Source organism: Chromobacterium sp. CCUG 30098 (assembly GCF_059916605.1).
The window spans coordinates 899,047-954,374 of the sequence record NZ_JAUCGS010000001.1 but is presented as its reverse complement, the minus strand read 5'-3'; the positions used below and the strand labels follow the sequence as shown (position 1 = coordinate 954,374).

The 55,328-nt window shown below is 63.6% G+C and carries 55 protein-coding genes (2 of these 55 only partly in view); 10 read left to right on the top strand and 45 right to left on the bottom strand.

Going from position 1 to position 55,328, the window contains the following annotated elements:
• The 6 genes from arcC to QUG03_RS04485 form a co-directional block, all read right to left on the bottom strand.
• Positions 1-602 carry the 5' portion of a carbamate kinase gene (gene arcC, locus QUG03_RS04510; protein ID WP_107800542.1) on the bottom strand. It extends 343 nt beyond the left edge of the window, so the window shows 602 of its 945 coding nt (coding positions 1-602); the start codon lies at positions 600-602; its stop codon lies off the left edge, out of view.
• A gap of 131 nt (positions 603-733) precedes the next feature.
• Positions 734-1,744 carry an ornithine carbamoyltransferase gene (locus QUG03_RS04505; protein WP_048409588.1) on the bottom strand — a complete coding sequence of 337 codons (1,011 nt, stop codon included), beginning with the start codon at positions 1,742-1,744 and terminating at the stop codon, positions 734-736.
• Between the two features lie 133 nt (positions 1,745-1,877).
• On the bottom strand, positions 1,878-3,110 hold the full coding sequence (locus tag QUG03_RS04500; RefSeq protein ID WP_043637845.1) for an arginine deiminase: 1,233 nt from the start codon (positions 3,108-3,110) through the stop codon (positions 1,878-1,880).
• Between the two features lie 85 nt (positions 3,111-3,195).
• Complete coding sequence (gene arcD / locus QUG03_RS04495; protein ID WP_107800543.1) at positions 3,196-4,635, bottom strand: arginine-ornithine antiporter; 1,440 nt, start codon at positions 4,633-4,635, stop codon at positions 3,196-3,198.
• A gap of 496 nt (positions 4,636-5,131) precedes the next feature.
• Positions 5,132-5,260 (bottom strand): DUF3149 domain-containing protein, encoded by a 129-nt coding sequence (locus QUG03_RS04490; RefSeq protein ID WP_019103856.1) that lies wholly within the window; start codon positions 5,258-5,260, stop codon positions 5,132-5,134.
• A 263-nt stretch (positions 5,261-5,523) separates the two neighbouring features.
• Positions 5,524-6,552 (bottom strand): CDP-6-deoxy-delta-3,4-glucoseen reductase, encoded by a 1,029-nt coding sequence (locus tag QUG03_RS04485; protein WP_227104900.1) that lies wholly within the window; start codon positions 6,550-6,552, stop codon positions 5,524-5,526.
• Positions 6,553-6,590: 38 nt separating this feature from the next.
• Here QUG03_RS04485 and QUG03_RS04480 point away from each other — a divergent pair, with 38 nt between their 5' ends.
• Positions 6,591-7,511, top strand: coding sequence for an NAD-dependent epimerase/dehydratase family protein (locus QUG03_RS04480; protein WP_253313731.1), 921 nt, complete (start codon positions 6,591-6,593; stop codon positions 7,509-7,511).
• A gap of 37 nt (positions 7,512-7,548) precedes the next feature.
• Entirely contained in the window at positions 7,549-8,229 is a 681-nt protein-coding gene (gene trmB, locus QUG03_RS04475; RefSeq protein ID WP_253313730.1) for a tRNA (guanosine(46)-N7)-methyltransferase TrmB, read from the top strand.
• Between the two features lie 32 nt (positions 8,230-8,261).
• Here trmB and QUG03_RS04470 read toward each other — a convergent pair whose 3' ends face one another.
• Positions 8,262-8,747: a glutathione peroxidase gene (locus tag QUG03_RS04470; RefSeq protein ID WP_500819495.1), complete on the bottom strand. Its 486-nt coding sequence runs from the start codon at positions 8,745-8,747 to the stop codon at positions 8,262-8,264.
• Between the two features lie 56 nt (positions 8,748-8,803).
• Between QUG03_RS04470 and QUG03_RS04465 the strand changes: the two genes are divergently transcribed.
• Positions 8,804-9,283, top strand: a complete 480-nt coding sequence (locus tag QUG03_RS04465; RefSeq protein ID WP_199225926.1) for a DUF1841 family protein — start codon at positions 8,804-8,806, stop codon at positions 9,281-9,283.
• A 296-nt stretch (positions 9,284-9,579) separates the two neighbouring features.
• On the opposite strand, the gene QUG03_RS04460 is transcribed toward QUG03_RS04465, so the two are convergent.
• Together QUG03_RS04460 and QUG03_RS04455 are read right to left on the bottom strand one after the other, a co-directional pair.
• A complete protein-coding gene (locus QUG03_RS04460) occupies positions 9,580-10,530 on the bottom strand; it encodes a D-2-hydroxyacid dehydrogenase (protein WP_500819494.1) in 951 nt (316 codons plus the stop codon).
• Between the two features lie 11 nt (positions 10,531-10,541).
• A complete protein-coding gene (locus QUG03_RS04455) occupies positions 10,542-11,324 on the bottom strand; it encodes a DUF2189 domain-containing protein (RefSeq protein WP_107800548.1) in 783 nt (260 codons plus the stop codon).
• A gap of 187 nt (positions 11,325-11,511) precedes the next feature.
• Between QUG03_RS04455 and QUG03_RS04450 the strand changes: the two genes are divergently transcribed.
• A complete protein-coding gene (locus QUG03_RS04450; protein WP_199225927.1) occupies positions 11,512-11,838 on the top strand; it encodes an FKBP-type peptidyl-prolyl cis-trans isomerase in 327 nt (108 codons plus the stop codon).
• Between the two features lie 66 nt (positions 11,839-11,904).
• Here QUG03_RS04450 and QUG03_RS04445 read toward each other — a convergent pair whose 3' ends face one another.
• Entirely contained in the window at positions 11,905-12,525 is a 621-nt protein-coding gene (locus QUG03_RS04445; RefSeq protein ID WP_107800550.1) for a DedA family protein, read from the bottom strand.
• Positions 12,526-12,638: 113 nt separating this feature from the next.
• On the opposite strand from QUG03_RS04445, the gene alr reads away from it, so the two are divergent.
• On the top strand, positions 12,639-13,712 hold the full coding sequence (gene alr, locus QUG03_RS04440; RefSeq protein ID WP_500819493.1) for an alanine racemase: 1,074 nt from the start codon (positions 12,639-12,641) through the stop codon (positions 13,710-13,712).
• Here the strand turns inward: alr and QUG03_RS04435 are convergent.
• From QUG03_RS04435 to rlmE, 6 genes are all read right to left on the bottom strand, one after another.
• Positions 13,658-14,215: a rhomboid family intramembrane serine protease gene (locus QUG03_RS04435; RefSeq protein ID WP_500819492.1), complete on the bottom strand. Its 558-nt coding sequence runs from the start codon at positions 14,213-14,215 to the stop codon at positions 13,658-13,660. The two genes, alr and QUG03_RS04435, sit on opposite strands and share 55 nt — an antisense overlap.
• Before the next feature lie 5 nt (positions 14,216-14,220).
• Positions 14,221-16,164, bottom strand: a complete 1,944-nt coding sequence (locus tag QUG03_RS04430; protein WP_500819491.1) for an ExeM/NucH family extracellular endonuclease — start codon at positions 16,162-16,164, stop codon at positions 14,221-14,223.
• A gap of 216 nt (positions 16,165-16,380) precedes the next feature.
• Complete coding sequence (gene glmM, locus QUG03_RS04425) at positions 16,381-17,715, bottom strand: phosphoglucosamine mutase (RefSeq protein ID WP_107800554.1); 1,335 nt, start codon at positions 17,713-17,715, stop codon at positions 16,381-16,383.
• A 78-nt stretch (positions 17,716-17,793) separates the two neighbouring features.
• Positions 17,794-18,636, bottom strand: a complete 843-nt coding sequence (gene folP / locus QUG03_RS04420) for a dihydropteroate synthase (protein ID WP_500819490.1) — start codon at positions 18,634-18,636, stop codon at positions 17,794-17,796.
• Between the two features lie 89 nt (positions 18,637-18,725).
• The gene (gene ftsH, locus QUG03_RS04415; protein WP_107800556.1) at positions 18,726-20,636 is read right to left on the bottom strand and encodes an ATP-dependent zinc metalloprotease FtsH; all 1,911 of its coding nucleotides are present in this window, start codon (positions 20,634-20,636) and stop codon (positions 18,726-18,728) included.
• A gap of 83 nt (positions 20,637-20,719) precedes the next feature.
• Positions 20,720-21,337 (bottom strand): 23S rRNA (uridine(2552)-2'-O)-methyltransferase RlmE, encoded by a 618-nt coding sequence (gene rlmE, locus QUG03_RS04410; RefSeq protein WP_227104917.1) that lies wholly within the window; start codon positions 21,335-21,337, stop codon positions 20,720-20,722.
• 134 nt (positions 21,338-21,471) lie between these two features.
• Between rlmE and yhbY the strand changes: the two genes are divergently transcribed.
• Complete coding sequence (gene yhbY / locus QUG03_RS04405; protein ID WP_107800558.1) at positions 21,472-21,792, top strand: ribosome assembly RNA-binding protein YhbY; 321 nt, start codon at positions 21,472-21,474, stop codon at positions 21,790-21,792.
• A gap of 96 nt (positions 21,793-21,888) precedes the next feature.
• Here yhbY and QUG03_RS04400 read toward each other — a convergent pair whose 3' ends face one another.
• The 21 genes from QUG03_RS04400 to QUG03_RS04300 form a co-directional block, all read right to left on the bottom strand.
• Positions 21,889-22,317, bottom strand: a complete 429-nt coding sequence (locus QUG03_RS04400) for a DUF4149 domain-containing protein (protein WP_043591328.1) — start codon at positions 22,315-22,317, stop codon at positions 21,889-21,891.
• A gap of 62 nt (positions 22,318-22,379) precedes the next feature.
• The gene (gene greA, locus QUG03_RS04395; RefSeq protein ID WP_048414210.1) at positions 22,380-22,856 is read right to left on the bottom strand and encodes a transcription elongation factor GreA; all 477 of its coding nucleotides are present in this window, start codon (positions 22,854-22,856) and stop codon (positions 22,380-22,382) included.
• A gap of 138 nt (positions 22,857-22,994) precedes the next feature.
• Positions 22,995-26,204 carry a carbamoyl-phosphate synthase large subunit gene (gene carB, locus QUG03_RS04390; protein ID WP_500819487.1) on the bottom strand — a complete coding sequence of 1,070 codons (3,210 nt, stop codon included), beginning with the start codon at positions 26,202-26,204 and terminating at the stop codon, positions 22,995-22,997.
• Positions 26,205-26,295: 91 nt separating this feature from the next.
• Positions 26,296-26,946 (bottom strand): leucine efflux protein LeuE, encoded by a 651-nt coding sequence (gene leuE / locus QUG03_RS04385; RefSeq protein WP_107800560.1) that lies wholly within the window; start codon positions 26,944-26,946, stop codon positions 26,296-26,298.
• Between the two features lie 17 nt (positions 26,947-26,963).
• Positions 26,964-28,091 (bottom strand): glutamine-hydrolyzing carbamoyl-phosphate synthase small subunit, encoded by a 1,128-nt coding sequence (carA, locus tag QUG03_RS04380; protein ID WP_227104919.1) that lies wholly within the window; start codon positions 28,089-28,091, stop codon positions 26,964-26,966.
• A 269-nt stretch (positions 28,092-28,360) separates the two neighbouring features.
• On the bottom strand, positions 28,361-29,110 hold the full coding sequence (locus QUG03_RS04375) for a type II secretion system protein N (protein WP_500819485.1): 750 nt from the start codon (positions 29,108-29,110) through the stop codon (positions 28,361-28,363).
• Positions 29,107-29,616, bottom strand: a complete 510-nt coding sequence (locus tag QUG03_RS04370; protein WP_107800563.1) for a type II secretion system protein M — start codon at positions 29,614-29,616, stop codon at positions 29,107-29,109. Before QUG03_RS04370 ends, QUG03_RS04375 begins: the two co-directional genes overlap by 4 nt.
• A gap of 1 nt (position 29,617) precedes the next feature.
• On the bottom strand, positions 29,618-30,808 hold the full coding sequence (gene gspL, locus QUG03_RS04365; RefSeq protein ID WP_500819483.1) for a type II secretion system protein GspL: 1,191 nt from the start codon (positions 30,806-30,808) through the stop codon (positions 29,618-29,620).
• Entirely contained in the window at positions 30,795-31,742 is a 948-nt protein-coding gene (gene gspK / locus QUG03_RS04360; RefSeq protein WP_500819482.1) for a type II secretion system minor pseudopilin GspK, read from the bottom strand. The genes gspL and gspK overlap by 14 nt, the downstream gene beginning before the upstream one ends.
• Positions 31,743-31,771: 29 nt before the next feature.
• Complete coding sequence (locus QUG03_RS04355) at positions 31,772-32,344, bottom strand: type II secretion system protein GspJ (RefSeq protein ID WP_500819481.1); 573 nt, start codon at positions 32,342-32,344, stop codon at positions 31,772-31,774.
• The gene (gene gspI / locus QUG03_RS04350) at positions 32,344-32,724 is read right to left on the bottom strand and encodes a type II secretion system minor pseudopilin GspI (protein ID WP_107800567.1); all 381 of its coding nucleotides are present in this window, start codon (positions 32,722-32,724) and stop codon (positions 32,344-32,346) included. The genes QUG03_RS04355 and gspI overlap by 1 nt, the downstream gene beginning before the upstream one ends.
• Positions 32,721-33,197 carry a prepilin-type N-terminal cleavage/methylation domain-containing protein gene (locus tag QUG03_RS04345; protein WP_107800568.1) on the bottom strand — a complete coding sequence of 159 codons (477 nt, stop codon included), beginning with the start codon at positions 33,195-33,197 and terminating at the stop codon, positions 32,721-32,723. Before QUG03_RS04345 ends, gspI begins: the two co-directional genes overlap by 4 nt.
• A 14-nt stretch (positions 33,198-33,211) precedes the next feature.
• Complete coding sequence (gene gspG, locus QUG03_RS04340) at positions 33,212-33,655, bottom strand: type II secretion system major pseudopilin GspG (protein WP_019100905.1); 444 nt, start codon at positions 33,653-33,655, stop codon at positions 33,212-33,214.
• A gap of 30 nt (positions 33,656-33,685) precedes the next feature.
• Positions 33,686-33,946, bottom strand: a complete 261-nt coding sequence (locus QUG03_RS04335) for a hypothetical protein (protein WP_107800569.1) — start codon at positions 33,944-33,946, stop codon at positions 33,686-33,688.
• Positions 33,947-33,968: 22 nt separating this feature from the next.
• Positions 33,969-35,180: a type II secretion system inner membrane protein GspF gene (gspF, locus tag QUG03_RS04330; RefSeq protein ID WP_227104926.1), complete on the bottom strand. Its 1,212-nt coding sequence runs from the start codon at positions 35,178-35,180 to the stop codon at positions 33,969-33,971.
• Complete coding sequence (gene gspE, locus QUG03_RS04325) at positions 35,180-36,640, bottom strand: type II secretion system ATPase GspE (protein WP_107800571.1); 1,461 nt, start codon at positions 36,638-36,640, stop codon at positions 35,180-35,182. The genes gspF and gspE overlap by 1 nt, the downstream gene beginning before the upstream one ends.
• On the bottom strand, positions 36,637-38,784 hold the full coding sequence (gene gspD / locus QUG03_RS04320) for a type II secretion system secretin GspD (protein WP_500819479.1): 2,148 nt from the start codon (positions 38,782-38,784) through the stop codon (positions 36,637-36,639). The genes gspE and gspD overlap by 4 nt, the downstream gene beginning before the upstream one ends.
• 11 nt (positions 38,785-38,795) lie before the next feature.
• Positions 38,796-39,422 (bottom strand): hypothetical protein, encoded by a 627-nt coding sequence (locus QUG03_RS04315; RefSeq protein ID WP_235086602.1) that lies wholly within the window; start codon positions 39,420-39,422, stop codon positions 38,796-38,798.
• A 483-nt stretch (positions 39,423-39,905) separates the two neighbouring features.
• Entirely contained in the window at positions 39,906-41,687 is a 1,782-nt protein-coding gene (locus tag QUG03_RS04310; RefSeq protein ID WP_500819477.1) for an acyl-CoA dehydrogenase C-terminal domain-containing protein, read from the bottom strand.
• A 216-nt stretch (positions 41,688-41,903) separates the two neighbouring features.
• Complete coding sequence (locus QUG03_RS04305) at positions 41,904-42,836, bottom strand: electron transfer flavoprotein subunit alpha/FixB family protein (protein ID WP_253313720.1); 933 nt, start codon at positions 42,834-42,836, stop codon at positions 41,904-41,906.
• A gap of 3 nt (positions 42,837-42,839) precedes the next feature.
• Complete coding sequence (locus QUG03_RS04300) at positions 42,840-43,589, bottom strand: electron transfer flavoprotein subunit beta/FixA family protein (protein WP_227104935.1); 750 nt, start codon at positions 43,587-43,589, stop codon at positions 42,840-42,842.
• Positions 43,590-43,905: 316 nt separating this feature from the next.
• Between QUG03_RS04300 and QUG03_RS04295 the strand changes: the two genes are divergently transcribed.
• Positions 43,906-44,322, top strand: a complete 417-nt coding sequence (locus tag QUG03_RS04295) for a MaoC family dehydratase (RefSeq protein ID WP_107800577.1) — start codon at positions 43,906-43,908, stop codon at positions 44,320-44,322.
• A gap of 3 nt (positions 44,323-44,325) precedes the next feature.
• On the opposite strand, the gene queG is transcribed toward QUG03_RS04295, so the two are convergent.
• Positions 44,326-45,408, bottom strand: coding sequence for a tRNA epoxyqueuosine(34) reductase QueG (queG, locus tag QUG03_RS04290; RefSeq protein ID WP_500819476.1), 1,083 nt, complete (start codon positions 45,406-45,408; stop codon positions 44,326-44,328).
• Here queG and tsaE point away from each other — a divergent pair.
• Together tsaE and QUG03_RS04280 are read left to right on the top strand one after the other, a co-directional pair.
• A complete protein-coding gene (gene tsaE, locus QUG03_RS04285; protein ID WP_500819474.1) occupies positions 45,407-45,892 on the top strand; it encodes a tRNA (adenosine(37)-N6)-threonylcarbamoyltransferase complex ATPase subunit type 1 TsaE in 486 nt (161 codons plus the stop codon). The genes queG and tsaE overlap by 2 nt on opposite strands.
• Positions 45,853-47,091, top strand: a complete 1,239-nt coding sequence (locus QUG03_RS04280) for an N-acetylmuramoyl-L-alanine amidase (RefSeq protein ID WP_107800579.1) — start codon at positions 45,853-45,855, stop codon at positions 47,089-47,091. Before tsaE ends, QUG03_RS04280 begins: the two co-directional genes overlap by 40 nt.
• Positions 47,092-47,157: 66 nt before the next feature.
• On the opposite strand, the gene yacG is transcribed toward QUG03_RS04280, so the two are convergent.
• From yacG to QUG03_RS04245, 7 genes are all read right to left on the bottom strand, one after another.
• Positions 47,158-47,346: a DNA gyrase inhibitor YacG gene (gene yacG / locus QUG03_RS04275; protein ID WP_048409544.1), complete on the bottom strand. Its 189-nt coding sequence runs from the start codon at positions 47,344-47,346 to the stop codon at positions 47,158-47,160.
• Positions 47,347-47,385: 39 nt separating this feature from the next.
• Entirely contained in the window at positions 47,386-48,144 is a 759-nt protein-coding gene (gene zapD / locus QUG03_RS04270) for a cell division protein ZapD (protein ID WP_019100891.1), read from the bottom strand.
• A 38-nt stretch (positions 48,145-48,182) separates the two neighbouring features.
• The gene (gene coaE, locus QUG03_RS04265) at positions 48,183-48,794 is read right to left on the bottom strand and encodes a dephospho-CoA kinase (RefSeq protein WP_500819472.1); all 612 of its coding nucleotides are present in this window, start codon (positions 48,792-48,794) and stop codon (positions 48,183-48,185) included.
• Positions 48,784-49,653 carry a prepilin peptidase gene (locus QUG03_RS04260; RefSeq protein ID WP_500819471.1) on the bottom strand — a complete coding sequence of 290 codons (870 nt, stop codon included), beginning with the start codon at positions 49,651-49,653 and terminating at the stop codon, positions 48,784-48,786. The genes coaE and QUG03_RS04260 overlap by 11 nt, the downstream gene beginning before the upstream one ends.
• The gene (locus tag QUG03_RS04255; protein WP_227104937.1) at positions 49,650-50,873 is read right to left on the bottom strand and encodes a type II secretion system F family protein; all 1,224 of its coding nucleotides are present in this window, start codon (positions 50,871-50,873) and stop codon (positions 49,650-49,652) included. The genes QUG03_RS04260 and QUG03_RS04255 overlap by 4 nt, the downstream gene beginning before the upstream one ends.
• A 71-nt stretch (positions 50,874-50,944) precedes the next feature.
• Positions 50,945-52,651: a type IV-A pilus assembly ATPase PilB gene (gene pilB, locus QUG03_RS04250; protein WP_107800583.1), complete on the bottom strand. Its 1,707-nt coding sequence runs from the start codon at positions 52,649-52,651 to the stop codon at positions 50,945-50,947.
• 219 nt (positions 52,652-52,870) lie between these two features.
• Positions 52,871-53,989: a porin gene (locus QUG03_RS04245; RefSeq protein WP_500819470.1), complete on the bottom strand. Its 1,119-nt coding sequence runs from the start codon at positions 53,987-53,989 to the stop codon at positions 52,871-52,873.
• A gap of 349 nt (positions 53,990-54,338) precedes the next feature.
• Between QUG03_RS04245 and QUG03_RS04240 the strand changes: the two genes are divergently transcribed.
• Positions 54,339-55,328 carry the 5' portion of a cryptochrome/photolyase family protein gene (locus QUG03_RS04240; RefSeq protein ID WP_500819469.1) on the top strand. The gene runs 411 nt beyond the window's last position, so the window shows 990 of its 1,401 coding nt (coding positions 1-990); it begins with the start codon at positions 54,339-54,341; the stop codon falls past the right edge of the window.

Below are 55,328 nucleotides of genomic sequence, written 5' to 3'. Positions count from 1 at the left end.
TTGTCGCCCTCGTACATGGTGGGAATGCCGCCGCCGCCGGCGGCGATCACCACCACGCCTTTTTCGATCAGCCACTTGATCGGGCGCATTTCGAAGATGCGCTTCGGTTTCGGGCTGGGCACCACGCGGCGGAAGTATTCGCCGTCGGCCTTTACCGTCCAGCCTTTTTCCGCGGCCAGCTTGTCCGCCTCTTCCTTGCTGTAAACCGGGCCGACGAATTTGGTCGGATTCTTGAAGGCCGGGTCCTTGGCGTCCACTTCGGTCTGGGTCAGGATGGTGGCGATCGGCACTTCGAAGGGCAGCACATTGCCCAGTTCCTGCTCAACCATGTAGCCGATCATGCCTTCGGTCTGCGCGCCCAGCACGTCCAGCGGATAGGGCGTCACTTTTTCGTCCACGTGGCGGGCGTAGGCGTCGTTCTGCAGGCCCAGCAGGCCCACTTGCGGCCCGTTGCCGTGGCACATCACCAGGTTGTGGCCCAGCCGGGTCACGCCGGCCAGTTGTTCGGCGGCCACTTTGACGTTGGCGCGCTGGTTGTCGGCGGTCATGGCCTCGCCGCGACGTTGCAGGGCATTGCCGCCCAGAGCTACGACGACTCGCATATTCTATTCCTCGCTATTGCCGCGCCCGCCGTCTGCGACGGCGAGCCGCGTGCTTGATGTGAAACCGGCCAAGGTTCCCGGTCAGGGAAGCCTTGGCCGGCAAAGTGCAGCTAGGGATGCCTAGGGCCGGATCAATCGCCCAGCGTGGCCACCAGAATGGCTTTGATGGTGTGCATGCGGTTCTCGGCCTGCTCGAAGGCGATGCAAGCTTCGGACTCGAACACGTCCTCGGTCACTTCGATGCCGTTGGCCAGGTCCGGATATTGCGCGGCGATTTCCTTGCCCACCTTGGTTTCGCTGTTGTGGTAGGCCGGCAGGCAGTGCATGAACTTCACTTGCAGGTTTTCGGCGGCGGCCATCAGCGCGGCGTTCACTTGGTAGGGCTTCAGCAACTTGATGCGTTCGGCCCAGACTTCGGCCGGCTCGCCCATGGACACCCATACGTCGGTGTGGATGAAGTCGGTGCCCTTGACCGCCGCTTTGGCGTCCTCGGTCAGCGTGATGCGCGCGCCGGTCTTGGCGGCGATTTCGCGGCACTGAGCCACCAGTTCGTCGGTCGGCCACAGGTGCTTGGGCGCGCCGATGCGCACGTCCATGCCCAGTTTGGCGCCGATCACCAGCAAGGAGTTGCCCATATTGTTGCGGGCGTCGCCCAGATAGGTGTAGCTGATCTGGGAGATGGGCTTGTCGCTGTTTTCCCACATGGTCAGCACGTCGGCCAGCATCTGGGTCGGGTGCCATTCATCGGTCAGACCGTTGTATACCGGCACGCCGGCGAACTTGGCCAGCTCGGTTTCCACCATGTGCTGGTCGAAGCCGCGGTATTCGATCGCGTCGTACATGCGGCCCAACACGCGGGCGGTGTCCTTCATCGATTCCTTGATGCCGATTTGCGAACCGGACGGCCCAAGGTAAGTCACGTTGGCGCCCTGGTCGTAGCAAGCCACTTCAAACGCGCAGCGGGTGCGGGTGGAGGTTTTTTCAAAGATCAGGGCGATGTTTTTGCCCTTCAGGTGCTGCTGTTCGGTGCCGGTGTACTTGGCGCGCTTCAGGTCGCGGGCCAGGTCGAGCATGTAGCGGATTTCGCGCGGGGTGAAGTCCAGCATGCGGAGGAAGTTACGGTTGCGCAGATTGAAAGCCATGATATTGCTCCTGATTAGAGTCTGGGCAAGCCGGCCGTCGTTTCCGGGGAAACCGGCGGTCAACCTGTCTTTTTGCACATGAATCTTGGGTTTTCCTCCCGGCCGCGCCTGCGGCCGGGACACTACAGCTGAATTACAGTTTCACTTCGTCGCGAGTGATCGGGCAGGTCATGCAGTGACCGCCGCCGCGGCCGCGGCCCAGCTCGGAAGCCGGGATCTCGATCACTTCCACGCCATGCTCGCGCATCAGGCGGTTGGTGTAGGTGTTGCGGTCGTAGGCCACCACCACGCGGCGATCCAGCGCCACCACGTTGTTGCCGTCGTCCCACTGTTCGCGTTCGCGCTGGTAGGCGTCGCCGCCGGTCTGGATCACGCGGATTTCCTTGAGACCCAGCGCCTGGCGCACCACTTCCACCAGATGCACGCCTTCGTGGCGTTCGAAGCGGATTTCGCCCTCGCGGTCGCCAACGTACATGCTGGTGCAAGTGATGTCGTCCACCACGTCCGGGAACAGCGACAAGAGATCGATGTCGAGGAAGCTGAACACGGTATCCAGGTGCATCGCCGCGCGGGACTTCGGCATCTGGCAAGCGATCACGCGAGTGGCGCCGCCTTCCTTGCCCAGCACGCGCTTGGCCACTTGCACCACCGCCTGCGGGCTGGTGCGCTCGCCCATGCCGATCAGGACCACGCCGTTGCCGATAGGCATTACGTCGCCGCCTTCCAGCGTGGCCGGGCCGTGCTCCTGGTCGCAATCGCCCCACCATACTTTCACCTTGCCGGCGAACATCGGGTGGAATTTGTAGATGGATTGCAGGATCAGGGTTTCCTGACGACGCGCCGGCCAGTACATCGGGTTCAGCGTCACGCCTTCATAAATCCAGCAAGACGGGTCGCGCTGGAACAGGCTGTTCGGCACCGGCGGCAGCACGAATTCGGATTGGTCCAGGTAGCCGCCGAACAGGCCTTTCGGGTCGAACGGCAGTTCGAATTTGGCGATGCCGCCCACCAGATGCTCGGCCAGTTGCGAAGACGGCATTTCGTCCAGCCAGCTGCGCAGATCGCGCAACATGCCGATACCTACGTTGTCGGCCTTGACCTTGCGGTCCAGGATCCAGGCACGGGAAGCTTTGTCGTCCAAGACCTTGGCCAGCGCGTCGTGCACCTCCACCACTTCGATGCCGCGGGAGCGCATTTGCTCAACCATGTAAGCATGGTCTTTCTGTGCGCGTTCCACCCAGATCACGTCATCGAACAACAGGCCGTGGCAGTTGTCCGGGGTCAGGCGCTTATGCGCCAGGCCGGGACGGCACACCATCACAGTTCGCAACTTGCCGCACTCGGAATGAACACCAAACTTGGTCATGACAAACTCCTTAATGATATTGGGGGAGCTGGTGGAGGCCCGTGGATCTCGCGCGCCTCCGGTAATCTTCTTACAAGGTTCCGGCTTAGAGCGTCAGCGCTCCGGTAGCCAGTTCGTAGGCGGCGAACAAGCCCGCCACTACAATCAGCGCAGCCAGTACCGCCTCGGCGCCGGTGAACGCTTTCTCGCCGCGTTCCTTGCGAGCCCACAGGTAGAACAGCAGGCCCGGGGCGTACAGCACCATGGACAGGAACAGATACTTCAGGCCGGCGGCGTAGATCAGCCAAACACCGTAGACCGAGGCGACGGCGGCGATGCTGAACTCTTTGCCGCTGGATTCGCCCTGGGCGTAGCCCTCGCCGCGCTTGGCCACCAGCAAGGCGTAGCCGGAGCACAACAGGTAAGGAATCAGAATCATCGAGGTGGCCAGCGACAGCAACGCCAGGTAGCCCGCGGAACTGAACAGCGTGATGATCAGGAACAGTTGGATCAGGCCGTTGGTCAGCCACAGCGAGGCGGCCGGGGAGCCATTGGCGTTGGTGGTGCCGAATACTTTGGGCATCACGCCGTCCTTGCCCGCCAGGTAGGGCGCTTCGGAAGCCAGCAGCGTCCAGGCCAGCAGCGCGCCGCCCACAGAGATCACCAGACCGGCGTTCATCAGATTGGCGCCCCAGGGGCCGATGGCTTTTTCCAGCACATAGGCGGTGGACGGGTTCTTCAGCGCGGCCAGTTCAGTTTGCGACATCACGCCCAGCGACAGCACCGATACCGCAACCAGCAGAGCGATGGTCAGCAGGAAGCCGATCACGGTGGCCTTGCCCACTTCTTTCATGTTTTCCGCACGGCTGGAGAACATCGACGCGCCTTCGATGCCGATGAACACCCATACCGTCACCAACATGGTGCTCTTGACTTGATCGACGACCGAGCCGAGTTTGGCCGAGCCCCAGAAGTCCAGATTAAAGGTATCCACTTTGAAGGCGAAAATGACCAGCAGGATGAACAGCGCCAGCGGCACCAGTTTGGCCACGGTGGTGATGGTGTTGATGAAGGCCGCGCCGTGCACGCCGCGCAACACCAGGAAGTGCAAGGCCCACAACAGAATGGACGCGCAGACGATGGCGGTGGTGGTATTGCCCTCGCCAAACACCGGGAACCAGAAGGCCAGCGCCGAGAACATCACCACAAAGTAGGATACGTTGCCGATCCAGGCCGAAATCCAGTAACCCCAGGCCGAGTTGAAGCCCATATAGTTGCCGAAACCCGCCTTGGCGTAGCCGTAGACGCCGCCCTCCACTTCCGGTTTGCGATTGGCCAGCATCTGAAAGGCGAATGCCAGAGTCAACATCCCGAAGAAGGTAATCACCCAACCGATCAAGATGGCGCCGGCTCCGGCGCCCGCCGCCATGTTCTGCGGTAGCGAGAAGATGCCGCCGCCGATCATGGAGCCCACCACCAGAGCGGTCAGCGCGCCAAGCTTGAGCTTGGGAGCGCCGCCGCCTTGGGTTTCAGTTTCCGTAGACATTTTCGTTCTCCGTGAGAGTACATTAACCTGCAAATCTGTTGTTATATAATTAAATTCTTATCATCTGAGACAATGGTATACCCCGGATTTAGTGATCGCCAGAACAGTCGAACATCCGTTTGACCTGCGTCAAATAGCGTCCTCCCGCTCCATTCGCCCCATCCCGACATTAGAACAAAAGCTTTATAGAAGCCCCAGACACAATTGGCAGAACTAACAATTGTGCTGCGCACAAAACATTTAATTAATTTTGTATTTAATTTTTATTAAAAATAAAACGCAATATCAGATTGTCTGAACGCGTCCAATAGAGAAGAGCCGCAAACGGCCAAAAGAGACGGGACAAAGAAGCAGTGAGATAAAGATGGAGAGAGGAGACGGAGAATAAGGCAGGCGGCCACGGCAATTGTGGGCAAAAAAAAAGTGGATGCGGCCCACCACCGCATCCACCAACACACACATCAAGAGGATAAACACATCCTGTTTGCCCAGGCGCTCACTCCGGTTTTTTCACGTTCTTGAAAATCGCCACCAGAGCGCCCAGCACCACCAAGGTGGTCACCACAATGGTCACCAAGCTTAAAATGCCGACATCGTCGGAAAGAAGAAGAGTCAGAAGTTCCATCGCCACTCCTTTTCCGGGGCCACGCCCCATATAGGTTTCTTGATCCTCATCTTAGCCAGTTGGGCGGCCCGTCCATTGACGCAAATCAAATGGCATGACCCCCAAGTTTGATGCAAGACAAATAAAAAGCCCCTGGCTCGCGCCAAGGGCTCATTTCCTAAAAATCAGCAACTTATATCATTACAGTTGTGCGTCAGGTGATACAGTTCGAATCAGTTCAGCTGAAAAAATCGGCTTACGTCATCCCTGTCTCGCCGGCGTGTTCACTTGCTGCCGCCCATGTCCTTGGACAGGAAAAAGGCGTCGGAGAAGAACTCGTCTTCCGGCAAGCCGCGCTCGCGGGTGAAGCTGCCGTGCGCGGCCTCCACCATCAGCGGCGCGCCGCAGGCGTAAACCTGATAGCCGGCCAGATCGTCGAAATCCTCCAGCACCGCCTGGTGAACAAAACCGGTGCGGCCCGCCCACTCGTCGCCCGGCAGCGCGTCGGACAGCACGGGGATGAAGGTGATGTTGGGATGCTGCGCCTGCCAGGCGCCGGCCAGATCCGCCATGTAAAGATCCGCCTTGGTGCGCGCGCCCCAGTAGAACACCATCTCGCGCTGGATGCCGCTATGAATCGCGTGCTCGATGATGCCCTTGACCGGCGCGAAGCCGGTGCCGCTGGCCACGAAGAGAATGGGCTTGTCGGAGTCCTCGCGCAGGAAGAAAGAGCCCAGCGGGCCTTTGAAGCGCATGATCTCGCGCTCCTTCATCTGACTGAACACATACTCGGAAAAAGAGCCGCCCGGCTGATTGCGGATATGCAGTTCCAGGAAAGCATCGTCATGCGGCGCGTTGGCGATGGAGAAACTGCGCTTCTTGCCGTCCTTCATCAGGATGTCGATGTATTGGCCTGCCTTGAACTGCAAGCGCTCGGACACCGGCAGCTTGAGCTTGAGCACCGCCACGTCGTGGATTTTTTCGATTTTCTCTACGCGGCACGGCAAGGTCTTGATCTGGATGTCGCCGGCGCCGGCCACTTCGCGCGCCTCGATGGCGATGTCGCCCTTGGGGCGGGCGCAACAGAACAGCGCCATGCCCTGGGCGCGTTCGGCCTCGGTCAAGGCCTTTTCCTGGAAACCGTCCTGGCTCACTTCGCCTTCCACCACCTTGCCTTTGCAGGCGCCGCACGCGCCGTCGCGGCAGCCGTAAGGCAGGCCCACGCCCTGGCGCAACGCCGCTTCCAATACGGTTTCATGCGGCTCGACGCCAAATGTATGCCCGCTGGGGAGCACTTTCACCTGCGCTGTCATCTGTTTCCTCTACTCAATATCTGGCTAAAATGCGCATCATGCGAACCTTAATGATCATCGGCGCCGGCGATGTCGCGCGCCGCGCCCTGCCGGAACTGACCCGCCGCTGGCGGGTGCTGGCGCTGTGCCGTTCCAACGCTAGCGCGGAAGCGCTGCGCCGCCAGGGCGTCACGCCCATCCGGGGCGATCTGGACGACCCCCGCGCTTTGCGCCGTTTGGCCGGCCTGGCCGACGATCTGCTGCTGACCGCTCCCCCCCAGGAAATCGGCCGCAAGGACTTGCGCATGCGCAAGTTGTTGTCTGCGTTGGCAAAAGGTTGCAGGATACCACAGCGTCTAGTCTATATCAGCACCAGCGGCGTGTACGGCAATGCCGACGGGGCTTTGCTGGACGAAGGCGCCCGCCTCCGCCCGCACAATGACCGCGCCTGGCGCCGCCTGGACGCGGAAACCTGCTTGCGCGGCTTCGCCGCCGCCCACGGCTGCCAGTTGACGGTGCTGCGCGCGCCGGGCATCTACGCCGACGACCGCCTGCCGCTGAGCCGCTTCGCCTCGCAAACGCCGCTGATCCGGCCGGAGGAGGACAGCTGGAGCAATCACATCCACGCCGACGACCTCGCCGCCGCCTGCGTGGCCGCCTTGCTGCAATGCCGCGGCGGTCCGCGCGTATTCAACGCCAGCGACGATCAGCCGCTGCCGATCAGCGAATGGTATCGCCGGCTGGCCGCCGCGCTGGACCTGACCTTGCCGCCCCTGTTGCCGCGCGAGGAGGTCCGCGCCCGGGTCTCCGCTGGTCTATGGTCTTATATGATGGAGTCCAGACGGCTTAGCAACCGGCGCTTGCGCCGTGAATTGCTGCCGGCACCCCGCTGGCCCGACACCGCCGACTACCTGGCGGCGCTGGCCCAAGCGCCGGAGCGCATCGCCGCCGCGCTCGCTTCGGCGGCCAAGATTCGGTAACATCGCGGTTTTTTTGAGTTTTTAAGCAGGCTTCTCTATGGAAAATCCGGCATTTCAACGCGCCATCCGCAGCTTCGTGCTGCGCCAAGGCCATCTGTCTCCCGGCCAGCAACGCGCGATGGACGAAGGCATGCCGCGCTGGGGCATCGAATATCGCCCCGAGCGCATCGATCTGGAGCAGGCCTTCGGCCGCGCCGCGCCCAAGATACTGGAAATCGGCTTCGGCATGGGCGGCGCCACCGCCGAAATCGCCGCCGCCAATCCGGCTCAGGACTACCTGGGCGTGGAAGTGCATTCGCCCGGCGTCGGCAATCTGTGCAAGCTGATCGCGGAAAAGGAATTGAGCAATCTGCGCATCATCCGCCACGACGCGGTGGAAGTGCTGGACCACATGCTGGCCGACGGCAGCCTGGACGGCGTGCATATTTTCTTCCCCGACCCCTGGCACAAGAAACGCCACAACAAGCGCCGCCTGATTCAGGCCCCGCTGGTGGAGAAGCTGGTCGCCAAGCTCAAGCCGGGCGGCTATCTGCACGCCGCCACCGACTGGGAAGACTACGCGCTACAGATCATGGAGGTGTTCAGCGGCCAGCCTCAGCTGGTCAACAGCGCCGACGGCTACGCGCCGCGCCCGGACTACCGCCCGCTGACCAAGTTCGAAGCCCGCGGCATCAAGCTGGGCCACGGCGTGTGGGACGTGATTTTCCGCCGGCGCTGATGTCCGCCCGGACCCGCCGCCAGCGGCAGGTCTCAGCCGCCTTTAGGCAGCAAGGCCTCGATATCCTCCAGCAATTCATGCGGCTCCACCGCCGGCTCGTAGCGCTTGACCACCCTGCCCCTGGCGTCGATCAGGAATTTGGTGAAGTTCCACTTCACCGGGTGCGGGTGGGTGGAGTCCGCCTGAGTCAGCCAGCGCCACAGCGGATGGGCGTGCGGCCCGTTGACTTCCACCTTGGCGAACAGAGGGAAATCCACCTCGAAACGCGTCCGGCAAAAACGCTCGATCTCGGCCTCGTCGCCCGGCTCCTGGCCGCCGAACTGATTGCAGGGGAAACCCAGCACCGCCAGACCGCGGCCGCCCAGACTATGCTGCAAGTCCTGCAAGCCGGCGTATTGCCGGGTGTAGCCGCACTCGCTGGCGGTATTCACCACTAGCGCCACTTGGCCGGCGTACGCCGACAGCGGCTGTTCGCTGCCGTCTATGCGCGCGGCGGAGAAGTCGTAAAGCGTGGTCATGGCCACCTCCGTCTCGTATAATGAGCGCTCCCGAGAATCCACTCAGGCACTATCCGATGTTGTTCAATCCCAGCCGGCAGGACGCCCGGCGCTTCTTCTTCGACACCTGGCAGAAATCCAAATCCGGAACGGACTTGTCCGACCTGGAAAAACTGGTGCTCCCCATTCTTATAGACCACCCGGAGTATCACGCCATTCTGGATCGGCCGGAACAGTATATGGAACAGGAGTGGACGCCGGAAATGGGCCAGAGCAATCCCTTCCTGCATCTCGGCCTGCATGTGGCGATTGAGGAACAGCGCTCCATAGACCAACCCTTCGGCATCCGCTCGCTGTACGCGCAGCTGGCGCTGCGCCTGGGCAGCGAGCATCAGGCGCAACACGCGATGATGGACTGTCTGGGCGAAATGATCTGGCACGCTCAGCGCCATGGCGGCGGTCCGGACGTGAACCGCTACATCGGCTGTATTCGCGGCAAGCTGGGCATGGGGGCGGAGGAACAGCCTCGCATCAACCCCAACGACGTCCCGGACTGACGCCGCACGTCCGGCAGACGCCGACTCAAGCCCAACGCCCGGTTCCGCCGGGCGTTTTGCATGGCCGCGAAACAGGCAAAAAAAGAGCCGTGGGGGGAAACCCTCCACGGCGATCAAGCGGGGCAGCTCGCACTGGCAAAGCCAGAAGAGCCTCCTCATGCTATTCTCACAATAAACAAAATGCAAATAGTTTTTTAACAGTTAACAATAAATAAAATATCCAATCATTTATATGAATATATAATTTAAAATGCGCCGCCAAAAAAGCCGGCCTACGCCGGCTTGACGTCCCAAACTCACAACAAACGATTGCGCTCGATGCCCGCTACGAAAGCGGCGATATTGTCCACCAGCTGCGCGGCCAAACGCTCCATCGCCTGCCGGCTGGCCCAGCCGATATGAGGGGTGACGATCAGATTGGGCAAGCGGGTTTTCAGCAAGGGATTGCCGTGAACCGGCGGCTCTTCGCTCAGAACGTCGAAACCGGCGCCGCCCAACTGCCCATACTTGAGCGCGGCCACCAGATCTTCCTCGTTGACCAAGCCGCCGCGCGCGGTATTGATCAACAAGGCGCCCGGCTTCATCACGATCAATTCCGGCTGGGCGATCAGGTCCCGGGTGTCCTCGGTCAACGGACAATGCAGCGAAATCACATCGGCCTGCGCCAGGGCCTCGGAAAAAGCCACATGCCCGGAACGCACTTCCTTGGCGCCTTTGCGTTCGACGAACATCACCTGCATGCCAAGCGCGCCGGCCAGCTCCGCTAAGCGCAGGCCGATGCCGCCCGCGCCGACGATGCCCAGAGTCGCGCCGCGCAAATCTCGGATCGGCGCGCCGAAATGGCAGAACTGCCGCGACTGCTGCCACACGCCGGCAGCGACGTCGCGCTGGTAGGCCGGCAAGTTCTTGGCCAGGGCCAGCATCAGGGTCAAGGCGTGTTCGGCCACGGTGTCGTCGCCGTAATGGCGAATATTGCACACCGCGATGCCCAAGTCGCGACAGGCATCCAGATCGACGTGGTTGTAACCGGTGGCGGCGATCGCCACCAGCTTCAGGCCGGGCAGTTGCTCCAGGGTTTCCCGCCGCAGCGGCACCTTGTTGGTGATAACAATGTCAGCCCCCGAACAGTTCATCGCCGCGTCTTCGACGCTAGTGGAGGGGAACTCGTGATATTCGGACGGGAACGGCAAAAGCGGAACCGGGACAGGCAAGCTGTCCCGGTCAAGAAACACGACGGAGTGGGTCATCAGCTATTCAGTCATCTCTCAAAGGTGATCAAATCGCGGTAAGCATGCCAGCTGGCCAAAGCCAGCACCGGCATGATGATGATCAGGCCCAGGAAATAGGTCACAAAGCCCACCGCGCTCAAGGCCACAATGATAGCCGCCCATATCCCCATCGTCAGCACATTCTTCAGCACAGCCTGCACACTGGCGATCATCGCGGTGACGGTGTCCACTTCCTTATCCAGCATCAAGGGAATGGAGACCACGCTGACCGAGAACACCACCTGAGCGAACACAAAGCCCACCGCGAAATAGGCCACCAGGAAGACGACATTGTCCGGGTTGAAAGCGTTGGCCACGATGTCGTTCAAGGACGGCAAGGCCGCGGTGTCGTAGAACAGCGCGAACATCAGCAAGGACACCCGGAACCAGCCGAACACCAGCACCGCCAGCAAGGCCGCGTACAAGGTGAAGGCAGGCAGATTGACGCGCCAGGCCGCCATGCTGTGCGCCAGCTTGACCCTGCCATGGCCGTCGAAAGCCTCCATCTGCTTGGCGATGTCGTACAGGCCGATGGCCAGGAAGGGGCCGGCCAACAGGAAGATGGTGGCGAAGGTGATGATCAGTTCAGGAGAGTGCTCGGAGTACAAGGTCAGCAAATACCCCATCAACACGAAAACCGCGCCGTAAAACAGGCAGTCGGCCGGGGCTTTTTGAAAGTCGCGGAAGCCTTTTTTCAGCCATTGCAACGGCCGGGAGGTTTCCACCCTGCGCGCAACCGGGCGGTCGCGCGGGATATCGTGAGTCGCGTCCATGACAAGTCCCCCTCAAGGATACGATGCGAGGCAGCCCCGCATCCTTACCGTTATACGCCACGCGTCGTAAAACACAAGCCGGCCGTCCGGCTGCTATAATCCCGCGATTGCCACGGCCCTTGGCGAGCGCCGCCTTCCGCGCCGCCGGGCCGGGCCTCATTCAGCGCTTGCGCGACAAGGACATATCATGAGCGAACTGATTATCGAAGAACTGGCGATAGGCGACGGCGCCGAAGCCGTCATCGGCCAGGAAGTCACCGTGCATTACACCGGCTGGCTGACCGACGGCACCAAGTTCGATTCCAGCAAGGACCGCTTCCAGCCGTTCAGCTTCCCGCTGGGCGACGGTTATGTGATCAAGGGCTGGGACCAGGGCGTGGTCGGCATGAAAGTGGGCGGCAAGCGCAAGCTGACCATCCCGGCCGAGCTCGGCTACGGCGCGCGCGGCGCCGGCGGCGTGATCCCGCCCAACGCCACCCTGGTGTTCGAAGTGGAGCTCTTGCAAGTGGGTTGAAACCCAAGAGCGCAAGAACGTAAAAAAGCTTCCTCAGGGAAGCTTTTTTTATGGGACGACGCGGGCTTATTTCTTCACGCACTGATGCTGACGACGACGGCGCATCCAGACGAAGGCCACGCCCAGCAGCAAGGCCGCCACCACCGCCAGAATGCCGGCCTGACCGCGGTGCACCATGGTCATCAGCCACTCGCGATTGGCCGCGCCGTAATAGCCTAGATACACCCAGACCGGCACCGAGATCAGCGCGGCGAAGCCGTCCATCACCAGGAAACGCCAGTAGGAAATGCGGCGGGTCATGCCAGCGGTGATGAAGATGGGGGAACGCAGCCCAGGCAGGAAACGGGCGACGAACAGCACCCAATTGCCGTATTTTTCGAACTTTTCCTGCACCGCCTCGAAACGCTCCTGGGTCAGAATGCGCGCGATCGGCCGGAATTTCAGCACCCTGTTGCCGAATACTCGCCCGGCGGTGAACATGATGCCGTCGCCGGCCAGCACCCCGGCCATGCCGACGAAAAACATCCAATGCACATTGGTGTAGCCGAGGCCGGAAATGATGCCTCCGGCCACCAAGGTGATGTCCTCGGGAATCGGCACGCCGAAACCGCATACCAGCAACACGGTGAATACGGCGATGTAGCCGTAGCCAGTGAAAAAATCGAGAAGTATTTGCAGAGTGTCCATTTTGTTCCGCTTGCCGCCATGTCTCCGTTCAGGACGATCCTGGCGCGGCTGCGTTATCGGGGTACATCACCAGGGGCTTATAATAGCACACCTCCAACGCAGACTTTCTTGACATGACTCGCCCTATCCAGGTGGAAATCCATCGCGCCGCCATCCGCCACAACTACCTGCTATCCCGCGCCCAAGCCCCGCAATCCAAGGCCTACGCCGTGCTCAAGGCCAATGCCTACGGCCATGGCCTGCTCGACGCGGTCCCGGCGCTGGCCGATGTCGCCGACGGCTTCGCCCTGCTCAATATCGAGGACGCCGTCCGCTTGCGCGAAGCCGGCGTCCAGCAGGATATCGTGCTGCTGGAAGGCGCCTTCGACGCCGAAGAGGCCGCGGCGATGGCACATTACCGGTTGGGCGGCGCGATACATTCCCAACAACAGATAAGCTGGCTGGCCAAAGGTTCCGCCAAACAGCCGGTTTCCTGCTGGCTCAAGATCAATAGCGGCATGAACCGGCTGGGTTTCACGCCGGCGGAAGCCGCGCACGCGCTCGCTCAATTGCGCGCCTTGCCCGGCGCGCGCCTCGACGCCTTGATGACCCACTTCGCCACCGCCGACGACGACTACGGCGTCGCCGAGCAATGGGGACGCTTCCAGCCTTTGATCGCCCCCAGCGCCTTGCCGGTCAGCGCCGCCAACTCCGCCGCCTTGTTCCGCCACCCGCATACCCACGGCGCCGTCGTGCGCCCCGGCATCGTGCTCTACGGCTGTTCGCCCTTCGCCGACGTAGACGGCGCCGGCCTGGGCCTGCAGGCGGCGATGACGCTGAGCAGCCGCGTCATCGCGGTGCAAAAGGTGCCGGCCGGCGACGCCGTAGGCTACGGCCGCCGTCTGGTGGCCGAAGGCGAAATGCGCGTCGGCATCGTCGCCTGCGGCTATGCCGACGGCTATCCGCGCATCGCCGACAACGGCACGCCGGTCGCAGTGGACGGCCAGCCGACGGGTACAGTCGGCCGGGTGTCCATGGACATGCTGGCGGTGGATTTGAGCAAGCTGCCGCAAGCCGGTGTCGGCAGCCGGGTCGAACTATGGGGTCCGCAAGTGCCGATAGAACGCGTCGCGGCTGGCGCCGACACCCTGGGCTATGAGCTGATGTGCGCGGTGGCGCCGCGAGTGCCGCGCCTCGTCCATAACTGAAGCCAGCAGCAAGCGGCCAGCAAACCCAAGGCGGCGCCGCTCCAGTGTGCCGATACCAATACCGGCTCGCCACCGTTCCAGTGCCCCGGGAACAGGCTCTGCCAAGCCAGCCGGCCCAACAAGGCGGCCAGCCACAGACCGCGCCAGTTCGGCTGCGTCAGCGCCAGCGCCGCCCACCAGCAATACACCAAACCGGAGGCGCCGACGAAGGCCTGTGGCGCCGGCCACAGCCATTGCATCGCAGCGATGGCCGGAGGCGCCGCCAAGGCCAGCGTCAGCAACAAGGGCGCCCTATCCCGCCCCAGCCACGCCAGCGCCGCCAGCGCGGCGCTGTTGAGGCAGGCGTGGCGCGCGTCGGCATGCACCCAGCCTCCGCTCAGCATCCGCCACCATTCCGCGGCGTTCCACGGCTCGAAGCGCCAGGCCAAAGCCGCCGCGCCCCAGGGCGCGGCCAGCGGCAGCAGCGCGGCCAGGGCCAGCCATAACGACCGGCCGCCGGCCATGGACCTTAGCGCTTGCGGCGCCACAGCGCCGTCGCTCCCAGCGCCCCCAAGCCCAGCAACAGGGCCAGGCCGCCTTCGTCCGCCGCCGCCACCGCGTTGCCGCGGCGCGCCACGTCGACGTACAGGGGATCATGGTCCGAAGAACGATAGGCGTCCGCCGCGTAGTATTTCTGCTGCTGTTCCGCGCTCTTGAACTCGCTGCTGTACTCCAGCGCCGTCGGCTCGTCGGCGTTGATGTGCCACTCGCCCGCGGCCAGCACCATGGCGCTCAGCGGCTTGTCGGCCAAGGCGTGGTCCAGATTGCCGGATTCGCCGTTGAACACATAGGAGTAAGCGTCGCGGCTCCAGCGCGCCAACAGATTGTTGAAGCCGGCGCTTTCAAACGCGCGGATCGGATCTTCCTTGGCGTAGGAGTTCATATCGCCCAGCAACAACATGCCGTCGTTGGGGCCGGGCTGCGGGCGGGTGGCGTACCAGGCCATCAGATCGCGCACCGCCTGCACCCGGGTCAGATTGCAATTGCCCTGGCCGTCGCCCTTGTCCACATCGGCCTGGCCGTCCACCACCACGTCGGCGCAGCTGCTGCCCTTGGACTTCAGATGATTGACCGCCACGGTGACCCGGGTCTTGCTCTTGGCGTCCAGCACAAAGGTCTGCAGCAGCGCCGGCCGGTTCTTCTGCGGATTGCCTATCGTCCTGACCTCGGCCTTGCCTTGCGCCGTCACCGCGGCCGGACGGTAGATCAGGCCGGTGGTGATCGCGTCGCTGCCCACCTGCGGCAGGCCGGGATTGGCGAACTGGTATTGCTTGGGCTGCGGCTGGCCCTGATTCAAGGCGTTGACCAGATCCTGGATCGCCGAATAGCGGTCGAAACCGTCGTTCTCGATTTCCATCAGGCCCACCACGTCGGCGTCCAGCTGGCGAATCGCCGCCACGATCTTGGCGCGCTGGCGCTCGAAATCCTGCGGGGTCTTGGCGCCGCGCGGGGTTGGGAAGCCCTTGCCCTGACCGTCGCCGTTGAAGAAGTTGAGCACATTGAAGCTGGCGAAGCGCACGCTCTCCGGCTGGCGCTTGGGCGCGCCCGGGCGCGGATTGCCGGCCGCGACGCGCGGCGCGGCCAGCGGTTGCAGCCGGTATTTGCCGAAGGCGTAACTAACCACGCCGGTCACGCCGTCCAGGCGGTCGCCGCTGCGCAGGGTGCGGCTGGCGGAGAGGCCGCCGGGCACCGGCAGCCAGGCGTCGGCGTTCTGGATCTGCAAGCCGTCGTCCAGGGTCAGCTTGTCCAGCTGATTGGCCTCGCTCAACGCCTTGGCCTCGGCGCTGCCGGGCAGGAAGCGCTGGGTGGCGGTCCATAACCTGGGCCGGCTGGACAAGGTCAGTTCGCCGTAACGGCCGTAGTCGTAATTGGCGACGACGTGGACCGGGCCTTCCAGGCGCACGGCCATGCCGGCCAACGCCTCCAGCTGGGCGCTGGACTGCAAGGGCAGCCGCAGGCTGGCGTAAGTCAGCGGCTCGCTGTAAGCGCACTGCTCCACCGCGGCGAGATTGGCCGGGGTGATCTGGGTCTCGCTGGCGGCGTCGCCCTTGCGACTGTACTCGGACACCTTGCCGGTGACGCGCACCACGTCGCCGGGCTTGAGCGTCGGCGCGGCCAGGTTGCCGAGGAAGACGAACACGCCTTCCGAGGTGGCCGGATCGGCGTCCTGATCCCGCGCCTCTTCCTGCAGATAAAAGCCGCGCAGCTGGCCGGCGCCGGTGAAGGCGCCGCTGACCACGCCCTCTACGGTGACGGTCTTGCCTTGCAGCGGGCTGCCGACGACTCGGCCTTGCACATCATGGATCAAGGTGGCGCCGGCGGCGCCGCAAGCGGCCTGGGCCAGGGCCGGAATCGCCAGCGCCACTGCCATGGCGATGGGGCTCAAGGCCTTCAATGCGTTTGCTGTTTTCATGGTATGGATCATCACGAGCGTAAGGAGCGCTGATTCTAACCAGTGCGCAATGACAAAAAGATGTCATTAGATACAGTTGCACGCAAAGTCACTATCTGTATGTTTCATCTGAAAACAGTAAGCGCCGTTTCTTTCCCCATTCAGGCAATAAAAAAACGCCAAACAAATAATGTCTGGCGTTTTCGTGCTGACGCCGGCGCAAGCCGGCTGTCGCGATCAGGCGACTCTCTGGATGGCCGCCGCGATGGATTGCGCCCACTGATCGGCCAGCGCCTTGTCGTCGGCCTCCACCATCACCCGCACCACCGGTTCGGTGCCGGACGGGCGCAACACCACGCGGCCGCGGCCTTGCAGCGCCTGTTCGGCGGCGGCCAGCGCTTCCGCGGACGCGCCCTTCCAGTCGCAGCCGTTGTGGCGGACATTGATCAGCGTCTGCGGATAGGGCTGCCAATCGCTGCAGGCGTCGGCCAGGCTCATGCCCAGATCGGTCAGGCTGGCCAGCACTTGCAGGCTGGAGATGATGCCGTCGCCGGTGGAATGGCAATCCAGGCACAAGATGTGGCCGGAAGCTTCGCCGCCCACCTGCCAGCCCTGGCCATGCAGCATTTCCAATACATAGCGGTCGCCCACCTTGGCGCGGCCGAAGGCCACGCCCTGCTTGTTCAGCGCCAGCTCCATCGCCAGATTGGTCATCACCGTGCCCACCACGCCGCCCTTGAGCTCGCCCTTGGCCGCGCGCGCCTTGGCGATCACGTAGATCAGCTGATCGCCGTCGTACACCGTGCCCTCGCGGTCCACCATGATCAGGCGGTCGCCGTCGCCGTCCAGCGCGATGCCGTAATCGGCGTGATGCTCCAGCACCGCCACCTGCAAGGTCTTGGGATAGGTGGCGCCCACCTTCTCGTTGATGTTGTAGCCGTCCGGCTCTCCGCCTATGGTCACCACCTCGGCGCCCAATTCGTGGAACACCTTGGGCGCCACGTGGTAGGTGGCGCCGTGGGCGCAATCCACCACCAGTTTCAAACCCTTGAGGTCGCGGTCGTTGGGGAAGCTGCTCTTGCAGAATTCAATGTAGCGTTCCACCGCGCCTTCGATGCGGCGCACCCGGCCCAGTTCTTCGGACGGATTGGTCGCCATCGGCTGCTCCAGCATCGCCTCGATTTCCAGTTCGACGGCGTCGTCCAGTTTCTTGCCGCCTTCGGCGAAGAACTTGATGCCGTTATCCTGGAAGGGATTGTGCGAGGCGGAGATCATCACCCCGGCTTCCAGGCGCAGCGCGCGGGTCAGGTAGGCGATGCCCGGCGTCGGCAACGGGCCGGTCAGCAGCACATTGACGCCGGCAGCGGAAAAACCGGCTTGCAGCGCCGCTTCCAGCATATAGCCGGAAATCCGGGTGTCCTTGCCGATCAAGACCGTGGGGCGATGCGCCTTGTCGTGGTCGACCAGTACGCGGCCGGCGGCATAGCCCAGTTTCATCACGAATTCCGGCGTGATCGGGAATTGACCGACCTCGCCGCGCACGCCATCGGTGCCAAAGTATTTACGGCTCATGTTTTTCTCTCGAATCCGGCCGGCTTCAGGCCAACCGCGGTAATCGCTACGCCGGCTATTGTGCGCCAGACACCGCGCTCAGTTCAAACTTTCCAGAGCATCCAGCACTTGCAAGGCCTGATGCGTGGCCTTGACGTCGTGCACGCGGATGATGCGCGCGCCGCGCCGCGCCGACTCCAGCGCCACGGCCACGCTGGCGCCCAGGCGCTCCGCCGGCACCGCTTCGCCGGTGATTGCGCCCAGCATGGATTTGCGGCTCAAGCCCACCAGCAGCGGCGCGCCGGCGGCGCGCTCGATCCCGGGCAGGCCCCGCAACAGGGCCAGATTGTGCTCCAGCGTCTTGCCAAAACCGAAGCCGGGGTCCACCAGCAAACGCTCGCGGGCCACGCCGGCGTCCAGACACAGCCGGACGCGCCGCGCCAGGTAGTCGGCCACTTCGGCCACCACGTCCGCGTATTCCGGACGGTCCTGCATGGTGTCCGGATTGCCCTGTTTGTGCATCAGGCAGATCGCCGCGTCCGCGCCCGCCACCAATTCCAGCGCGCCCGCGTCTTCCAGCGCCGACACGTCGTTGACCAGGTCCACCGCGCCCAAGGCCAAGGCCTCCCGCATCACCGCCGCGCGGCGGGTGTCCAGCGACAGCGGCGCGCCGATGTCGCGCAGACGCTCCAGCACCGGCAGCACCCGCTCCATCTCCTGCTCCGGGCTGACATGGGGCGCGTTGGGCCGCGTCGATTCGCCGCCGATGTCTAGAATGGCCGCGCCTTCGGCCAGCATCCGCTCGGCGTGACGCAAAGCCTGGTCCAGCGCGTTGAAGCGGCCGCCGTCGGAGAAAGAGTCCGGCGTGACGTTCAGAATGCCCATCACCAAGGGACGGGACAGATCGAGCGTGAAGCGCCCGCATTGCAAAGAGGGTTTCATGATCTGACTGCGCTCATGGATGGGGGGAGGATGTCGCAAAAAAACCGGGCAAGCCTGTCTAGGCTTGCCCGGCTTCGTCGCTTAAGGACTCAGACTTCCTGCGCCGGATCGGCGGTCGGCTCGGCGGCCGGCGGAGTCGGTTTGTCTTCCTGCGGCTTGGCCGCGAAACCGGCGCCCGGCTTGGGCGGACGCGGCGGCTTGCCGTCCATCAGATCGTTGATCTGATCGGCGTCTATGGTTTCCCATTCCAGCAGCGCGGCGGTCATCGCCTCCACCTTGTCGCGGTTCTCTTCCAGCAGACGGCGCGCCAGCGCGTACTGCTCGTCGATGATGCGGCGGATTTCAGCGTCCACCTGCTGCATGGTGGCTTCGGACAGATTCTTGTGGGTGGTGATGGAACGGCCGAGGAAGACTTCGCCCTCGTTCTCGCCGTAAACCATCGGGCCCAGCTTGTCGCTCATGCCGTAGCGGGTCACCATGTCGCGCGCCATTTGCGTGGCGCGCTCGAAGTCGTTGGAAGCGCCGGTGGTCATCTGGTTCATGAACAGCTCTTCCGCGATGCGGCCGCCGAACAGAATGGCGACGCGGTCCAGCAGATAACCGCGATCGTAGGCGAAGCGGTCCTGCTCCGGCAGCTGCATGGTCACGCCCAACGCGCGGCCGCGCGGGATGATGGTGACCTTGTGCACCGGGTCCGCCTTGGGCAGCAGCTTGGCGACGACGGCGTGGCCGGACTCGTGATAAGCGGTGTTGCGCTTTTCCTCGTCGGTCATCACCATGCTGCGGCGCTCGGCGCCCATCATGATCTTATCCTTGGCGGACTCCAGATCCTCCATGTCCACCAGGCGCTTGTTGCGGCGCGCGGCGAACAGGGCGGCTTCGTTGATCAGGTTGGCGAGGTCGGCACCGGAGAAGCCCGGCGTGCCGCGCGCGATCACCTCGGCGTTGACGTCGGCGGCGATCGGCACCTTGCGCATGTGCACGCCCAGGATCTGTTCGCGACCGCGGATGTCCGGCAGCGGCACCACCACCTGGCGGTCGAAACGGCCCGGACGCTGCAGCGCCGGGTCCAGCACGTCCGGACGGTTGGTCGCGGCGATCACGATCACGGTGGAATTGGTGTCGAAACCGTCCATCTCCACCAGCAATTGGTTCAGCGTCTGTTCGCGTTCGTCGTTGCCGCCGCCGAGTCCGGCGCCGCGCTGACGGCCGACCGCGTCGATCTCGTCGATGAAGATGATGCACGGCGAGTTCTTCTTGGCCTGCTCGAACATGTCGCGCACGCGGGCCGCGCCCACGCCGACGAACATTTCAACGAAGTCGGAACCGGAGATGCTGAAGAACGGCACCTTGGCTTCGCCTGCGATGGCCTTGGCCAGCAAGGTCTTGCCGGTGCCGGGCGAGCCGGCCAGCAAGATGCCGCGCGGAATGCGGCCGCCCAGGCTCTGGTAGCGGGAAGGATCGCGCAGGTAATCGACGATCTCCTTCACCTCCTCCTTGGCCTCGTCGCAACCTGCGACGTCGGCGAAGGTGACGGTGTTGGCGTCCTGGTCCAGCATTCTGGCCTTGCTCTTGCCGAAGGAGAACGCGCCGCCCTTGCCGCCGCCCTGCATCTGGCGCATGAAGAACACCCAGACGCCGATCAGCAACAGCATCGGGAACCAGCTGATGAAAATATTCATCAGCATGGACGGCTCTTCTTCCGGCTTGGCGGAGAAGCGGACGTTGTTTTTGATCAGGTCGTCGACCAGCTGCGGGTCGTAAGGCGCGTAGGTGCTGAACGCGGAGCCGTCGGTCAGCTTGCCTTTCAGCCATTGCCCGCGCAGCGGGTGGCCTTCTATGGTCAGGGACTGGACCTTGCCGGATTCGACATCGCTGATGAACTGCGAATACTCAAGCTGATTCTGGGTATCCTGACGCTTGTTGAACTGATTGAATACCGTCATCAGTACCAAACCGATGATGACCCATATCGCGATGTTTTTGCCGATATTGTTCACGAGTAGCGGACTCCTCTGTGCCCTGACTTTTTGGTTGCTTGTCTAGATATTTGCTTTGATTGTACGCCGCGAGCCACTTTATGTCAGCGTCGGCCTTTGCCCAGCAGGTAAATTTCGCTGGAACGGTCGCGCGACGCTTTCGGCTTGCGGGTGACTACCTCGTCGAACAGCTCGCGCATGGACTTGAGATAGGCTTGGAAATCGCTGCCCTGGAACACTTTGACGAGAAAATGGCCGCCAGGTTTCAAATGATCTCGCGCAAATTCCAGCGCCAGCTCGCACAGCAGGAAACTCCTGGCCTGGTCGATGGCGCTCATGCCTGACATATTGGGCGCCATATCGGAAATTACAAGGTCCAATTCGCGGCCGCCGAGCAATTGCACGAATTGCGCCAGCACCTCTTCCTCGCGGAAGTCGCCCTGGATGAAGTCGACGCCGGGCACCGGGTCCATGTCCAGGATGTCGAGCGCGAACACCTTGCCGCCGTCGCCGACGATGCGCGCCGCCACCTGCGACCAGCTGCCGGGCGTGGAGCCCAGATCGGCCAGCACCGTGCCGGGGCGGATCAGCTTGTCCTTGTCGTTGATTTCCAGCAGCTTGTAAGCGGCCCGCGCGCGGTAACCGTCTTTCTGCGCCTGGTTGACGTAGGGATCGTTGACGTGTTCCTGCAGCCAGCCATTGCTGCTCTTGCTTCTAGCCATTGCGCTATGCTCTCAAAGGTGGGCAACAGGCCAGCCGCGCTATCCTGTTGTTTTTCATTTATTTTAGGTCCGGACTTTGGGAAAGCGCCCAACTCGAGTAGAATCGGCTTTTGCTTTGTAAATCCGTATTTCTCATGAAAATTGAACTCAAGCCGTTCCAGCGCAAGTATCTGCAGGGACTGGCGCACGGCCTCAACCCGGTGGTGATGATAGGCAACAACGGCCTGACCGAAGCGGTGATCCGCGAAGTCGCCATCAATCTGGACGCCCACGAACTGATCAAGGTTCGCGTGCTGGGCGACGACCGCGAAGCGCGCGTCGCCATGTTCGAGCAGATCTGCGAAGACCTGGGCGCCGCCCCGGTCCAGCACATCGGCAAGCTGCTGGTGCTGTGGCGCCCCAGCGATAAAGAGCGCATCGTTCTGCCCAAGAACAAGCAGGCGCTGAAGGGCTGAACGCCGTTCGCGGCGATCGCGCTTCGTAGAAAAGCGGTGGCATGCCACCGCTTTTGTTTTGTCCGTTCCCAAGGGAGCGCTACGGCGAACAGTCGCTTAATCGTTGCGCCAGACGTAGACCAAGCCCATCAGGCTCTGCACCAGATAGATCAGGCTGGAAATCGCGTGCCAGGTGGCGAAGCCGCCGCCGAACAGGCCTTCGGCCGCATGATTCATCTGCGCCTTGAGATTGGCGATGATGGGGGTGACGGCGAAGTGATTGATCAGCGTGCAGGCCAGCATGCCCATCACCAGCCAGAAACCGCTTTCCTTGACCCCGGCCGCGCCATTGCGACGGATATGGTCGACCAGCAGGATAGCCCCGCACACCAGCCCCACCCAGGCGATGCTGGCGAACAGCTTGCCCGCCACCATGCCGGCGGTGACCCGGTCCAGCATGGCGAACAGCACCGGCGCCACGATGATGCCTATCACCCACAAGCCGCCAATCCAGAACGTCTTGGCAATGGAACGCAACCCATCCATGTCTCAGCCCCTCTCCCGCGCCGCGCCGCGCGCGGACCGCCAAGCCCGCGCGCCGGCGGGATTCAGATGTATTTGACGTCGAGCACTTCGTATTCGCGAATGCCGCCCGGGGCCACGACTTCGGCCACGTCGCCGGCTTCCTTGCCGATCAGCGCGCGCGCGATCGGGGAGTTCACCGACACCTTGCACACCTTGATGTCGGCCTCGTCGTCGCCGACGATCTGGTAGGTGACGTTTTCCTCGCTCTCCAGGTCCATCAGTTCGACGGTGGCGCCGAACACCACGCGGCCGTCGGCGTCCAGCTCGGCCGGGTTCACGATCAGCGCGTTGGAAATCTTGCCTTCCAGTTCGGCGATACGGCCTTCGACAAAGCCCTGACGCTCCTTGGCGGCGTCGTATTCGGCGTTCTCGGACAGGTCGCCATGCGAGCGAGCCTCGGCAATCGCCTCGATCACGGCCGGACGTTCCACGCTCTTGAGGCGCTGCAGCTCTTCTTTCAGCAGCTCTGCACCGCGCACGGTCAACGGGACTTTGATCATTTCAGAATTCTCTCCAGAGGCGGCATCCGCCTTCATCAAAAGCACAAGCCGCCGTACTGGACGGCGGCTTGAAGTAGCGGGTTATGGGAGGGATTGTAACGGCAAACCCCTCCCGCTTCCAAGCCCCCGCGTCAGGACTCAGCCCTGAATCTGGCTGTGCAGTTCCTGCACGCTGTAGACATCGAACTCCTCGGCGTGGGCCATGCCCACGCACACCGCCTTGGCGCCGGCCAGGGTGGTGTATTGCGGAATCCGCGCCTGCAGCGCCGAACGGCGGATGGAGTGGCTGTCCTGAATCGCCTGGCGCTTCTCGTCCACGGTATTGATCAGCAGATCGATTTCCGAGTTCTTGATCATGTCGACGATGTGCGGGCGGCCTTCATTGACCTTGTTGACCACCTGCACCACGATGCCGGCGGCGGACAGATGCTTGGCGGTGCCGCGCGTCGCGCAGACGCCGAAGCCCAGGCGCTGCAGTTCGCGCGCCACTTCCACCGCGCCGTTCTTGTCGCTGTCGCGGACGGACAGAAAGACCTTACCGGTCTTGGGCAGGCGGTCGCCGGCGCCCAGCTGGCCCTTGACGTAGGCTTCGGCGAAGGTCTTGCCCACGCCCATCACCTCGCCGGTGGACTTCATTTCCGGCCCCAGGATGGTGTCCACGCCGGGGAACTTGATGAAGGGGAAGACCGCTTCCTTCACCGCGTAGAACGGCGGAATCACTTCCTTGGTGAAGCCCTGCTCGTTAAGGCTGATGCCGGCCATCGCCCGCGCGGCGATCTTGGCCAGCGGCGCGGAAGTCACTTTGGAGACGAAGGGCACGGTGCGGCTGGCGCGCGGATTGACTTCCAGCACGTAGATGGTGTCGCCCTGGATGGCGAACTGCACGTTCATCAGGCCGATCACGTTCAGCGCGCGGGCCATGGCCACGGTCTGGCGACGGATTTCATCCTGCACCGCCGGGAACAGGCTGTACGGCGGCAGCGAGCAGGCGGAGTCGCCGGAGTGAACGCCGGCCTGCTCCACGTGCTGCATGATGCCGCCGATCACCACGTTCTCGCCGTCGGACACGCAGTCCACGTCGACTTCGATGGCGTCGTTGAGGAAGCGGTCCAACAGCACCGGGCTGTCGTTGGACACCTTCACCGCCTCGCGCATATAGCGCTCCAGGTCGGCCGGCTCGTGGACGATTTCCATCGCGCGGCCGCCCAGCACGTAGGACGGGCGCACCACCAGCGGGTAGCCGATTTCCTCGGCCAGCTTCATCGCTTCGGCCGGCGCGCGCGCGGTGCGGTTGGGCGGCTGCTTCAGACCCAGCTCGTTCAGCAGCTTCTGGAAGCGCTCGCGGTCCTCGGCGGCGTCTATCATGTCCGGCGTGGTGCCGATGATGGGCACGCCGTTGGCTTCCAGCGCGCGCGCCAGTTTCAGCGGAGTCTGGCCGCCGTACTGGACGATGACGCCGAACGGTTTTTCGATGCGGCAGATTTCCAGCACGTCTTCCAGCGTCAGCGGCTCGAAATACAGGCGGTCCGAGGTGTCGTAGTCGGTGGACACGGTTTCCGGGTTGCAGTTGACCATGATGGTCTCGAAGCCGGATTCGCGCAGCGCCAGCGCCGCGTGCACGCAGCAGTAGTCGAACTCGATGCCCTGACCGATGCGGTTGGGCCCGCCGCCCAGCACCATCACCTTCTTGCGGTCGGACGGATTGGATTCGCACTCTTCCTCATAGGTCGAGTACATATAAGCGGTATTGGTGGCGAACTCGGCGGCGCAGGTGTCCACGCGCTTGTACACCGGGTGCAGGCTCAAGCTCCAGCGCTTGGCGCGCACCGCGGCCTGATCCGAGCCCAGCAGCTCGCCCAGACGGCGGTCGGAGAAACCCTTGCGCTTCAGACGACGCAATTCGGCGTAGTCCAGTTCTTCCACCTTGCGGCCGGCCAGTGCTTGTTCTTCGCCGATCAGGTCTTCGATCTGGGCCAGGAACCAGGGATCGATCTTGCTGACCGCGTGGATGTCGTCGCGGCTCATGCCGATGCGGAAGGCGTCGGCCACGTACAAGATGCGTTCCGGTCCCGGCGTGCCCAGTTCGTGGCGGATCGCCGCTTCGTCGCTGGTCACCGGGTCGAAGCCGGCCAGGCCGGTTTCCAGGCCGCGCAACGCTTTCTGCATCGACTCCTGCAAGGTGCGGCCCATCGCCATCACCTCGCCCACCGACTTCATCTGGGTGGTCAGGCGGTCGTCGGCCTGCGGGAATTTCTCAAAGGCGAAACGCGGAATCTTGGTGACCACGTAGTCGATGGACGGCTCGAAGGAGGCCGGAGTGGCGCCGCCGGTGATGTCGTTCTTCAGTTCGTCCAGCGTGAAGCCCACCGCCAGTTTGGCGGCGATCTTGGCGATGGGGAAACCGGTGGCCTTGGACGCCAGCGCCGAGGAACGCGACACGCGCGGGTTCATTTCGATGACGATCATCTCGCCGGTGGCCGGATTGGTGGCGAACTGCACATTGGAGCCGCCGGTGTCCACGCCGATCTCGCGCAGCACCGCCAGGCTGGCGTTGCGCATGATCTGGTATTCCTTGTCGGTCAGCGTCTGCGCCGGCGCCACGGTGATGGAGTCGCCGGTGTGCACGCCCATCGGATCGAAGTTTTCGATGGAGCAGATGATGATGCAGTTGTCGTTCTTGTCGCGCACCACCTCCATCTCGTACTCTTTCCAGCCCAGCACCGATTGCTCGATCAGCAGCTCATGGGTGGGCGAGGCTTCGAAGCCGCGCTCGCAGATGGCCAGGAATTCTTCGCGGTTGTAGGCGATGCCGCCGCCGGAGCCGCCCATGGTGAAGGACGGGCGGATCAGCGTCGGGAAACCCACCTTGGCCTGCGCTTCCAGCGACGCTTCCATGGTGTGGCAAACAAAGGACAGCGGGCAGGACAGGCCGATCTTGGCCATGGCCTCCTTGAAGCGGCCGCGGTCTTCGGCCTTGTCGATGGCGTCCTCGGTGGCGCCGATCAGCTCCACCTTGTATTTTTCCAGCACCCCGTTCTTGGCCAGGTCCAGCGCGCAGTTGAGCGCGGTCTGCCCGCCCATGGTCGGCAGGATGGCGTCCGGACACTCCTTGGCGATGATTTTTTCCACCACCTTCCAGGTGATGGGTTCGATGTAGGTGACATCGGCCATGTCCGGGTCGGTCATGATGGTGGCCGGGTTGGAGTTCACCAGAATGACTTTGTAGCCCTCTTCGCGCAGGGCCTTGCACGCTTGCGCGCCGGAGTAGTCGAATTCGCAGGCCTGGCCGATGACGATGGGGCCGGCTCCGATGATCAGAATGCTTTTGAGGTCGCTACGCTTTGGCATGGTTCTACTCTTTATGATTGCATTTTATGTGCCGCGAAGCCCGGACGCCTGGGACGCCCGGCCGCTTCGCGGCGAATATTAAATCTCTGCCTTACAGGCTGGCCGCGGCCAGTTTGGCGCCGAAGCCGACGAACAGCGCGCCCACCGAGCCGCCCAGCGCCGCGCTCAGCTTGCGCCGGCGGCGGAAAGCCTGGGCCAGCCGGTGGCCGGCGACGATCAGCGCGGTCAGATACAGCGTGCTGCACACTTCCACGATCAGCCCCAGCGCGACGAAGGTCAGCGCCGGATGCGGGTAGGCGGGATCGACGAACTGGACGAAGAAGGACACGAAAAACAGGATGGCCTTCGGATTCATCAGGCTGATCAGCAGGGCCTTGACGAAGGGATTCTCCTCGCCCACCAACACCGACTTGGCCTCGGCGGCTTCGCCGCGGGCGGCGCGGCGCCAGGCCGTCAGCGCGCCGCGCAGCATATTGAAGCCCAGCCAGGCCAGGTAGCCGCCGCCCAGGTACTTGACCACGGCGAACAGCGCCGGATTGGCCTTCAGCAGGCCGGCCGCGCCGGTGGCCGCCAGCGTCATCAGGATGAAGTCCCCGATGATGATGCCGCCGGCGCCGGCAAAGCCGGCGCGGGTGCCGCGCTGCGCCGCCACCGACAGCACGTACATGGAGTTGGGCCCCGGCAGCAGTACGATGAGCACGGCGCCCAGCAGATAGGTGGTGAGATCGGTAATCCCCAGCATGTTCCCGCTCCCCCGGCTTAAACGCGTTCCGCCATCGAGGCGATGAAGCGATCGAACAGATAGGCGACGTCTTCCGGGCCCGGACTGGCTTCCGGATGGCCCTGGAAGGAGAAGGCCGGACGGTCGGTCAGCGCGATGCCCTGCACCGTGCCGTCGAACAGCGAACGGTGGGTGACACGCACATTGGCCGGCAAGCTGGTTTCGTCCACTTGGAAACCGTGGTTCTGGCTGGTGATCATCACCCGGCTGCTGTCCAAGTCCTGCACCGGGTGGTTAGCGCCGTGGTGGCCGAACTTCATCTTGGACGTCTTGCCGCCGCTGGCCAGGCCCAGCAGTTGATGGCCGAGGCAGATGCCGAACACCGGCAGCTTGGCGTCCAGGATGTCGCGGATGGCGGCGATCGCGTAATCGCAGGGCTCCGGATCGCCGGGGCCGTTGGACAGGAAGACGCCGTGCGGATTCAGCGCCAGCACGTCGGCGGCCGGGGTCTTGGCCGGCACCACGGTCAGCTGGCAGCCGCGCTCGGCCAGCATGCGCAAGATGTTGTGCTTGACGCCGAAGTCGTAGGCGACCACATGGAAACGGGTGGATGCCTGCACCTGATAGCCGGCGCCCAATTTCCATTCGCGCTCGGTCCAGGCGTAAGGCTTGTCGCAGCTGACCACCTGGGCCAGATCCTGCCCTGCCATGGAGCCGAAGCCGCGCGCCAGTTCCAGCGCGCGCGCCTCATCGACATCCCCGGCCATCACGCAGCCGGCCTGAGCGCCCTTCTCGCGCAGGATGCGAGTCAGACGGCGGGTGTCGATGTCGGCGATGGCGACGACATTGTGCCGCTTCAGATAAGCGGACAAGGAGTCTTCGGCGCGGAAGTTGCTGTGCAGCAGCGGCAGATCGCGAATGATCAGGCCGGATGCAAAAACGGCGCGAGATTCGGTGTCTTCCGAATTCGCGCCGACGTTGCCGATATGGGGATAAGTCAGGGTGACGATCTGTTTGGTATAGGAGGGGTCGGTCAAAATCTCCTGATAGCCGGTGATGGCGGTATTGAAAACCACCTCGCCCACCGTATGTCCGGCGGCCCCGATAGCACTGCCCTTGAACACGGTGCCATCGGCCAAGACAAGGATTGCGGGTACGGTTGACACAAGCTGCTCCTATTGCGTTTGCGGCGGGTAAGGAAAAACCGGCTGCGCCGGTTTTTGTTGACCCCCTCCGCCGGCCCGGCCGCCTCGCTCGCGCAAGGCCTCCGCCGCGACAGATGGGATCTGTCCCTACCCTAAGTTTTCGAATTGCTTTATGTGAAGAACGGGACTCGATGCCTGGCGCATCAGTCCCGTTTGGTTAAACCTTTCTATAGTAACGCCGCACCGGAAAAATCACAAGAAAATTCGATAACATGACAAATGAACCGTCCTCAAGCCCCTGGACGAATCTGCCATTGCACGCTGGTCGGTCCGCTCGGTTTGCCCAGCATCAGCATCAGCGGTTTCAAGGCGTCGTATTTTTCCGGCGGGCTGTCGGCGCTGCCGGCCAGCGAGAACGCCGCCCCCGGCTGCCACTGGCCCTGGCCGCTCAGATTCAAGGGGCCGTCCAGCGTCGCCACGTTCAAGGCCACGCCCGCGCCGGCGCCGTTGACGTCCATTTGGTAGGAGCCGAACGGCGACAACGGGCTCAAGGGCGAGGCCGCGCCCAGCCAGCTGAGCTGCAGATTGCCGGCCAGTTGCCCGCCCTTGCGGCTGAACTGGCCGACCTTGAGCTGCAGATCGCCGCCCAAGCGCGCCGCCTGCCAGGTCTTGGACAGATTCGCCAAAGCCGCCACCGGCACCGTCAGGTTGACGCCGTTCACTTCCACGCCGCCCCAGCTCCACTCCAGCTTGCCGTCCTGACCGTCGCTCTCCAACAGCCAGATCGCCCGTCCCGACAACAAGGCCTTGGACTGAAAGCGCCAGCCTATCCGGCTCATCGGCAACACCTCGCCCTTGTCGCCGACATAGACCAGCTGCGTCTTGCCCTGCCACACCGTGCCTTGCGCGCCGCTGAACTGCCAGCGCTCGCCGGTGGCACGCAACAAGGGCAGCGACAGCAAACTCGCCGGCAAGGCGGCGATCAGGCCGGCCAGGAACAGCGCGCCCAATAGCGCGCCAATCAGCATTTTACTTTTCATGCGCCGCCTCCGGCGTGCGCCAGCAACGCCTTGATATGCACTTGGCCCGGCATCGGCTGCGCCTCCGCCCTCACGCTGAGCACGCGCACCTGATGCTGAGCCGCCAGCACGCCGGCCAGCTTGACCCAGGCGTCGAACGCCATCGTCCCCTCCATCGCCACGCCGGACTCGCCCTCCGGGCTCAGCTGCCAGCCAGCCTCGGACAAGCCCTGGCTCTGCGCCACCTGACGGATCACCGGCAAGAGTTCCTTGGCCGGCAGCGCCGCCTGCGCCGGCTGGCGCTTCAGTTGCTCCGCCTCCCGCGCCAGAGACTGCACATAGCTCAGCTCGGCTTGCAGCCGGGACGCGGCGGCGCGGTTGCGCTCCACCGATTTGCCCGCCGGCTCCCAGACCCCGGCGTAGAGCACGCCGACGCCGAGCACCGCGGCCATCGCCAGCAGCAGCCCTTGTTCGCGACGGCTGCGCTGCCGCCAGTAGGCGGCGAATTGTTCACGGTATTGCTTCATTTCACGGCTCCCGGGACAGGCTGAGTTCTTTGGTCCCCTGCTGGGTGGCGGTCACGTCCAGGCGGATCTGCTTGGCCGCCAGTTGCCCGCGCCAGCGTTGCAGGGTTTCCGCCGGCACATCCGCCACTTGCAGCTTGAGCCGGCCGCCGTCGTAGCTGAGGGAGCGGGTCTGCAGATCGCGGCCGCTGAGCGCGGCCAGCGCGCCCATCAGTTCCAAGGCGTCGTCGCGCGCCGACAGGCCGTGACTCAATCGCAGCTTGTCCACCGCGCGCGTCATCGCCAGCGCGCTGCTGCCCGGCATCGCCTGACCGCCGATCCAGGGCTTGGCCGCGGCGCGGATGTCCGCCGACAGGCTTTGTTTCTGCCAGGCGTACCAAGCGGCCTGGCCCAGGGTCAGCGCCAGCTGCGCCGCCAGCAAGCCAACCAACACCAAGCCGGTCCGCCGCAGCGCCGGCCCCCAGTCGCGCCAGCGCCGATTGGCCGCCAGTTCGCCGTTGGCGAAGTCGAAAGCCTGTTGCGCCAGGCCCTGCCGCCAATCATGAGCGGCCAATTGCTTGGGCTCGCCTTGCCACGCCGGCAGGCGCGAGCCGATCAGGCCGGCCGCTTCGGCGCCGCACACGGTCAGGCTGGCCGGCGGCAGCTGCGCCGCCAGCCGCGCGAACAGCAGTTGTTCCGTCGTTTCGCCGCAGTAGGGCAGCCAGGCCGCGCGCGTGGCGCTCAAGCGCAGCAGCCAGCCCTCGCCGCCGCGCGCCACGCTCCAGCCGTCGCGCGCCGGCGGCGGCAACAGGCTTTCTTCCGGCAGGATGCGGTCGCACAGCCGCCCGGCGCTCTTGAGCATGGCCACGGCGCGGCGCACCGGAAAAGCCTCGGTCACCGCCACCGCTCGGCTGCCGTCCGGCAACTCCCCGCCGATGGCGTAAAGATTGGCGGAGGGATCGTTGATCAAGCCTTCTTCCAGGGCGAAGCCCATCATCGCCGCCGTCGGCTGTTTGACCGAGGCCGGCAACCGCGCCTGGGTGAACAGGGTGCGGCCGGCGGGCAGGATCAATTCGCAGCGATCGGCGCGCGGCCAGCCGGCCGGCGCGCTGTCGCCCTGAGCGCTGGGTTCGCCGCGCGCGCCCAATAGGGCCCAGGGCAGCCCCGGTTCGCTATCGGGCCAACCGGCCCGCAGATACAGTCTAAGCGTTGTCATTCTGGTTTCCGTTTCCCCTGGCCGGCGGCGGACGTCCCGCGCCGTCTTGCCGCCACAGCGTCTTCACCACGTTCATATTGCTGTAGATCAGCGCCCGCATTTCCAGCCGCGCCCGCTCCAGCCGGGCCGAGCTGTCCAGCATGAAGTAATTGGACGCCGCCGCGATATCGGTGTCGGCGATGATGCCCGGCGCCGGCAGCCGCGCCTTGAAATCGTTGGCGTCCTTGTAGTAATTGACCTTGCGCTGATTGAGCAGCACCAGCAGATTGCCTTCGCCCACGCCCGGCAGCAGCGTCTTCATCACCGCCGGCGTGGCGGTGTTGATGTTGATCTGGCTGACGTCGGCCGGCAAGGCGGCCACATGCGGCAGCAGCTTGTCCAAGACCTCCGGGGTGTAACCCGGCAGCCAGCGCAGCATCTCCACCCGCAGCAAGGGGTAGCCGGGCAGGGCCGCGCCCGGCTCCGGCGGCCGGCCCTCTCCCGACGGCTGACTGGCGTCCTCCGGATCCTTGCCGCCGCGCAGTTGCTTGACCAGCGGTTCGGACAAGCGCGTGGGCAGGCCCAGCGTGGTCAATAGCCGCTTGTAGAACACCAGCTGGCGCGCATTGGTCTGACCGTTCTGCACCAGCGAATTCAGATTGAAGCGCCCTTGCAGATCGCTCAGCCGGCCGGACACGGTCACGCCCTGGGCCTCGGTCTGCGGCAAGGGCTGAGCCCACAGCTGCGACAGGGCCACCACGCCGTTGCCGGCCGCGCCATTGTTGAAGCGCAGGATTTCCATCGCCCAGCCCAGGCCGGCGTCGGCCACCAGGCGCAGCTGGGCGCGATTGCGGTCGTTGTCGAGCTGGTGCCACCACAGGCCTTGCTGCCATAGCACCAGCGAGGCGGCGGTGGTGGCCAGCGCCACGATCAGCAAGGCCATGATTACCGCCATGCCGCGCTGCTTCCGGCTTCCCGGCGTCCTCATGGCAGCGCCCATATCCGTTTCGCCCATTCATTGCCCGGCATGCGGATGCGCATTTCCAGCGCGCGCGGGCTGTGCGCCGGGCTGGCCTCGCGCGGCGGCCAGTTGTCCAGCCAATTGCCGTCGTCCAGCAGCACGCGCCAGCGCACCGCGGCGTCCTTGCCCAAGAGCACGTAGGCGGTCGGCGCCGCGCCCTGGGCGTCGCCCGCCGCCCAGCTGAGGCCTTGAGCACCGGCATGGTAGCTGATGCGCTCCTGGCCGCCGGGATAGCGGGCGGAAAAACTCTGCAAGGTCAGCGTCTGGCCGTCGCCGTCGCTTTGCAGCAATAGCTGGCTGGCGCCCAGACTGGGCCCCTGCCCTTGCGTCGGCGCCGGCATCTGGCCGGTCAGATCGCCTTCCAGCCGCCGAAAGGCGCGCGCGGCGTCCACCCATTGCTCGCTGGTCTGCATCAGCCGCTCGCGCGAGATCAGCAAGGAGCCGAAAGCCTTGTAGCCCAGCACCGACAAGATGGCGAGCAAGCTCATCGCCACCAGGATCTCGATCAAGGTCATGCCGTCCTGCCGGCCGCGCATCACGAACCGCCTCCGGCGTTCATCCGCAGATAGCCGGTCATCTCGGCCAGCACGTAACGGCCGTCGCCCTGCGCCAGCACGCGCACCACCACCTTGCGGAAATTGGGGTTGGGCGTCTGGCTGATCACGCGCTGCCAACGCCAGCGCGCGCCGTCGTCGTCCAGCTCTCCCGCCTGTTCGCCCACGTCCGGCCATTCGCGGCGCGCCTGCATCAGCGCGATCATGTTCTGCGCTTCCCAAGCGGCCTGCATCCGGCGCTTCATGCCTTCGCCGTTGTCGGCGGCCAGGCCGGTGGCGCGCAACAGCGCGCCCAGCGCCACCGCGATGATGGCCAGCGCCACCAGCACTTCAAACAAGGTAAAGCCGCGCTCGCGCTTCATGAGCCTTCGTCCACCCGGCTGCGGCCCAACGGCGACAGGGTCACGGCCAGGCCGCGCGTCTCGGTCTTGATCTGCAGGGCCAACGCGTTGGCGCGCCCGTCCTGCCACAAGGGCAGCGGCCGTCCCGCCGGCCAGGGCTGGCCATCCAGCAACAAAGCACCGCCATGCACGCCCTCCGGCCACAGCCGGTCGGCCAGCAATTCGTCGTTGGCGCCGCCCCATTCGCCGTTGTCGCCGCGGCGCCGGAAGCCGTAACCCTTGGCGTCCCACATCAGGGCCAGCGGATCCCCCATTTCGGCGGCGTCCGCCGCCTGCTCCAGCACCCGCGCCAAGCGGTAGGCCTCGTCCGAGGCCTGGCGATGCGTGTCCGGCCGCATGCTGAGCGTCACCGTGGTGGCCAGCACGCCGATGATCAGCATCACCACCATCACCTCGATCAGGGTGAAGCCGCGCGCCGGAACGGAAGAGCCCATCAACGACTCCGGTCTTACTTGACCGCGTCCCAGTTGCCGATGTCGGCGTCCACGCCCTCGCCGCCCGGCTCGCCGTCGGCGCCGAAGCTCCAGATGTCGATCTCGCCGTGCGTGCCCGGGTTGGCGTACTGGTAGGGATTGCCCCACGGGTCCTTGGGCAGGCGCTCCAGGTAGCCGCCCGGCTTCCAGTTCTTCGGCTCCGGCGCCGAGGTCGGTTTCTGCACCAGCGCCTGCAGGCCCTGCTCGCTGCTGGGGTAGCGTCCGTTGTCCAGACGATACAGTTTCAGGGCCTGGCTCAAAGCGCCCAGATCCTGCTTGGCGGCGACGGCGCGCGCCTCGTCCGGACGGCTCATCACCTTGGGCACCACCAGCGCCGCGAGTACGCCGAGAATCACGATCACCACCATGATTTCGATCAGGGTGAAGCCTCGCTGGGCCGCTTTGGAAAGGTGTCGCATATCTACTCCTACTACCGAGGTTTCAAAGGGTCAAAACAGGGAGGGGCCGTCGCCGGACAACTCCCAGACGCCGGCCGGTCCGGCATTGGCCGGCTTGAGCTGGCCCAGCTTTCTCAGCTCGCTCGCCGCCCAGCTCATATCGTATTGCCAGGTGTAGAACAACTCGGTGCCTTCCAGCTCGCGAGCGCGCGCATGCCAGATGTGTTTGGCCACTGTCAGCCGGTCCGCCTTGCCGCCGTGCGCGGCCAGCGCTTCCAACACCCATTGCTGTAAAACTGCCTTGTGAGACATTCCGTGCTTCTTTCCGCGAAAATCAATGCACCATCTGGTTCATGTCGATGATGGGCATCATGATGGCCAGCACGATCAACAAGACCATGCCGCCCATGAACAGGATCAGCAGCGGCTCCATCAGCGTGGTGAAGGTGGCGAGCTTGCGCTCCACCTCCTGCTCCTGCTGCTGGGCGGCGCGGTCCAGCATATGGGCCAGCGTGCCGCTGGATTCGCCGCTGCCGATCAGATGGATCAGCACCGGCGGGAATTGACGAGTGGCGTGCAGCGCGCGGGACAGCGCCACGCCCTCGCGCACCTTGGCCATCGCCTCGCTGACCGCGTCCTGCATCGGCAGCAGGGTCATCAGGCCGCGCGCGGTTTCCAGCGCGGTCAGCAAGGGCACGCCGCTGCCCACCAGGATGGACAGGGTGCTGGCCATGCGCGCGGTGTTGAGCGCGCGCAGCAGGCGGCCGAACACCGGCAGCTTCAACAGCCGGGCGTGGAAGCGCCGTTTCAGCGCCGGCGCGCGCAAGGCGCGCACGGTCAGGAACAGCGCGGCGACGATGCCGGCCAGCAGCGCGACGCCCCATTGCCGCAGGAAATCGCTGGCGGCCACCAGCGCCCGGGTCAGAAAAGGCAGGGTCTGCTTGGTCTGCGCGAACACGCTGACCACCTGCGGCACCACATAGCTCATCAGGCCGGCCACCACCAGGATGGCCACCACGGTGACCACGGCCGGATAGGCCATCGCCAGCATCACTTTTTGTTGGGTGTTCTGGCGCTTGTCCAGGTATTCGGCCAAGCGCGCCATCACGGTGTCGAGATGGCCGGACTGTTCGCCGGCCTGCACCAGCGAGCGATACAGCGGAAAAAACACGCCCGGCGCCGAAGCCAGCGCCTGGGCGAAGCTCTTGCCTTCCAGGATGTCGCTGCGCAAGGCCGCCAGCACGGTGCGGCTGCGCGGGTGTTCGCACTGCTCGGTCACCGCGGTCAGCGCCTTTTCCAGCGGCAGGCCCGCGTTGAGCAGGGTGGACAGCTGTTCGGTGATCATCACCAGTTCCGCGCGCGGCAGGCCGCGGCGCAGCGCCGAGCTGCCGGCGTCGCCGTTCTTGGCGCTGACGCTTTCCACCTCCAGCGGCAGCAGGCCGCGCTCGCGCAGCTGGCTGCGCGCGGCGCGCGCGGAGTCCGCCTCCAGCAAGCCTTTCTGCTCCTTGCCGGCGGGGTCGAAAGCGGTAAAACGGAAGGCGGCCATCAGTTCCTCGTCACCCGCATGATTTCTTCCAGCGAGGTTTCGCCGGCCTTCACCCAACGCAGGCCGTCGTCGCGCAGCGAACGCATGCCGTGGCGGGCGGCGTAATCGCGCATTTTCTGTTCGGAGGCGCGATCGTGGATCAAGCGCTGCAATTGATCGTCGACCAAGAGCAGTTCATAAACGCCGTAGCGCCCCTTGTAACCGGAATGGCCGCAGCTCGGGCAGCCCGCCGGCCGGTAGTGCGGAGCGTCCGCCTCCCCTTCCAGCGGCACCGGATGCGGCGCCTTGCAGTGTGGGCACAGCCGGCGCACCAGCCGTTGCGCCATCACGCCCAGCAGGCTGGAGGCCAGCAGGAAGGGTTCGACCCCCATGTCCACCAGCCGCGTCACCGCCGAGGCGGCGTCGTTGGTGTGCAGCGTGGCCAGCACCAGGTGGCCGGTCAGCGAGGCTTGCACCGCGATCTGCGCGGTTTCCAGATCCCGGATCTCGCCTATCATCACCACGTCCGGATCCTGGCGCAGAATCGCGCGCAGCGCCTTGGCGAAACTCATGTCGATGCGCGGATTGACCTGGGTCTGGCCGACGCCGTCCAGATGGTATTCCACCGGGTCTTCCACCGTCATGATATTGGTGTGGCGCGCGTCCAGCCGCGACAAGGCCGCGTACAGCGTGGTGGTCTTGCCCGAGCCGGTGGGGCCGGTGACCAGCAGGATGCCGTGCGGCTGGCGGATCACCTTGTCCACCGCCTGCAGCGTGTCCGCCGCCATGCCCAGCGTAGCCAGATCCAGGCGGGCGTTTTCCTTGTCCAGCAGACGCAGCACCACGCGCTCGCCGTGGCTGGTGGGCAGTGTGGAGACCCGCACGTCCACCGGGCGGCCGCCCAGACGCAGCGAGATGCGGCCGTCTTGCGGAATGCGTTTTTCGGCGATGTCGAGATTGGCCATGATCTTGATCCGCGACACCATGGCCGCGTGCAGCGCGCGGTGCGGGCTGACCACGTCGCGCAGCGAACCGTCCAGGCGGAAACGCACCACCGAGCGGTCTTCAAAGGCTTCGATGTGGATGTCCGAGGCGCCGTCGCGCAGCGCCTGGGTCAGCAAGGCGTTGATCATGCGGATGATGGGCGCGTCGCCCTCGCTCTCCAGCAAGTCCTCCACCGTTGGCAAGGACTCCACCATCTGGGTCAGATCCAGGTCCTGGCCGATATCGTCCACCACCTCGGCCGCCGCGCCGTCGCGATTGGCGTAATGCTCGGACAGGCGCTTGTCGAACAAGGCCGCCTCCAGCGTCTCGACGCTGGCCAGCCCCTGGCCGTGCAGGCGCAGCACCTCGGCCCAGGCCTCCGGCCGGCTGTCTTCGCGCAGCAGCAGATGACGGCCGCTTTCCCCGTCCAGCAGGATCACGCCGTTGGCGCGCGCGAACGGAAAGCCCAGCGCCGGCGACAGCTTGGGCTTGTTCATTTCGGCTGCGCCTTCAGGCTCTGTTCCAGCGTCGAGCGGATGCCGCCCTCCGGCAGGGACTTCAGCGCCGAATCCAGATTCATCTGCAGCTTTTCCCTCTCCGCCTTATGGCCTTCGCCGATGATGTAGTTGTAGCGATCGGTGGCGATGGAACGCGCGCCCAGATCGTCGCGGATGATGGTGGGCTTGATGAAGATCATCAGATTGGTCTTGTTGCGCTGCTTGTTGCTGTAGCGGAACAAGGCGCCCAGCCACGGGATGTCGCCCAGCAGCGGCACCTTGCTCTCATTGTCGCTGACCGTTTCCTGCAGCAGGCCGCCGATGGCGATGATGCCGCTGTCGTCCACATTGGCGATGGTCTCTATCGTCCGCTTGTTGGTGGTTGGACCTTGCGGGTTTTTCTCGGTGCCCGGCACGATGGTGGACGCCTCCTGCAAAATCTTCATGCGGATGGAACCGCCTTCGGAAATCTGCGGCGTGATCTCCAGATTAAAGCCTATGGTCTTGCGGTCGTAGGTCTGGAAGGGATTGACCGAGCCGCTGCTGCTGCTGCCGGTATTGCTGTACTGGCCGGTCAGGATGGGCACTTCCTGGCCGATCTGGATCTTGGCCTTTTCATTGTCCATCGCCATCAGGGACGGACTGGACACGATGTTGCCCCCTACCTCGGTCTCCATCGCCTTGGCCAGCGCTCCCATGTTCAGCACGGTGCCGATGCCGGGAATATTGACCGTGCCCTTGACCCAGCCCACGTTCAGGCCGCCGGAGCCCGCCAGGGTGCCAAGCGGCGTGGCGGCGGTGCCGCCGGCCAGCGCGCCGCCGGACAAGCCGATGATGCCGGGGCCGCTGTTGCCGGGGAAGTTGGTGCCGCCGAACACGCCGGCGCCGTTGCCGTTGAGCGCGCCCAAGGCCTGCCATTGCACGCCCAACTCCATCGCCCTTTGCGCGGCCACTTCCACCACCAGCGCTTCCACCAGCACTTGGGCGCGGCGCTTGTCCAGCAGGTCGATGACATTGCGCAGATTCTGGTACATGGAATCCGGCACGTTCAGAATCAGCGCGTTGTTGGTGGGGTCGGCCTGGATCATGGATCCGCCGCCGCCGGCCCCGCTGCTGCCGCCGCTGGATGCGCTGTCGCCGCCCACCGGGCTGGCAGCCTGGGCGGCGCTGGCGGAGCCGCTGGACGAGGCGCCGGAACCGCTGCCCGAACCGCTCTGGTTCAGCAGGCTGGTACTGGAGCCGCCGTTGGTGCTCACCGCGGTGCGGCCCTGCAAGGGCCCCGCGTCGCCGGTCATCAAGGCTCGCAGCGTCTGCGCCACCTTGCCGGCCTCGGCGTTCTTCAGATAGACCACGCGCACATTGGCGCCGGCCTGGCTGGGCTGATCCAGGAGCTTGAGCAGGCTTTTGATCTTGCCGATCTTGCCCGGGGTGTCGGCGCGCACCATCAGCACATTGGCGCGCGCGTCCGGGATGATGGTGGTCTTGCCGCCGTCGGCGCCGGCGCCGCTGTCCTGCAACAACTTGTTCAGGCTGCCGGCCAGTTCCACCGCGGAGCCGAACAGCACCGGCACCACCACGGTGTCGCCGGCGGCCGCGCTCTCGATCGAATCGATGATGGACTCGATGCGCTGAATATTGTCTGCGTAGTCGGTGACGATCAGCGCATTGGACTGCGGGTAGGCGGCGATGGTGTTGTTGGGCGACACAATGGGCCGGATCACCGGCACCAGCTGATTGGCGTTGCCGTATTTAAGCGTGAACACCTTGGTGATCAGGCGGTCGCCGTCGCCGCGCGGGATGCCCTTGCTGGCCTTGGCGTGCAGCTTGGCGTCGGCCTCCGGCACGATCTTGACCACGCCGCCGCCCTCCACCGCGGAGAAGCCCTGCAGGCGCAGCGAGGACAACAGAATCTGGTAAGACAGCGCGCGCGGCACCGGCTTGCTGGACACGATGTTGACCGTGCCCTTCACCCGCGGGTCGATGATGAAGTTCTTGCCGGTGATCTCGCCTATCGCCTTGACCACGGTTTCGATGTCGGCGTTGACGAAGTTGAGCATCACTCCGTCGTTCTGCGGGGTAGCGGCCAATACGGCGTTGCAACCGTAGACCAGGGCCAGGATGGCGACAAGTTTGTGGATACGCATATTCAGTCTTCTTATTGGCGAACCATGCTGGCGGAATCCAGCCCAGGTTGCGGCGGGGTTTCAGGATTCACAGGAACCACGGCGGGGGGCGAAACGGGAGCCTGGGAAGGAGGAGAAATCGGAGGCGGCATCGGCGGCGGCGCACTGCCGCCGACCGCGCCGCCCGCGCCGGGCACGCGCTCGACCAGCGGCACGAACTGCTCGCTGCCGCCGGAACGCATCAACACGCCGGAGGCGGTGATCTGGGCCAGTTCCCAGCCGTCGGGCGTAGTCTTGCCCAGCAACAGGGCGACGGAGCGGCCATTGTCGTCTATCACCGCGAAACCGGGCGCGCCGGAAACCTGAGGCGCGTAGACGCCGATCAGCTTGACCGGCGGCAAGGCCGCCGCCTGCTGCGCCACCGGCTCGCCGAACCAGTGCGCCATCGCCACATTGGCGGCGGCGGACTGCGGCGCCGGCTCGCTTAAGCCTCGCCATTGCTTGGCCGCGGGACCCAAAATCGGCGCCACGGTCATGCCCAGCCACACGGCGGCGCCTGCCAGCGCCAGCCAAGGCAAAGCGGCGACCAGACGCCCCAGCGTCGCCGCCGACGGCAACAACCGCTTCCCCTTTTCACTCCAATGGACCACTTGCTTCATTGCATCCTGGCTTCTGTATTCATGCTTGAAATCTAAGCGCGGACCTTGCGGCCAAGTTCAAGCGGGCGCCTCGCGCCGCGATGGGATCGGCCGGGACTTGGCTCGAGCTTGGCTGTGAGTCATGCAGCGGATTATTTGCACGCCATCAGGATACGGTCAATCCAAAAAAAGACCGAATTGCATAGCCAGGCAATATTCAAGCGAATATCAGCGCGCCATGCGATTAATTCTTCTATTAAGAACTATTTTTCCGCCTGATTTCGCACACCGCCCGTAGCTAGGGGCGGAGCAAACACTATGCGGCAAAATATTTTTAATGACAAACGGTTTTTGATGCCGCGCCGCAGCAACCCGCAACAAGGTCTTTTCCATTATCTCAAAGCCTGATTACACGCTCATGCAATAATCGCTCTTGCATCGGTCAGGCAACAAAAAACGCCGCGGCATCCCGCGGCGTCTGTTGCGCCTCTTCCTAGAACCACCTCAGAACCAGGCTTCGTCCATCTCCAGCACGCTGTCCGCGCCGTCAACGATGGCGGCCGCCAAACCGCCCGCCTGCGGCAACAGATGTTCGCCGTAGAAACGCGCGGTGGCCAGTTTGGCGCGCATGAAGTCCTGATCGGACTCACCGTCGCTCTGCTTTTCCTTGGCGATCAGGGCCGCGCGCGCCATCTGCCAGCCGCCCAGCACAATGCCCATCAGCTTGAGGAAGGGCACGGACCCGGCCGCCGCCCGTTGCGGCTGTCCGGCGAAGGTATCCAGGATGAAGTCGACGCTGCGGCGCGCCTGCTTGACCGCTTCGTCCAGATTGTCCGCCAGGCTGGCCAGCCCGGCGGCGCGCAGCTTGGCCACGCAGCCGGCGGCCTCTTCCAGCAAGGCGCGCGCGGTGACGCCGCCCTCGCCCGCGGTCTTGCGGCCGATCAAATCCAGGGCCTGGATGCCGGTGGTGCCTTCGTAGATGGCGGTGATGCGCGCATCGCGATAGTACTGCGCCACGCCGGTTTCCTCGATATATCCCATGCCGCCGTGCACCTGCAGCGCCAGGCTGGTGATTTCGTTGGCCTGCTCGGTGTTCCAGCCCTTGACGATGGGAATCAGGAAATTGGCCAGCGCCTGGTTGCGCGCTTTTTCGCTCGCCGCCGGGTGACGCGCCGCGCGGTCCAGCGCCGCCGCGGTATACAGGGCCAGCGCGCGCTGCGCCTCCACCTGGGCGCGCATGGTCAGCAGCATGCGGCGCACGTCCGGATGCTGGATGATGGCCACGCCGGACGGATCGGGCGAACCCACCGCGCGGCTCTGCACCCGTTCGCGCGCGTATTCCACCGCCTTCTGGTAGGCGCGCTCCGACACCGCCAGGCCTTCGATGCCCACGCCCAGACGCGCGTGGTTCATCATGGTGAACATATAGTTCAGGCCCTTGTTGGCTTCGCCGACCAGATAGCCGATCGCGCCGTCCTGATCGCCGAAGCTCATCACCGCGGTGGGGCTGCCGTGGATGCCCAGCTTGTGCTCCAGCGACACACAGCGCACATCGTTGCGCGCGCCCAGGCTGCCGTCGGCGTTGACCAGGAATTTGGGCACGATGAACAAGGAAATGCCCTTCACCCCGGCCGGCGCGTCCGGCAGGCGGGCCAGCACCAGGTGGACGATGTTGTCCGCCATATCGTGCTCGCCCCAGGTAATGAAGATTTTCTGGCCGCTGATGCGATAGCTGCCGTCAGCCTGCGGCAAGGCCTTGCTGCGCACCTGGGCGAGGTCGGAACCGGCCTGCGGCTCGGTCAAATTCATGGTGCCGGTCCAGGCGCCGCTGGACATCGGCGGCAGATAGACGCTCTTGAGTTCTTCCGAGGCGTGATGATGAATGGCCTCGATCGCGCCCAGCGTCAACAGCGGCGCCAGCGAGAAAGCCAGATTGGCGGAACACCACATTTCCTCGGCCGCGGTGGCCACCAAGGCCGGCATGCCCTGACCGCCGTAGGCTTCCGGCGCGCGCAGGCCCACCCAGCCGGATTCGACGTACTGACGCCAGGCGTCCTTGAAGCCGGGCGCGGCGCTGACTTCGCCGTCGCGCCATTTGGCGCCCTGATCGCCCTGCTTGTTGATCGGCGCCAGCACGCCTTCGGCGAACTTGGCGCCCTCCTCCAGAATGGCGTCCACCAGCTCCACCGAGCATTCGCCGTAGCCCGGCAGGCCGCAGACGGCCGGCAGCTCGGCCAGCTCATTGAGCGCGAATTGAATGTCCTTGATCGGTGCTTGATAAATCATCGCCTTCTCCTCGTGTTTGGATGGCTGGGACCGCCGGTTCGGCCGGCAATCGGTTTCTATTCGCAGACATGAAAAAGCCGGCAAGCGCCGCGGCGGGTCCGGCCCGCATCGGGCCGATGACTGCGCGCGGGCGTTGCCGGCTGAATATTATTGTTCCGGGCGGCTCGCCCGGCCCGCTGCCCGCGCCGGCGAGAGACTCGCGGCGCGGATCCGGGATTATTTGGACAACTCGGCCATCAACTCCGGCACCACGGTGAACAGATCGCCGACGATGCCGTAATCCGCCACCTGGAAGATGGGCGCTTCCTCGTCCTTGTTGATGGCGACGATCACCTTGGAGTCCTTCATGCCGGCCAGGTGCTGGATCGCACCGGAAATGCCAACCGCGAAGTACAGCTGCGGCGCCACCACCTTGCCGGTCTGGCCCACCTGGTAGTCGTTCGGCGCGTAGCCGGCGTCCACCGCGGCACGGGAAGCGCCCACGGCGGCGGAGAGCTTGTCCGCCAGCGGATCGATCACCGCCTTGAACTGTTCCTCCGAACCCAGCGCGCGGCCGCCGGAAACGATGACCTTGGCCGAGCCCAGTTCCGGACGGTCGGACTTGGTCAGTTCCTGGCCGACGAAGCTGGACAGCTGCGCGTCCGCTGCCGCGGCCACGGTTTCCACCGCGGCGGAACCGCCCTGGCCCGCCGCGTCGAAGGCGGTGGTGCGCACGGTGATGACCTTGATCGGGTCGGCGGACTGCACGGTGGCCAGCACGTTGCCGGCGTAAATGGGCCGCACGAAGGTGTCGGCGGATTCGATGGCGACGATCTCGGAGATCTGCGCCACGTCCAGCAAGGCGGCTACGCGCGGCAGCAGGTTCTTGCCGAAGGAGGACGCCGGCGCCAGCACGTGGCTGTAGCTCTTGGCCAGGCCGGACACCAGCGCGCCCAGGTTCTCGGCCAGGCCGTGCGCGTAGTGAGCGGCGTCGGCCAGCAGCACTTTGGCGACGCCGGCCACGCCCTTGGCGGCCTCGGCGGCGGCGGCGGCGTTGTGGCCGGCCACCAGCACATGCACCTCGCCCAGCTTGGCGGCGGCGGTGATGGTGTTCAGGGTGCCTGCTTTCAGGCTCTGGTTGTCGTGTTCAGCGATAACGAGAATGGCCATGGCTTACAGCACCTTTGCTTCGGTTTTCAGTTTGGCGACCAGCTCGGCGGCGTTGGCCACCTTGATGCCGGCGCTGCGCTTGGAAGGCTCGGCCACCTTCAGCGTCTTCAGACGCGGAGCGGCGTCCACGCCCAGTTCCGCCGGCGTGGTCTTGTCCAGCGGCTTTTTCTTGGCGGCCATGATGTTGGGCAGCTTGATGAAGCGCGGCTCGTTCAGGCGCAGGTCGGAGGTGACCACCGCCGGCAAACGCAGCTTGACGGTTTCCAGGCCGCCGTCGATCTCGCGGGTGACGTCCACGGTCTCGGCCGACAAGTCCACCTTGGAGGCGAACGTGCCCTGGCCCCAGCCCAGCAGCGCCGACACCATCTGGCCGGTCTGGTTGGCGTCGTCGTCGATCGCCTGCTTGCCCACGATCAAGAGCTGCGGCTGTTCCTTGTCCGCCACCGCTTTCAGCAGCTTGGCCACCGCCAGCGGCTGCAGCTCCGCATCGGTTTCCACCAGGATGGCGCGGTCGGCGCCCATCGCCAGCGCGGTACGCAGCGTTTCCTCGCATTGCTTGACGCCCAGCGACACCACGACGATTTCGCTGACCTTGCCGGCTTCCTTGAGACGCACCGCCTCTTCCACCGCGATTTCGTCAAACGGGTTCATCGACATCTTGACGTTGGCGATATCCACGTCAGTGCCGTCGGCCTTGACCCGAACCTTCACGTTGTAATCCACAACGCGTTTCACAGCGACTAGAACTTTCATATTCCTCCAACAAACCTCTGGACATCTCTAAAAAGAAACCTGGAGCGGACCGTCGCCGCCGCCGCGCCAAGCGCGGCCGTTTCAGAAATGCCGCCGTCTGGATTGATCGAACGCGGAAGCAGCAATTGCCGAAGCAAGCCTGATTATGCCCCAAGCACAAATTCAAACGAGCGTTTGGTTGATTTGTATTGCATACAGCGTGGCAAAAACGCAACTTATCGCCGATAGTACGTGATTTCTCGGTAATTTGCATTCCGGCCAAAAGCTGTCACAATGCACTGCAACATTTCCCCGTCATATCAAGTCAGGAGCGGTCATGACTGTTTGGTTTGAAGATCTTGGCCTCGGCGATTTCGCCGAATTCAGCAAGACCATCACCGAAGCCGACGTGCTGATGTTCGCCGCCGTGTCCGGCGACAACAATCCGGTGCACATCAATCAGGAGTACGCGGAACAGACGCCGTTCGAAACGCGCATCGCGCACGGCATGCTGACCGCCAGCCTGATTTCCACCGTAGTGGGCACCCAGTTGCCCGGCCACGGCACCATCTATCTATCGCAATCCACCCGTTTCAAGGCGCCGGTGCGCATCGGCGACACCGTGACCGCCCGCGCCACCGTGATCGAACTGAATCCGGACAAACACTTCGTCAAACTGGCGACCCAGTGCTCGGTCCGCGGCAAGGTGGTGCTGGAAGGCGAATCCCTGGTCAAGGCGCCCAGCAAACCCTGAGCTTCAAACGATGACGCCGTGCCGGCCCAGCGCCCAACGCACCGGCTCGGCCACCATCTCGTCTGGAAAATCCAGACGCGCGCGCAAGCCCGCCACCACCTCCGGCGTGGTGGGCGCGTTGCCCAGCCCCACCGCCAGATTGGACAGCCACTTGAGGTAGCCGATGCGGTAAATCGGGCTGCCGGCCATCTTCTCCTTGAATTCGGCCTCGCTCCAGGCGAACAACTCTAGCAAGCTCACGTCGTCCAAACCATGACGCACCGCAAAATCGGTCTCCCGGGTGTCGACCGCGAAACGGTTCCAAGGACAGAACAGCTGGCAATCGTCGCAGCCGTAGACGCGGTTGCCGATCAAGGGCCGCATCTCCTCCGGAATCGCCCGCTTCAGCTCTATCGTCAGATAGGAAATGCAGCGCCGCGCGTCCACGGTATAGGGCGCGACGATGGCCGCGGTGGGACAGACATCGATGCAACGAGTGCAGCGGCCGCAATGGCCGTCCTCCGCCTCGTCCTCCGGCAGGGGCAGGTCGGTGAAGACCTCTCCCAGGAAAAACAGCGAGCCCTCGTTCTTGGTCAGCAACAAAGTGTGTTTGCCGCGCCAGCCCAGGCCGGCCTGCGCCGCCAGCGCCACCTCGGCCACCGGCGCGCTATCGGTGAACACCCGGTAGCCGAACTCGCCTATCTCCCGCTTGATCCGGTCCGCCAGCGCCTGCAGCCGGTTGCGCAAGACCTTGTGATAGTCGCGCCCCAGCGCGTAGCGCGATAAATAGGCTTTGCCGCCGTCGGCCAGCACCTCGGCCGACGCGCGCGCCTGGGGCCAGTAATGCATGCGCAGGGAAATGACGGACAGGGTGCCGGGCACCAGATCCGCCGGCTTGACCCGCAAAGCGCCGTGGCGGGCCATATAGTCCATCTCGCCGTGATGGCCGGCGGCCAGCCAGGCGTTCAACTTCTGTTCCGCCTCCGGCGGCAGGCCGGCGCGACCGATTCTGGCGTCGGCAAAACCCAATTCGCGCGCCCAGGCTTTGATTTGGCGCGCCAATTCGGGATAATCCGGTTTTTGTAAAGAGTTTTCGGTCATGGCCATGGATGATACCAGCGTTCGCTGCGGCTACCTGGAAGATGAAACCGCCACCCTGGCGCTGGGCAAAGCCTTCGCCGAAGCGGCGCAAGCCGGCCTCGTCGTCTATCTATTGGGCGATCTGGGCGCGGGCAAGACCACGTTCACGCGCGGCCTGCTGACCGCGCTCGGCCATGCCGGCAAGGTCAAAAGCCCCACCTATACTCTGGTGGAGAGCTATCCTTTTCCTCACTATAGCGTGCACCATTTCGACCTGTACCGTTTCGCCGACCCCGAGGAATGGGAGGATACCGGCTTCCGCGAATACTTCGGCCCGGACAGCCTGTGCCTGGTCGAGTGGCCGGACAAGGCAGCGGAGCTCTTGCCGCGCGCCGACATCGTGCTGGAACTAGCCGTGGCCGGAAATGGTCGCAATTATCGTTTACTTGCCCACTCAGAAACCGGACAGTCATGCCTGATTCGACTTTCGATCCCCTCCGCCGCCGCTTGATCGGCGCCGCGGCCGCCACCTTCATGCTGTCGGTGAGCCGCGTCGGCTTCGCCGCCAACAGTCAGATCGTCGCCCTGCGCATCTGGCCGGCGTCGCTTTACACCCGCATCACGCTGGAGGCCAGCGAGGCCATCCAATACAAGCAGTTCACCATCGCCAACCCCAACCGGCTGGTGATCGACCTGCAAGGCGTGCAGCTCAACAGCGTGCTCAAAGACATCGGCGGCCAGATTTCCGCCGCCGACCCCTATATCAAGACCGCCCGCGCCGGCCAGTTCGATCCGGACACGGTGCGCCTGGTGCTGGAGTTGAAAGCGGACATCACGCCGCAGGCCTTCACCATGACGCCGGTGGCCGAGTACAAACACCGGCTGGTGGTGGACCTCTACCCGGCCGGCAAGCAGGACGACCCCTTGCTCGCCCTGCTTCAGGACTACAACAAGGGCAAGCTGGAACAGCCTGCGCCGCAGATCAAGCCCAAGAAAAAAGACAGCAATCGCCCCATCATCGTGATGCTGGATCCCGGCCACGGCGGCATCGATCCCGGCGCCGTCGGTCTGAACGGCACGCGCGAGAAAGACGTGGTGCTGAGCATCGGCAAACAGTTGAAGCGCATGATAGACGCGGAAAGCAATATGAAGGCCTATATGACCCGCGACGAAGACGTGTTCATCCCGCTGGGCGTGCGCGTAGCCAAGGCGCGCAAGCTGAACGCCGACCTGTTCGTGTCCATCCACGCCGACGCCGCGCCCAATCGCGCCGCGCGCGGCTCCTCGGTGTTCGCGCTGTCTGAAAAAGGCGCCACCAGCGCCTTCGCCAAGGCGCTGGCGCAAAGCCAGAACGACGCCGACCTGGTCGGCGGCGTCAAGATAGGCAGCAAGGACAAATACCTGGCCCACACCCTGCTGGACCTGACCCAGACCGCCACCATCAACGACAGCCTGAAACTGGGCAAGACCGTGCTGGGCCATCTGGGCGGCCTCAACAAGCTGCACAAGAGCGCGGTGGAACAGGCCGGCTTCGCGGTGCTGAAAGCGCCGGACATCCCGTCCATCCTGGTGGAAACCGCCTTCATCTCCAACCCGGAGGAAGAGCAGCGTCTGCTCAGCAGCGATTTCCAGCAGCAAATGGCCAATGCCATCTTCACCGGCATGAAAGGCTATTTCTCTCAGGGCGCGGCGCTGGCGGCCAGGGCCTGAGTCCGTCCCCCGGCCAAAACAAAACAGGTCCCGCTCAGGGACCTGTTTTTCATTGCGGCCGGGCGCTCACTCTCCGCGGCTCGCCTCGCTCGGCGACTCTTCCTGCGCCGGCACCCGATAGCTTTCCGTCGCCCACTCGCCCAAATCGATCAGACGGCAACGCTTGCTGCAAAACGGGCGGAACTGGCTTTGCGGCTCCCAGCGCACCGGCGCGCGGCAAGTGGGACAGGCGACAACGCGAACAGAATCAGACATGGCTTCTCAAAACGGGGCAAGGACCGGCGCGCGCGCCGGTCAGAACTTGCAATTGGTCAGGTGAAACTCGACATCCTGCTCGGTCTGCCGCGGCCGGGATTCCCCGGTCACCGCGCTGACGAAGCGGATATTGAGCGCGTATTTATTGGCGGACAGCTCGGGCAGCAGTTCCAGGCCGCCATCGTAGGCCACGCGGATCAGCTGCACTACCTTGCCGCCGGACATCTGCTGGAACACGCCGCGGCGCGCCACGTAATGATGGGTCTTGCCGCTGTCGCGCAACAGGGTCAGCAGAATGCCCGCCGCCTCGGCGGTGGGCATCAGCGGCGACGCCCAGCGCTTGATGTCCTGACGCCGCACCTCGGCCGACTTCTGCTGCCACTGGTGGTAAGACGGCAAATCGAACTGGCAGGTGCCGCCGGGAATGCCGGCGCGCTGCTTGATCGCCATCAGCCACTCGTTTTCGCGCAGATGCTGGCCGAACTTGCCGGTCAGCGCCAGCAGCCGGCTGGACGCGTGCTCGATGTCCTCCAGCACGCCCTCCAGGGTCTCTTCCGCCACTTGCGGATTCTCGCGCAACGCTTCCAGCATCTGTTTCTGCCGTTCCAACTCCTGCAGCAGATCCGCCTTCAAATCCGCGCGCGAGGCGGTTTCCATCAGCTCGAACAACACCAGCAGGGCCGCATGATGATCATACGGATGGTCCTTGCCGATGAAATACCCAAGACGTGCGTAGAGATGCTCCAGGCGGAGCAGGATGCGGGTTCGCTCGGTGACGGGAAACTCAAAACTGATCACGGCGCATCGGCCCTTCTGCTTGGCTCGCGAGAGCCCGGTTATGATCTATCGGCTAGGCTGGCAAGATAATAATCGTGTTTGGCGTCGACTTGAAGCCTCAACGCAGCCAAGCTGTCATTATTACAAATTATATCGTCGGCGCGTTCGCGTCGCTGCGCTCTCGAACATTGCGCCGCCATGATCGCGCGCACGGCGTTTTCGTCCATGCCGTTGCGCCGCATCACCCGCTCCAGTTGCGCCGACTCCTCGCAATCCACCAACAAGGTGCGCGCCAGCATCGGCAGATAATGCCCGGCTTCAAACAATAAGGGCACCACCAACACGCAATACGGCCCGCGCGCCTCGGCCACCCTGGCCTCGCTCTGCTGCCGGATCAGCGGATGCAGCACGCTCTCCAGCCGCTGACGGCTGCCGGCGTCGGCGAACACGCGCTCGCGCATCCAGCCGCGATCCAAAGCGCCGTCCGCTCGCACCGCGCCCGCGCCGAAAGCCGCCGCCAAGGCAGGCATTGCCGCGCCATGCGGCCCGGTCAGCTCGTGCGCGATGGCGTCGGTGTCGACCACCGGCACGCCCAATTCGGCGAAGCGATCGGCCGCCGCGCTCTTACCGGAACCAATGCCGCCGGTCAGCCCCACCACTTTAATAGCCATGCAAATACCAATACACGATGTCTTGCCCCCAGATCAGGGCAATCCAGCCGGCGGCCGCGAGATAAGGGCCAAACGGCAAGGGCTGGCCACGACCGTGCTTGGCCAGCAAAATCAAGACCACGCCCACCACCGCGCCCACCAGCGAGGACAGCAGGATCACCAAAGGCAGCAAGGTCCATCCCAGCCAGGCGCCCAAAGCGGCCAGCAGCTTGAAGTCTCCATAGCCCATGCCCTCCTTGCCGGTGACCAGCTTGAAACCGTGAAACAACAGCCACAAGCTCAGATAGCCGGCCATCGCGCCTATCACCGCGTCGGCCAAGGGCACGGTTCCGGTCAGCAGGTTGAACAGCAAGCCGCCCCACAGCAAGGGCAAGGTCAGGTTGTCCGGCAGCAGCTGCGTGTCCGCATCGATGAAGGTCAGCGCCAAGAGCACCGCGGTCAAGGCCATATAGGCCGGCAATTGCGCCGACCACCCATAGCGCCAGGCCAGGAAAGCGAACAACACGCCGGCCGACAGCTCCACCGCCGGATAACGCCAAGGGATGTTGACTCGGCAGCTCGCGCAGCGGCCGCGCAGCAACAGGAAGCTCAACAGCGGAATGTTCTGCCACGGACGCACCACGGCCCGGCATTGCGGGCAGTGCGAGGCCGGCCGCATTAAATTATAGGGCTCGACCGCCTCGCTCTCCTCCAGCTGCAGACAATCAACGCAATTCCGCCGCCATTCGGCTTCCAGCATCTTGGGCAAACGATGGATGAGCACATTCAGAAAACTGCCAAGCAACAAACCCAGCACCAGCGCCGCGCCAGCGAAAGCCAGCGGGTACGAGCCGGCGATCCAGCGCCACTCCTCTATCATCCAACCACCTGCCCCATTTTGAAAATCGGCATATACATCGCAATGATCAAACCGCCGATCAAGATCCCCAGAATCACCATGATGGCCGGCTCCAGCAAGCTGGACAGCGCGGCCACCGCATTATCGACTTCTTCTTCGTAAAAATCCGCCACCTTGTCCAGCATCTGGTCCAGCGAGCCGGACTCCTCGCCGATCGAGGTCATTTGCAGCACCATATTAGGGAACAAGTCGGTACGTTGCATCGAATAATTGAGGCTGGAGCCGGTGCTGACGTCGTTCTGAATCCGCTTGGTGGCGTCCGCGTACACCTGATTGCCGGAGGCGCCGCCCACCGAATCCAGCGCTTCCACCAGCGGCACCCCGGCGGCGAACAAGGTGGACAAGGTGCGCGCCCAGCGCGCGATGGTGGCCTTGCGGATGATGTCGCCGATCACCGGCATGCGCAGCAGAATGCGGTCCATCCGCTCTTGCAGCTTGGGCGTGCGCTTGAAGGCGTAGAGAAAGCCGAACAGGCTGCCGAAGACCACGCCGAAGATCAGCCACCAGTAATGGACGAAGCCATCCGACAGCCAGATCACGAACAAGGTCGGCGCCGGCAAATTGGCGCCGAAGCTGGAGAACAAATCCTTGAACGCCGGAATCACGTAAATCATGATGACGGCGGTAATGATGAAGGCGGTGCCGACGATGGCCGACGGATAGATCAGCGCCGACTTGATCTTGCCCTTGATCGCCATCACCTTTTCCTTGTAGGTGGCCAGCTTGTCCAGCAAGGAGTCCAGCACGCCGCCGGTTTCGCCCGCGGCGATGATGTTGCAGAACAGCTTGTCGAAGTACAAGGGCCGCTTGCGGAAGGCCTCCGCCAGCGACAGACCGGTTTCCACATCCGCGCGCACTTCCAGCAGCATCTTGGTCACGGCGGGGTTGCCGTGGCCCTTGGCCGCGATGTCGAAAGCCTGCAACAGCGGCACGCCGGCGCGCATCATGGTCGCCAGCTGCCGGGTGAACAAGGTGATGTCCCGCTCGGTGATGCGCTTGCCGAACCCGGCGCGCCGGCGCTTGATCTTGACGACATTGATGCCTTGACGCCGCAGCTGAGTCTTGGCCACCGCCTCGGACTCCGCTCTCAATTCCCCGCGTATCGCCTTGCCCGCCTTGTCCTTGCCTTCCCACTCCCAGACAAAGCCCGGCGTCGCTTTTTTCGCTACCGTGACTGCCATTCCATGGCCTCTTTCTTATTCCAAGCCGTTAAGTCAGCTTTCCGGCGGCTGCCGGAGGCGCGAAACCGCTTTTATTCGTTGGTCACCGCCTCGATCTCGGTCAACGAGGTCAAGCCCGCCTTGACCTTCAGCAGGCCGGCGTGGCGCAAATCCACCATGCCCTCCTTGCGCGCCAGATCGGCGATATCGATGGCGGTGCCGTTCTGCATGATCAAACGCGTCATCGCGTCGGTGATGGGCATCACTTCGTAAATGCCGGTGCGGCCGCGGTAGCCGGTATTGCGGCACTCCTCGCAGCCCACCGGCGCATAGGGCTTCCAGCTGCCGTCCAATTCCTCTTTCTTGAAACCCGCCCGCAACAGCGCCTCTTCGGGAATGTCCGCCGGCTTCTTGCAATGCGCGCACAAACGGCGCGCCAGGCGCTGCGCCATGATCAGCAGCACCGAGCTGGCGATATTGAACGGCGCCACCCCCATATTCAGCATCCGAGTCAAAGTCGCCGGCGCGTTATTGGTATGCAGGGTGGAGAACACCATGTGACCGGTCTGCGCCGCCTTGATCGCGATGTCCGCCGTTTCGAAGTCCCGGATCTCGCCCACCATGATCACGTCCGGATCCTGGCGCAGAAAAGCCTTCAGGGCCGAGGCGAAGGTCAGCCCGGCGCGCTCGTTGACGTTGACCTGATTGATGCCCGGCAGGTTGATTTCCACCGGGTCCTCGGCCGTGGCGATATTGATGTCCGGCTTGTTCAGCAAATTAAGACAGGTATACAGCGACACCGTTTTACCGCTGCCGGTGGGGCCGGTCACCAGCACCATGCCGTAGGGGCGCCCGATCGCGTCCAGCAACAAACGTTTCTGCTCCGGCTCGAAGCCGAGCTGCTCGATATCCAGATTCGCCGCCGACGAGTCCAGGATACGCATCACAATCTTTTCGCCGTACAAAGTGGGCAAGGTGCTGACCCGGAAATCGATCGCCCGCGCCTTGGAAATGACCAGCTTCATCCGGCCATCCTGCGGCACCCGCTTTTCCGAAATATCCAGCTTGGAAATCACCTTGATCCGGGAAGCGATCTTTTCCTTCAACACCAAGGGCGGCTGCGAGATCTCCTTCAACACCCCGTCCACCCGGTAACGAATGCGGTAGAACTTCTCATAGGGTTCGAAATGGATATCGGACGCGCCGCCATTGATCGCGTCCAGCAACACCTTGTGGATGAATTTGACCACCGGCGCGTCGTCGACGTCCGGCTGCGCGCCGGTATCCGCCGGCGCGTCCGGATCGGCGAATTCGAGATCGCCAAAATCTTCGTTTTCCAGGGCCTTGATCGCGGCGGTAGCGTCCTCGCCGTACTTGCCGAGCATCTTGCCCAGCTTGTCGTCCTCCACCACCACCACTTCCACCGTCATCCCGGTCTTGAAGGTGATGGCGTGATAGGCCGAGGTCTGAGTCGGGTCCGAGGTGCCGACATACAGCTTGTTGCCGCGCTTGAGCAGGGGCAGCAAGCGCCGGCTGGCGATCAGCTCGTCATCCACCACGCCCTTGGGCAACTGATCGAGATCGATGGCCGACATGTCCAATAAGGGATAGCCAAAGGTCTTGGACGCGAACATCGCGACATCCTGCGCCGTCATCTTCTTGCTCTGAATCAGCTGCTCGACAAAGCTGATATGCGATGCCTGAGACTGACGCAGAATGGCGTCCGCATCCTGCTGCAACAGCATATTGTTTTGCACCAAGGCCCGACCCAAGCCGGAAATGCCAGCCGAAGCTTCCATACGCTTGCAACTCACCAGTAAACAGATTTGAGGACACCGCGCGACGCTCCCGTGCCAGAGCCCGCCGCCTTCAAGACAGCCGCACTACCGTTACAACATTATATGCAAAATGCGGATGCTGCTTTGACTTAAATCCCGGCGCCGCTGGATAGGTCCGGCTTAGCGCCAAAACAAAAAGGACTGCCGAAGCAGTCCTTTCAAGGTGGTACTCAAGTGCGCTTAGAAGCGGTGCACCAGACCCAGGCCGAAGGAGTTTTCCTTGTCCAAAGCACCGTCTTTCCACTTCACGTGACCGTAGGAAGTGTAAACCTCGGTACGCTTGGACAAAGCATAGTCCAGAGCCAAGACAAACTGATCGTAGCCGGACTTGTCGATGGTATTGCCGTTCAAGCTGGCGTCATACCCTTTGACATAGGAGAAGTACGGAGTGAAGGCGCCAAAAGTGTAACCAAGAGTCAAAGCGAGTTCTTTGGTTTTCAGCTTAGCCCCATCAATCTGAGCTTGGGTCGCGCCAGTTGCCAATGCCGCAGTGTTATAACTGGAACTCAGCGACCCGTTATAGAAGGTGCCGAAACCATAACCCTGAATCTGCTGATAGCCCAAAGCGGCGTAGAGGTTGTTGGCCATATAACCGGCCTCAAGACGGTGCCAGTCTTTGGCGCTAGCAAGCTTGCTGGCATCGTTCCAGTTCTGGTAGTTGTACTTACCGAAGAAACCGGAGTTTTCGTAGCTCAGACCCAGGTTCCAGGTCTGGTTATTGGTAGTGGAGCCGCCAACAACCTTGCGGGTTTCATCGGTGCCGTACAACAAGGCAAAGCTGAAACCATTCCAGTTCGGGCTATCATAACGGACCGCGTTAGTCACACGATCATCCAGACGGGTAAACATCCCCAAGCCGCCAACGCTCTGGTTGCTATAGTAACCAGGGTCAACCTGCTCCATCATATCGTTGGCGTAATTGGACAGTTTGCCCAAGCGAATCTTACCCCAGCTGTCGCCGGCCAGACCGATGAAACTGTCACGAGTAGCAAAGCCATCAGAGCTCGGCTCGTTAGCAGTGCCTTTAGTGCCGTCGATGTGCACGCGGCTTTCCACCTGCCAGATCGCCTTCAGGCCATTGCCCAGATCTTCGTTGCCCTTGAAACCGATGCGCGAAGTCCAGTCATTGATCTCGGAGCCGCCTTGCAGCTTGCCGTTGGCATCAAGGTTGATCGTGGAGCTGTAAGATTTGTTGTACTCGTAACCACCACGGATTTCACCGTAAACGGTAACGTCGGCCATTGCGGCGGCGGCCGGCATCAGGGCGGCGATTGCAAGAGCGATATGCGTCTTGTTCATTGCAGTTCCTTTCAAGTCAGTTGATATTGTCCTGTTGATTTCGCTAGTTCTAAGGCCAGAGAACCCGGACATTTATGTGTCGCCGATATGCTTCGGTGATCGCTAGGCTCAATATAAGACCGACGTTGCGAAAAAACAAAAACAGCATGCACTTCCAACAAAAAAGCACTCAAAAAAACAACACATGCATCACAAACCCTTGTTTTACATGAACACCAGACTGAAGCGCCACCAGCCATGAGATGCAATTACGCAACACAAGCAGCAACTTAGTGCAAAAAAGCAACAAACCACAAAGCATAAAATGGACCATCCACTGTCAGACAATCAAACCATGACGAGCTTACCCATGAGCAAGGTTTCGCTTTACTGGCTCAGGCGCGACTTGCGCCTGGAGGACAACCACGCTTTGCAGCAAGCGCTGGCCTCGGGCCGCCCGGTGCAGTGCGTCTTTGTTTTCGACAGCAATATTCTCGACACGCTCTCCCCCGCCGACAGACGCATCGGCTTCATCTGGCAATCCTTGCGGGAAGTTCAGACGTCCCTGCGCGCAGCGGGCGGGGAGCTATGGTGTGCGACAGGGCCAGCGCAAGACATCATCCCGAGGCTGGCGGCGCAGCTAGACGCCGAGGCCGTTTACGTGAACGAGGATTACGAGCCCTATGCGCGCCAGCGAGACCAGGTGGTTGCCCAGACTCTGGCAACAATGGGCAAGAGCTTGCTCTCATACAAGGACCAGGTCATTTTCGCCAGGGACGAGCTGCTCACCTCCAGCGGCAAACCCTTCACCGTGTTTACCCCCTACTGCAATGCCTGGCTCAAAAGACTGAGCCCACAGCACAGCCAATCGCTGACCATGCCTTCGCTGGCGGGCCGCTTGCGCCCGCCAGCGGGCACGCCGGCTATGCCCGACCTGGCGGAATTGGGCTTCGCCCAGGCAGAACCCTGCTTGCTGACCCCCGGTGCCTCCGGCGCCCAAGAGCGGTTCGCCGATTTCTGTCAGCAACGCATCCAACGCTACCATCAACAAAGGGACTACCCCGGCGTAAAGGGCGTGTCCTATCTGTCCACCCATTTGCGCTTCGGCACCATCTCGATTCGCCAACTGGTGCAATTCGCCAGTTTCGACGGCGGAGAGGGCGCGATGTGCTGGCTGAAGGAGTTGATCTGGCGAGAGTTTTATCAGCAGCTGCTATGGCACTTCCCCAATATCGCCGCTCACAGCTTCAAGCCGCAATACCGAGACCTTCCCTTTCCCAACCGCCGGGACTGGCTGGAAAGCTGGCAAAAAGGACTAAGTGGTTATCCATTGATTGATGCGGCCATGCGACAACTGAAC

What these genes read in the sequence shown, in the direction of transcription:
- QUG03_RS04505 (WP_048409588.1), bottom strand. Translation starts at nt 1,744, where the DNA reads ATGGCTTTCAATCTGCGCAACCGTAACTTCCTCCGCATGCTGGACTTC.
- QUG03_RS04500 (WP_043637845.1), bottom strand. Translation starts at nt 3,110, where the DNA reads ATGACCAAGTTTGGTGTTCATTCCGAGTGCGGCAAGTTGCGAACTGTG.
- arcD (WP_107800543.1), bottom strand. Translation starts at nt 4,635, where the DNA reads ATGTCTACGGAAACTGAAACCCAAGGCGGCGGCGCTCCCAAGCTCAAG.
- QUG03_RS04490 (WP_019103856.1), bottom strand. Translation starts at nt 5,260, where the DNA reads ATGGAACTTCTGACTCTTCTTCTTTCCGACGATGTCGGCATTTTAAGC.
- QUG03_RS04485 (WP_227104900.1), bottom strand. Translation starts at nt 6,552, where the DNA reads ATGACAGCGCAGGTGAAAGTGCTCCCCAGCGGGCATACATTTGGCGTC.
- QUG03_RS04480 (WP_253313731.1), top strand. Translation starts at nt 6,591, where the DNA reads ATGCGAACCTTAATGATCATCGGCGCCGGCGATGTCGCGCGCCGCGCC.
- trmB (WP_253313730.1), top strand. Translation starts at nt 7,549, where the DNA reads ATGGAAAATCCGGCATTTCAACGCGCCATCCGCAGCTTCGTGCTGCGC.
- QUG03_RS04470 (WP_500819495.1), bottom strand. Translation starts at nt 8,747, where the DNA reads ATGACCACGCTTTACGACTTCTCCGCCGCGCGCATAGACGGCAGCGAA.
- QUG03_RS04465 (WP_199225926.1), top strand. Translation starts at nt 8,804, where the DNA reads ATGTTGTTCAATCCCAGCCGGCAGGACGCCCGGCGCTTCTTCTTCGAC.
- QUG03_RS04460 (WP_500819494.1), bottom strand. Translation starts at nt 10,530, where the DNA reads ATGACCCACTCCGTCGTGTTTCTTGACCGGGACAGCTTGCCTGTCCCG.
- QUG03_RS04455 (WP_107800548.1), bottom strand. Translation starts at nt 11,324, where the DNA reads ATGGACGCGACTCACGATATCCCGCGCGACCGCCCGGTTGCGCGCAGG.
- QUG03_RS04450 (WP_199225927.1), top strand. Translation starts at nt 11,512, where the DNA reads ATGAGCGAACTGATTATCGAAGAACTGGCGATAGGCGACGGCGCCGAA.
- QUG03_RS04445 (WP_107800550.1), bottom strand. Translation starts at nt 12,525, where the DNA reads ATGGACACTCTGCAAATACTTCTCGATTTTTTCACTGGCTACGGCTAC.
- alr (WP_500819493.1), top strand. Translation starts at nt 12,639, where the DNA reads ATGACTCGCCCTATCCAGGTGGAAATCCATCGCGCCGCCATCCGCCAC.
- QUG03_RS04435 (WP_500819492.1), bottom strand. Translation starts at nt 14,215, where the DNA reads ATGGCCGGCGGCCGGTCGTTATGGCTGGCCCTGGCCGCGCTGCTGCCG.
- QUG03_RS04430 (WP_500819491.1), bottom strand. Translation starts at nt 16,164, where the DNA reads ATGAAAACAGCAAACGCATTGAAGGCCTTGAGCCCCATCGCCATGGCA.
- glmM (WP_107800554.1), bottom strand. Translation starts at nt 17,715, where the DNA reads ATGAGCCGTAAATACTTTGGCACCGATGGCGTGCGCGGCGAGGTCGGT.
- folP (WP_500819490.1), bottom strand. Translation starts at nt 18,636, where the DNA reads ATGAAACCCTCTTTGCAATGCGGGCGCTTCACGCTCGATCTGTCCCGT.
- rlmE (WP_227104917.1), bottom strand. Translation starts at nt 21,337, where the DNA reads ATGGCTAGAAGCAAGAGCAGCAATGGCTGGCTGCAGGAACACGTCAAC.
- yhbY (WP_107800558.1), top strand. Translation starts at nt 21,472, where the DNA reads ATGAAAATTGAACTCAAGCCGTTCCAGCGCAAGTATCTGCAGGGACTG.
- QUG03_RS04400 (WP_043591328.1), bottom strand. Translation starts at nt 22,317, where the DNA reads ATGGATGGGTTGCGTTCCATTGCCAAGACGTTCTGGATTGGCGGCTTG.
- greA (WP_048414210.1), bottom strand. Translation starts at nt 22,856, where the DNA reads ATGATCAAAGTCCCGTTGACCGTGCGCGGTGCAGAGCTGCTGAAAGAA.
- carB (WP_500819487.1), bottom strand. Translation starts at nt 26,204, where the DNA reads ATGCCAAAGCGTAGCGACCTCAAAAGCATTCTGATCATCGGAGCCGGC.
- leuE (WP_107800560.1), bottom strand. Translation starts at nt 26,946, where the DNA reads ATGCTGGGGATTACCGATCTCACCACCTATCTGCTGGGCGCCGTGCTC.
- QUG03_RS04375 (WP_500819485.1), bottom strand. Translation starts at nt 29,110, where the DNA reads ATGAAAAGTAAAATGCTGATTGGCGCGCTATTGGGCGCGCTGTTCCTG.
- QUG03_RS04370 (WP_107800563.1), bottom strand. Translation starts at nt 29,616, where the DNA reads ATGAAGCAATACCGTGAACAATTCGCCGCCTACTGGCGGCAGCGCAGC.
- gspL (WP_500819483.1), bottom strand. Translation starts at nt 30,808, where the DNA reads ATGACAACGCTTAGACTGTATCTGCGGGCCGGTTGGCCCGATAGCGAA.
- gspK (WP_500819482.1), bottom strand. Translation starts at nt 31,742, where the DNA reads ATGGCGGTAATCATGGCCTTGCTGATCGTGGCGCTGGCCACCACCGCC.
- QUG03_RS04355 (WP_500819481.1), bottom strand. Translation starts at nt 32,344, where the DNA reads ATGCGCGGCCGGCAGGACGGCATGACCTTGATCGAGATCCTGGTGGCG.
- gspI (WP_107800567.1), bottom strand. Translation starts at nt 32,724, where the DNA reads ATGAAGCGCGAGCGCGGCTTTACCTTGTTTGAAGTGCTGGTGGCGCTG.
- QUG03_RS04345 (WP_107800568.1), bottom strand. Translation starts at nt 33,197, where the DNA reads ATGGGCTCTTCCGTTCCGGCGCGCGGCTTCACCCTGATCGAGGTGATG.
- gspG (WP_019100905.1), bottom strand. Translation starts at nt 33,655, where the DNA reads ATGCGACACCTTTCCAAAGCGGCCCAGCGAGGCTTCACCCTGATCGAA.
- QUG03_RS04335 (WP_107800569.1), bottom strand. Translation starts at nt 33,946, where the DNA reads ATGTCTCACAAGGCAGTTTTACAGCAATGGGTGTTGGAAGCGCTGGCC.
- gspF (WP_227104926.1), bottom strand. Translation starts at nt 35,180, where the DNA reads ATGGCCGCCTTCCGTTTTACCGCTTTCGACCCCGCCGGCAAGGAGCAG.
- gspE (WP_107800571.1), bottom strand. Translation starts at nt 36,640, where the DNA reads ATGAACAAGCCCAAGCTGTCGCCGGCGCTGGGCTTTCCGTTCGCGCGC.
- gspD (WP_500819479.1), bottom strand. Translation starts at nt 38,784, where the DNA reads ATGCGTATCCACAAACTTGTCGCCATCCTGGCCCTGGTCTACGGTTGC.
- QUG03_RS04315 (WP_235086602.1), bottom strand. Translation starts at nt 39,422, where the DNA reads ATGAAGCAAGTGGTCCATTGGAGTGAAAAGGGGAAGCGGTTGTTGCCG.
- QUG03_RS04310 (WP_500819477.1), bottom strand. Translation starts at nt 41,687, where the DNA reads ATGATTTATCAAGCACCGATCAAGGACATTCAATTCGCGCTCAATGAG.
- QUG03_RS04305 (WP_253313720.1), bottom strand. Translation starts at nt 42,836, where the DNA reads ATGGCCATTCTCGTTATCGCTGAACACGACAACCAGAGCCTGAAAGCA.
- QUG03_RS04300 (WP_227104935.1), bottom strand. Translation starts at nt 43,589, where the DNA reads ATGAAAGTTCTAGTCGCTGTGAAACGCGTTGTGGATTACAACGTGAAG.
- QUG03_RS04295 (WP_107800577.1), top strand. Translation starts at nt 43,906, where the DNA reads ATGACTGTTTGGTTTGAAGATCTTGGCCTCGGCGATTTCGCCGAATTC.
- tsaE (WP_500819474.1), top strand. Translation starts at nt 45,407, where the DNA reads ATGGATGATACCAGCGTTCGCTGCGGCTACCTGGAAGATGAAACCGCC.
- queG (WP_500819476.1), bottom strand. Translation starts at nt 45,408, where the DNA reads ATGGCCATGACCGAAAACTCTTTACAAAAACCGGATTATCCCGAATTG.
- QUG03_RS04280 (WP_107800579.1), top strand. Translation starts at nt 45,853, where the DNA reads ATGCCTGATTCGACTTTCGATCCCCTCCGCCGCCGCTTGATCGGCGCC.
- yacG (WP_048409544.1), bottom strand. Translation starts at nt 47,346, where the DNA reads ATGTCTGATTCTGTTCGCGTTGTCGCCTGTCCCACTTGCCGCGCGCCG.
- coaE (WP_500819472.1), bottom strand. Translation starts at nt 48,794, where the DNA reads ATGGCTATTAAAGTGGTGGGGCTGACCGGCGGCATTGGTTCCGGTAAG.
- QUG03_RS04260 (WP_500819471.1), bottom strand. Translation starts at nt 49,653, where the DNA reads ATGATAGAGGAGTGGCGCTGGATCGCCGGCTCGTACCCGCTGGCTTTC.
- QUG03_RS04255 (WP_227104937.1), bottom strand. Translation starts at nt 50,873, where the DNA reads ATGGCAGTCACGGTAGCGAAAAAAGCGACGCCGGGCTTTGTCTGGGAG.
- pilB (WP_107800583.1), bottom strand. Translation starts at nt 52,651, where the DNA reads ATGGAAGCTTCGGCTGGCATTTCCGGCTTGGGTCGGGCCTTGGTGCAA.
- QUG03_RS04245 (WP_500819470.1), bottom strand. Translation starts at nt 53,989, where the DNA reads ATGAACAAGACGCATATCGCTCTTGCAATCGCCGCCCTGATGCCGGCC.